At 58.2% G+C, this 57,099-nt stretch carries 54 protein-coding genes (1 of these 54 cut by a window edge); 29 read left to right on the top strand and 25 right to left on the bottom strand.

All coding sequences use genetic code 11. The annotated features are described in order from the left end of the window. The first annotated feature begins 277 nt into the window (after positions 1-277). Together ACR2R1_RS20565 and ACR2R1_RS20560 are read left to right on the top strand one after the other, a co-directional pair. On the top strand, positions 278-1,072 hold the full coding sequence (locus ACR2R1_RS20565; RefSeq protein ID WP_077727916.1) for an FRG domain-containing protein: 795 nt from the start codon (positions 278-280) through the stop codon (positions 1,070-1,072). A 90-nt stretch (positions 1,073-1,162) separates the two neighbouring features. Continuing rightward, the gene (locus ACR2R1_RS20560) at positions 1,163-2,398 is read left to right on the top strand and encodes an ATP-binding cassette domain-containing protein (protein ID WP_086133071.1); all 1,236 of its coding nucleotides are present in this window, start codon (positions 1,163-1,165) and stop codon (positions 2,396-2,398) included. Between the two features lie 180 nt (positions 2,399-2,578). Here ACR2R1_RS20560 and ACR2R1_RS20555 read toward each other — a convergent pair whose 3' ends face one another. The 3 genes from ACR2R1_RS20555 to ACR2R1_RS20545 all read right to left on the bottom strand — a co-directional run bounded on the left by ACR2R1_RS20555 (position 2,579) and on the right by ACR2R1_RS20545 (position 5,005). Continuing rightward, positions 2,579-3,406, bottom strand: a complete 828-nt coding sequence (locus ACR2R1_RS20555) for an endonuclease/exonuclease/phosphatase family protein (RefSeq protein WP_240502353.1) — start codon at positions 3,404-3,406, stop codon at positions 2,579-2,581. A gap of 65 nt (positions 3,407-3,471) precedes the next feature. After that, a complete protein-coding gene (locus tag ACR2R1_RS20550) occupies positions 3,472-4,119 on the bottom strand; it encodes a DsbA family protein (RefSeq protein WP_156879481.1) in 648 nt (215 codons plus the stop codon). A gap of 157 nt (positions 4,120-4,276) precedes the next feature. Continuing rightward, entirely contained in the window at positions 4,277-5,005 is a 729-nt protein-coding gene (locus ACR2R1_RS20545) for a c-type cytochrome (RefSeq protein ID WP_434101741.1), read from the bottom strand. On the opposite strand from ACR2R1_RS20545, the gene yihA reads away from it, so the two are divergent. Continuing rightward, entirely contained in the window at positions 5,004-5,630 is a 627-nt protein-coding gene (gene yihA / locus ACR2R1_RS20540) for a ribosome biogenesis GTP-binding protein YihA/YsxC (RefSeq protein ID WP_086133070.1), read from the top strand. The genes ACR2R1_RS20545 and yihA overlap by 2 nt on opposite strands. Positions 5,631-5,845: 215 nt before the next feature. Here the strand turns inward: yihA and polX are convergent, their stop codons facing one another. Beyond that, entirely contained in the window at positions 5,846-7,570 is a 1,725-nt protein-coding gene (polX, locus tag ACR2R1_RS20535) for a DNA polymerase/3'-5' exonuclease PolX (protein WP_086133069.1), read from the bottom strand. A 9-nt stretch (positions 7,571-7,579) separates the two neighbouring features. Continuing rightward, a complete protein-coding gene (gene rtcA / locus ACR2R1_RS20530; RefSeq protein ID WP_156879605.1) occupies positions 7,580-8,653 on the bottom strand; it encodes an RNA 3'-terminal phosphate cyclase in 1,074 nt (357 codons plus the stop codon). 385 nt (positions 8,654-9,038) lie between these two features. On the opposite strand from rtcA, the gene ACR2R1_RS20525 reads away from it, so the two are divergent. The 3 genes from ACR2R1_RS20525 to ACR2R1_RS20515 all read left to right on the top strand — a co-directional run bounded on the left by ACR2R1_RS20525 (position 9,039) and on the right by ACR2R1_RS20515 (position 10,844). Beyond that, the gene (locus tag ACR2R1_RS20525; RefSeq protein WP_240502352.1) at positions 9,039-9,386 is read left to right on the top strand and encodes a hypothetical protein; all 348 of its coding nucleotides are present in this window, start codon (positions 9,039-9,041) and stop codon (positions 9,384-9,386) included. Positions 9,387-9,601: 215 nt separating this feature from the next. Next, complete coding sequence (locus tag ACR2R1_RS20520; protein ID WP_077727909.1) at positions 9,602-10,303, top strand: TVP38/TMEM64 family protein; 702 nt, start codon at positions 9,602-9,604, stop codon at positions 10,301-10,303. A gap of 118 nt (positions 10,304-10,421) precedes the next feature. Then, on the top strand, positions 10,422-10,844 hold the full coding sequence (locus ACR2R1_RS20515) for a hypothetical protein (RefSeq protein ID WP_156879480.1): 423 nt from the start codon (positions 10,422-10,424) through the stop codon (positions 10,842-10,844). A 5-nt stretch (positions 10,845-10,849) separates the two neighbouring features. Here the strand turns inward: ACR2R1_RS20515 and ACR2R1_RS20510 are convergent, their stop codons facing one another. From ACR2R1_RS20510 to ACR2R1_RS20495, 4 genes are all read right to left on the bottom strand, one after another. Continuing rightward, entirely contained in the window at positions 10,850-11,863 is a 1,014-nt protein-coding gene (locus ACR2R1_RS20510) for an FAD:protein FMN transferase (RefSeq protein WP_156879479.1), read from the bottom strand. A gap of 32 nt (positions 11,864-11,895) precedes the next feature. Next, positions 11,896-13,617: an SLC13 family permease gene (locus ACR2R1_RS20505; protein WP_434111725.1), complete on the bottom strand. Its 1,722-nt coding sequence runs from the start codon at positions 13,615-13,617 to the stop codon at positions 11,896-11,898. A 162-nt stretch (positions 13,618-13,779) separates the two neighbouring features. Then, complete coding sequence (locus tag ACR2R1_RS20500; RefSeq protein WP_434111723.1) at positions 13,780-16,587, bottom strand: class I adenylate cyclase; 2,808 nt, start codon at positions 16,585-16,587, stop codon at positions 13,780-13,782. Continuing rightward, the gene (locus tag ACR2R1_RS20495; protein WP_156879476.1) at positions 16,584-17,354 is read right to left on the bottom strand and encodes a GGDEF domain-containing protein; all 771 of its coding nucleotides are present in this window, start codon (positions 17,352-17,354) and stop codon (positions 16,584-16,586) included. Before ACR2R1_RS20495 ends, ACR2R1_RS20500 begins: the two co-directional genes overlap by 4 nt. Positions 17,355-17,485: 131 nt before the next feature. On the opposite strand from ACR2R1_RS20495, the gene ACR2R1_RS20490 reads away from it, so the two are divergent. Both ACR2R1_RS20490 and ACR2R1_RS20485 read left to right on the top strand, forming a co-directional pair. After that, positions 17,486-17,872, top strand: a complete 387-nt coding sequence (locus ACR2R1_RS20490) for a DUF504 domain-containing protein (protein WP_240502351.1) — start codon at positions 17,486-17,488, stop codon at positions 17,870-17,872. A 15-nt stretch (positions 17,873-17,887) separates the two neighbouring features. After that, on the top strand, positions 17,888-18,280 hold the full coding sequence (locus ACR2R1_RS20485) for a DoxX family protein (RefSeq protein WP_346425827.1): 393 nt from the start codon (positions 17,888-17,890) through the stop codon (positions 18,278-18,280). Positions 18,281-18,301: 21 nt separating this feature from the next. On the opposite strand, the gene ACR2R1_RS20480 is transcribed toward ACR2R1_RS20485, so the two are convergent. The 4 genes from ACR2R1_RS20480 to ACR2R1_RS20465 form a co-directional block, all read right to left on the bottom strand. Then, positions 18,302-18,775, bottom strand: a complete 474-nt coding sequence (locus tag ACR2R1_RS20480; protein ID WP_077727902.1) for a DUF2231 domain-containing protein — start codon at positions 18,773-18,775, stop codon at positions 18,302-18,304. A 114-nt stretch (positions 18,776-18,889) separates the two neighbouring features. After that, on the bottom strand, positions 18,890-19,156 hold the full coding sequence (locus ACR2R1_RS20475; RefSeq protein ID WP_205780628.1) for a hypothetical protein: 267 nt from the start codon (positions 19,154-19,156) through the stop codon (positions 18,890-18,892). A gap of 22 nt (positions 19,157-19,178) precedes the next feature. Continuing rightward, positions 19,179-19,790 (bottom strand): NAD(P)H:quinone oxidoreductase, encoded by a 612-nt coding sequence (wrbA, locus tag ACR2R1_RS20470; RefSeq protein WP_077727900.1) that lies wholly within the window; start codon positions 19,788-19,790, stop codon positions 19,179-19,181. Between the two features lie 87 nt (positions 19,791-19,877). Then, a complete protein-coding gene (locus ACR2R1_RS20465; RefSeq protein ID WP_077727899.1) occupies positions 19,878-20,876 on the bottom strand; it encodes a ribonuclease Z in 999 nt (332 codons plus the stop codon). A gap of 90 nt (positions 20,877-20,966) precedes the next feature. Between ACR2R1_RS20465 and ACR2R1_RS20460 the strand changes: the two genes are divergently transcribed. The 11 genes from ACR2R1_RS20460 to ACR2R1_RS20410 all read left to right on the top strand — a co-directional run bounded on the left by ACR2R1_RS20460 (position 20,967) and on the right by ACR2R1_RS20410 (position 30,778). Next, the gene (locus ACR2R1_RS20460; RefSeq protein ID WP_156879475.1) at positions 20,967-21,533 is read left to right on the top strand and encodes an IMPACT family protein; all 567 of its coding nucleotides are present in this window, start codon (positions 20,967-20,969) and stop codon (positions 21,531-21,533) included. A gap of 20 nt (positions 21,534-21,553) precedes the next feature. Next, on the top strand, positions 21,554-21,955 hold the full coding sequence (locus tag ACR2R1_RS20455) for a CoA-binding protein (RefSeq protein WP_434111718.1): 402 nt from the start codon (positions 21,554-21,556) through the stop codon (positions 21,953-21,955). A 166-nt stretch (positions 21,956-22,121) separates the two neighbouring features. Beyond that, entirely contained in the window at positions 22,122-22,553 is a 432-nt protein-coding gene (locus ACR2R1_RS20450) for a hypothetical protein (protein WP_434111715.1), read from the top strand. A 156-nt stretch (positions 22,554-22,709) separates the two neighbouring features. Further along, positions 22,710-23,219: a small metal-binding protein SmbP gene (smbP, locus tag ACR2R1_RS20445; RefSeq protein ID WP_077727895.1), complete on the top strand. Its 510-nt coding sequence runs from the start codon at positions 22,710-22,712 to the stop codon at positions 23,217-23,219. Between the two features lie 159 nt (positions 23,220-23,378). After that, on the top strand, positions 23,379-23,717 hold the full coding sequence (smbP, locus tag ACR2R1_RS20440) for a small metal-binding protein SmbP (protein ID WP_240506766.1): 339 nt from the start codon (positions 23,379-23,381) through the stop codon (positions 23,715-23,717). Between the two features lie 742 nt (positions 23,718-24,459). Next, entirely contained in the window at positions 24,460-24,801 is a 342-nt protein-coding gene (locus tag ACR2R1_RS20435; protein ID WP_240502350.1) for a hypothetical protein, read from the top strand. After that, positions 24,801-26,456, top strand: coding sequence for a GAF domain-containing protein (locus ACR2R1_RS20430; RefSeq protein WP_086133063.1), 1,656 nt, complete (start codon positions 24,801-24,803; stop codon positions 26,454-26,456). The genes ACR2R1_RS20435 and ACR2R1_RS20430 overlap by 1 nt, the downstream gene beginning before the upstream one ends. Further along, positions 26,453-27,073 (top strand): response regulator, encoded by a 621-nt coding sequence (locus ACR2R1_RS20425; RefSeq protein ID WP_434111712.1) that lies wholly within the window; start codon positions 26,453-26,455, stop codon positions 27,071-27,073. Before ACR2R1_RS20430 ends, ACR2R1_RS20425 begins: the two co-directional genes overlap by 4 nt. Positions 27,074-27,160: 87 nt before the next feature. After that, positions 27,161-28,645, top strand: a complete 1,485-nt coding sequence (locus tag ACR2R1_RS20420; RefSeq protein WP_434111710.1) for a PAS domain S-box protein — start codon at positions 27,161-27,163, stop codon at positions 28,643-28,645. Continuing rightward, the gene (locus ACR2R1_RS20415; protein WP_086133062.1) at positions 28,642-29,106 is read left to right on the top strand and encodes a response regulator; all 465 of its coding nucleotides are present in this window, start codon (positions 28,642-28,644) and stop codon (positions 29,104-29,106) included. Before ACR2R1_RS20420 ends, ACR2R1_RS20415 begins: the two co-directional genes overlap by 4 nt. Beyond that, on the top strand, positions 29,096-30,778 hold the full coding sequence (locus ACR2R1_RS20410) for a sensor histidine kinase (RefSeq protein WP_086133061.1): 1,683 nt from the start codon (positions 29,096-29,098) through the stop codon (positions 30,776-30,778). Before ACR2R1_RS20415 ends, ACR2R1_RS20410 begins: the two co-directional genes overlap by 11 nt. Before the next feature lie 264 nt (positions 30,779-31,042). On the opposite strand, the gene ACR2R1_RS20405 is transcribed toward ACR2R1_RS20410, so the two are convergent. Further along, entirely contained in the window at positions 31,043-31,702 is a 660-nt protein-coding gene (locus ACR2R1_RS20405; RefSeq protein WP_205780626.1) for a hypothetical protein, read from the bottom strand. A 188-nt stretch (positions 31,703-31,890) separates the two neighbouring features. On the opposite strand from ACR2R1_RS20405, the gene ACR2R1_RS20400 reads away from it, so the two are divergent. Beyond that, positions 31,891-34,566, top strand: a complete 2,676-nt coding sequence (locus ACR2R1_RS20400) for a cation-translocating P-type ATPase (protein ID WP_347258642.1) — start codon at positions 31,891-31,893, stop codon at positions 34,564-34,566. A 245-nt stretch (positions 34,567-34,811) separates the two neighbouring features. On the opposite strand, the gene ACR2R1_RS20395 is transcribed toward ACR2R1_RS20400, so the two are convergent. The 5 genes from ACR2R1_RS20395 to ACR2R1_RS20375 form a co-directional block, all read right to left on the bottom strand. Beyond that, the gene (locus ACR2R1_RS20395; RefSeq protein WP_077727889.1) at positions 34,812-35,006 is read right to left on the bottom strand and encodes a hypothetical protein; all 195 of its coding nucleotides are present in this window, start codon (positions 35,004-35,006) and stop codon (positions 34,812-34,814) included. A 271-nt stretch (positions 35,007-35,277) separates the two neighbouring features. Beyond that, positions 35,278-36,786 carry a helicase HerA-like C-terminal domain-containing protein gene (locus ACR2R1_RS20390; RefSeq protein WP_086133060.1) on the bottom strand — a complete coding sequence of 503 codons (1,509 nt, stop codon included), beginning with the start codon at positions 36,784-36,786 and terminating at the stop codon, positions 35,278-35,280. A gap of 244 nt (positions 36,787-37,030) precedes the next feature. Further along, positions 37,031-37,540 carry a TPM domain-containing protein gene (locus ACR2R1_RS20385; protein WP_077727887.1) on the bottom strand — a complete coding sequence of 170 codons (510 nt, stop codon included), beginning with the start codon at positions 37,538-37,540 and terminating at the stop codon, positions 37,031-37,033. After that, positions 37,540-38,379, bottom strand: coding sequence for a TPM domain-containing protein (locus ACR2R1_RS20380; protein ID WP_205780625.1), 840 nt, complete (start codon positions 38,377-38,379; stop codon positions 37,540-37,542). The genes ACR2R1_RS20385 and ACR2R1_RS20380 overlap by 1 nt, the downstream gene beginning before the upstream one ends. A 25-nt stretch (positions 38,380-38,404) precedes the next feature. Next, entirely contained in the window at positions 38,405-39,022 is a 618-nt protein-coding gene (locus ACR2R1_RS20375) for a LemA family protein (protein ID WP_434111706.1), read from the bottom strand. A gap of 443 nt (positions 39,023-39,465) precedes the next feature. On the opposite strand from ACR2R1_RS20375, the gene leuS reads away from it, so the two are divergent. The 5 genes from leuS to nadD all read left to right on the top strand — a co-directional run bounded on the left by leuS (position 39,466) and on the right by nadD (position 45,673). Next, positions 39,466-42,063 (top strand): leucine--tRNA ligase, encoded by a 2,598-nt coding sequence (gene leuS, locus ACR2R1_RS20370; RefSeq protein WP_434111704.1) that lies wholly within the window; start codon positions 39,466-39,468, stop codon positions 42,061-42,063. 3 nt (positions 42,064-42,066) lie between these two features. Then, positions 42,067-42,591, top strand: a complete 525-nt coding sequence (gene lptE, locus ACR2R1_RS20365; RefSeq protein WP_086133056.1) for an LPS assembly lipoprotein LptE — start codon at positions 42,067-42,069, stop codon at positions 42,589-42,591. Then, positions 42,588-43,619, top strand: coding sequence for a DNA polymerase III subunit delta (holA, locus tag ACR2R1_RS20360; protein WP_434111702.1), 1,032 nt, complete (start codon positions 42,588-42,590; stop codon positions 43,617-43,619). The genes lptE and holA overlap by 4 nt, the downstream gene beginning before the upstream one ends. Positions 43,620-43,668: 49 nt before the next feature. Then, the gene (locus tag ACR2R1_RS20355; RefSeq protein ID WP_434111700.1) at positions 43,669-44,931 is read left to right on the top strand and encodes a glutamate-5-semialdehyde dehydrogenase; all 1,263 of its coding nucleotides are present in this window, start codon (positions 43,669-43,671) and stop codon (positions 44,929-44,931) included. Positions 44,932-45,043: 112 nt separating this feature from the next. Then, positions 45,044-45,673, top strand: coding sequence for a nicotinate-nucleotide adenylyltransferase (nadD, locus tag ACR2R1_RS20350; RefSeq protein WP_133716763.1), 630 nt, complete (start codon positions 45,044-45,046; stop codon positions 45,671-45,673). Positions 45,674-45,900: 227 nt separating this feature from the next. Here nadD and ACR2R1_RS20345 read toward each other — a convergent pair whose 3' ends face one another. Beyond that, positions 45,901-46,593 carry a VPLPA-CTERM sorting domain-containing protein gene (locus ACR2R1_RS20345; RefSeq protein WP_434111698.1) on the bottom strand — a complete coding sequence of 231 codons (693 nt, stop codon included), beginning with the start codon at positions 46,591-46,593 and terminating at the stop codon, positions 45,901-45,903. 253 nt (positions 46,594-46,846) lie between these two features. Between ACR2R1_RS20345 and ACR2R1_RS20340 the strand changes: the two genes are divergently transcribed. After that, positions 46,847-48,733 carry a PhoX family protein gene (locus tag ACR2R1_RS20340; RefSeq protein WP_434111696.1) on the top strand — a complete coding sequence of 629 codons (1,887 nt, stop codon included), beginning with the start codon at positions 46,847-46,849 and terminating at the stop codon, positions 48,731-48,733. A gap of 177 nt (positions 48,734-48,910) precedes the next feature. Here the strand turns inward: ACR2R1_RS20340 and ACR2R1_RS20335 are convergent, their stop codons facing one another. The 5 genes from ACR2R1_RS20335 to ACR2R1_RS20315 all read right to left on the bottom strand — a co-directional run bounded on the left by ACR2R1_RS20335 (position 48,911) and on the right by ACR2R1_RS20315 (position 55,716). Further along, on the bottom strand, positions 48,911-49,294 hold the full coding sequence (locus tag ACR2R1_RS20335; protein WP_077727876.1) for a hypothetical protein: 384 nt from the start codon (positions 49,292-49,294) through the stop codon (positions 48,911-48,913). Between the two features lie 12 nt (positions 49,295-49,306). Beyond that, complete coding sequence (locus tag ACR2R1_RS20330; protein ID WP_434111694.1) at positions 49,307-50,977, bottom strand: SulP family inorganic anion transporter; 1,671 nt, start codon at positions 50,975-50,977, stop codon at positions 49,307-49,309. A 488-nt stretch (positions 50,978-51,465) separates the two neighbouring features. Next, positions 51,466-52,860 carry a sigma-54-dependent transcriptional regulator gene (locus ACR2R1_RS20325; protein ID WP_077727874.1) on the bottom strand — a complete coding sequence of 465 codons (1,395 nt, stop codon included), beginning with the start codon at positions 52,858-52,860 and terminating at the stop codon, positions 51,466-51,468. A gap of 7 nt (positions 52,861-52,867) precedes the next feature. Further along, positions 52,868-54,313, bottom strand: a complete 1,446-nt coding sequence (locus ACR2R1_RS20320) for a sensor histidine kinase (protein WP_434111692.1) — start codon at positions 54,311-54,313, stop codon at positions 52,868-52,870. 116 nt (positions 54,314-54,429) lie between these two features. Then, entirely contained in the window at positions 54,430-55,716 is a 1,287-nt protein-coding gene (locus tag ACR2R1_RS20315; RefSeq protein ID WP_077727872.1) for an oligosaccharide flippase family protein, read from the bottom strand. Between the two features lie 345 nt (positions 55,717-56,061). On the opposite strand from ACR2R1_RS20315, the gene ACR2R1_RS20310 reads away from it, so the two are divergent. The 3 genes from ACR2R1_RS20310 to ACR2R1_RS20300 all read left to right on the top strand — a co-directional run. Continuing rightward, a complete protein-coding gene (locus ACR2R1_RS20310) occupies positions 56,062-56,412 on the top strand; it encodes a hypothetical protein (RefSeq protein WP_347258620.1) in 351 nt (116 codons plus the stop codon). Between the two features lie 296 nt (positions 56,413-56,708). After that, positions 56,709-56,900: a YezD family protein gene (locus ACR2R1_RS20305; RefSeq protein ID WP_077727870.1), complete on the top strand. Its 192-nt coding sequence runs from the start codon at positions 56,709-56,711 to the stop codon at positions 56,898-56,900. A gap of 140 nt (positions 56,901-57,040) precedes the next feature. Continuing rightward, on the top strand, positions 57,041-57,099 hold the start of the coding sequence (locus ACR2R1_RS20300; protein ID WP_434111688.1) for a porin. Its footprint extends 1,489 nt past the window's final position; only the first 59 of its 1,548 coding nucleotides appear in the window; its start codon is at positions 57,041-57,043; its stop codon lies off the right edge, out of view.

Raw genomic sequence — 57,099 nt, 5'->3', positions numbered from 1 at the left:
GATGGGCTGGGCCTGCGAAGAACGATGCGTGTCCTGAGCCCTGTCGAAGCTGGTATAGGGCGGAATAGCGTACTCGCGTATTCCGCCGCATGGGGAGCCGTCCCATTCGGCGCATTACGCTAAAGCTAATGCGCCCTACACCAAGGTGCCCTAAGCGATCTGCAAGATGGGCGTAAGGAAGTGTACCCCATAGTCGGTACATCGAACTAGAATGTGCTCTACGATACGAATCGATATCTCTTGACCATCGCCTGCTCCCCCCGACATGGAAAACGTCATGAACGACATTCGAGTCGCGAATTGGTCCGAGCTGATGCGGGCTCTGTACGACATCCCGAAAAATGCTCTTCAACGTTATCGATCGGATCTCGTCTACCGAGGCTTGGCCGACGCCTCTTGGGGACTCGAAAACAGCCTGTTGCGGCTCGGGGGTGATTACATCAACGTCGAGAAGCCGATGTTGCGGGGCTTCCGGAAATATGCGGAGCCCGGATCCATACCGGCGGAAACGCTCTGGGTGCAGTTGGCCGTTGCTCAGCACTACGGCTTACCGACCCGCCTTCTGGATTGGACCATTTCGCCTAAGGTCGCAGTGCATTTTGCCACTGCCGAGGAGCAATATTACGACCGGGATGCTGCGATCTGGTGCATCAATGTCGTCGAGGCCCGATCCCTGTTGCCGGAAAAGCTTCGCGAAGTGCTCAACCGCGAATCCGCATTTTTGTTCTCGGTCGAAATGCTGGAATTCATCCAGTCTCTAGACGAATTCGACCGCTTGGCCGAGAATGGCCGCTTCGTGCTGTTCTTCGAGCCGCCATCGCTGGACGCCCGCATCGTCAACCAAGGCGCGATCATGTCGGCAATGCCCGGCGCAACCTTGGTCCTCAGCGAATTTCTTTTGAATCATCCAGCCCTTTATTACCGCATCATCATCCCGAAAGAAATTAAATGGGAAGTACGGGACAAACTCGATCAGGACAACGTCACCGAACGGATGCTCTTCCCCGGCCTCGACGGGTTGAGTCGATGGTTGAAACGCTATTACGGACCGGGTCCCTGCCGTACGCACTAAACGGACAGCCGGCTTAAGCATCGCGTTTACAGCCTTACATCAAGCCTTTAATCGCTGACGCCTTACTTGTTTTCACAATCCAGACCAACCGTGTCTCAGCCAGCAATTCTGTTCGATGGCGTCGGAAAAAAATTTCGCCGGTCACTGAAAGCCGATCTGCTCTATGGCTTCCAAGACGCATCCCGGAGCATGCTCCGCCTGAAACCGTTGGAGCGTTTGCGAAGCGAAGAGTTTTGGGCGTTACGCGATGTCTCCTTTGCCGGACGGGTCGGCGAATGCATCGGAATCATCGGCCCCAATGGAGCCGGAAAGAGCACGCTGCTGAAACTGGTGAATCGGGATTACCGGCCCGATCGAGGCCGCATAGCCATGCGCGGTAAGATCAAGTCCTTGATCCGCCTCGGCACGGGGCTTCAGCCCATGCTGACCGGCCGGGAAAACATTTATATCCAGTGTGCGCAACTGGGACTCGACAAACGGGAAACCGACGCCAAACTGGACGACATCGTAGCCTTTGCCGGACTGGAAAAGTCGATCGACGCGCCGGTCAAGCATTATTCCGACGGCATGTACGCACGACTCGAATTCTCGATCGCCACCTGCGTCCCGACCGATGTCCTGCTCGTCGATGAAGTCCTGGCCGTTGGCGACGTCGCCTTCCAGTTGCGTTGCCTGGAGCGGCTCAACAGCCTTAAACACAACGGGACGACGATTCTATTCGTATCCCACTCGGAAATGAATATTCGGCATGTGGCCGACCGCTGCCTGCTCCTCTTCGATGGCGAGGCGCTGGCGTTCGGGGAAACCGACCAGCTGTTTCTCAAGTATTACGAATCGATAGGCTATCTCAATCGGCAACTCAAGCCGTTGGAAAACGCTCCCGAGATGCCGGCGGATTTTACCGGAGCGGCTTCGATACGAACGTTAGCAGTCAAAGGACAGGAAAACACGGACAGCGTGAAGGTTTTCACCGGGCAATCCGTGGATTTTGAACTGAGCTATGCTGCCGCGGTACCGGTGGAATCCGCCGGCTTGGTGCTCCAATTTTGGACCCAGACCGGCATATTGCTCGCTTCCATCTATTCCGAAATGGAGGGCAACCGGGGTTCACTTAAACCGGCTGGCGGACAGTTACGGCTAACGTTGCCGTTCCTGTCGCTGACGCCCGGAATTTACCGCGTCGCGGGCGGCTTCGCCTCGGCCGGAGGCTGGCTCGGCTATTGCGGGAGTCTGCTGACGCTGACCGTCACCCAGAAAGACGAGCGAGCTTACGAAGGACTATTTGTGATGAATGCGACAGTCTCGGGTGCGGATGGGATGGGCTAGTACAATTTTCGCCGCAGCGGTGCGAATTGAGAACTCGGCGCGCCCCCCAGAAGTCAGGCCAAAATAAGTCGTAGGTCGGCAATCCTGTGCCGACAAACCTGCTGTCGACCTGCGGCTTACATCCAAAATGCACACATAGCCCGCAACAAGGGATTGCCGACCTACCTCCGGTGCGGCCTCTCAGGCAGCGACCGCCAACTGATCGGGCAATTCGACTTCCATCGCGATGGGCAGGTGATCCGAGCAGGCAAAATTGATCACCTGGACATTCGTCACTTGAAGACTCGGCGTTACCAAAATGTGATCGAGCATTTTATGCGGGCGCCAGCTCGGAAATGTCTTCAACTCACACATCGGGTCGCAGAGCTCGGTTGCGGAAGTTAAAAGATTGAGCTCCGGCGAATTCGGCTCGCAGTTCAGATCTCCCATCAAAACGACATACGACAGATCGCGGATCAATTCGCTGATAAACGCGATCTGCTTGAGCCGGGCACGCCTGCTCAACGCCAGATGCAGAATACACAGATATAACGCATCGTCGCCCACCGCCCCGAAGCGGGCCAGCAAGGCGCCCCGACCGGGCAGGCCAGGGAGCTTATAGTCATGAATGAAGTCGGGCTTGATGCGGCTCAACAGCCCATTGCTGTGCAGGGCCAGATTGCCGATGCGTCGGTTGACCTGGTTGTGCCAATAGGCAAAACCGGCGGTTTCCGCGAGATATTGGGTTTGAACGATGTGATGGCTGCGTGCGCCGCCGCCGTCGACTTCCTGAAGACCAACGATATCGAAAGGCTTGAGAAGATGAGCGATTCGAATCAGATTCGGAAGTCTCTTCTGAGAGGGCCAGATGTGCCGCCAGCTTCCGGTGATATAGTCCCTATAACTGGACGTTGTGATGCCCGTTTGAATATTGAAACTTGCGAATCTGACACGCCGCTTGTTAATCGGCGCGGTAGCCTCCAAAGAACTCGCAACAGCCCGAGATGTCATGACAGTACTAAGTGACACGATACCCCCAACCTGCTCGCCGGTAACCCCGGCTGCATAATGTTGATTCTTTCATGTAAACACAATTATTGGGCACCCTTTGCCCCACTGGATTCCTTTTCGATTAAATCGTTCATAATAGCGATCATCCGAGGAAACGATTTGGCCTGCTGAGGAGCGATTCGGTATTTCCCGTTGACAATGACGTTGGGCGTTCCCGTCACACCGTAGCGCGCCGCCATGGTTTCGGCCTGCCTCATCTTCGTATCCACGGCAAACGATTTATAGGCCTTGCGAAAATCGCCGTCGGCGACGCCATGATCGGCGAAGAACTTGGCCAACTCCGCCTCGCTCTCCAGAGCTTGCTTCTTGTTTTGGATGGCGTCGTACAAATCGGCATGGACCTTATCGAGTACCCCGAGCGCTTCGGCCGTATAGTATGCCTTGGCGTGAGCCGCCCAGCGTGCATTGAAAACGGCAGGTTGTCGAATAAAAACCACGTTATCCGGCTTCTTCTTCAGCCAGGCATTTAAATCCGGTTCGAAGTGATAGCAGTGGGGGCAGCCATACCAGAAGAACTCCATGACCTCGACCTTGGAGGGATCGACAGTTGTTTGCGGCGGATTCACCAACTCGTAATCGACGCCTTGTTTGAACTCCTCCGCCTTAGCCGCTCCAAAAGCCGTAGCCGAAAACAACACCAAGCAAGCCAGCAAACTCAACGCCGATTTCATTAAACAAGCTCCGCTCTGAAATGATCCGAACCGCAAAAATGATCGAGAATCGAGCCGAACTTTCGCCCGGACTCGCCCAATGGTAGGGATTTTAAACCGAAAACCATAAAAAATGTGCCGACAATACCGAAAAATGAGCGATTTCGACTGGCGGATCTCATCGTAATCCCGACGTATAACTGGACACAGCGGTAATTTCTTCGTCGCTCAACTTAGCCGCGATCGCGCGCATGATAGAATTTGCATCGTTGGCTCGAGCACCTGCCTTGAAATCACTCAAAGTCTTTTCGAGATAAGCGGCGTACTGGGCGCGCAGAGCAGGAAATTTCGCGGACGGATTGCCGGCGCCGTCCGGGCCATGGCAACCGGCGCAAGCCGGAACGCCGGACGAGGCATTGCCGGTGCGGTAAATCGTCTCTCCTAGCGGATTAGGCGCCTCTGCCTTTTCCAGCGTGGTCTTTTGCTGGGCATAGTAAGCGCTGATGTCGTCTATATCCGCGTCGGACAGAGGCTCGGCCATCGCGGTCATGGTCGGATTGGCTCTTTTCTCGCTTTTGAATTCGTGCAACTGCTTCGCAAGATATGAAGCATGCTGACCGGCCAACTTGGGAAATATAGGCGCATTGCTGTTTCCGTCGTCACCATGGCAACCGGCACAGGGCTCCGATTTTTCCTTTCCTGCCGCCGCATTTCCTTGAGCATAAGCGAGGGAATGACCACTCAACAAAATGAAACAAACCCATAATGCACACTTCCCCATCATTGACTCCTCGCTCTGGCAAACCAAATAAAGTTCTCTCACGCCGACCTGCGGCTCGTTTTTTAGAGCGCCAATCAAATACAGGTAGACTACAAAAGTCAACAGCTTTCCCGATTCGATTCTCATGAAAACCGCTTATCAAAATACCCGGTACCTGACGAGTGCGCCGAGCGTAAAAAATGCGCCACCGGACGAAGGCTTCGAAATCGCCTTCGCGGGCCGCTCCAACGCCGGAAAATCGAGCGCGATCAATGTCATCACGCAGCAGAAATCGCTGGCGCGGGTCAGCAAAACGCCGGGGCGGACCCAGATGCTCAATTTTTTCCAAGTGGACGATCAGAGACGATTGGTCGATCTCCCCGGCTACGGCTATGCCCAGGTACCCGAGGCGATCCAGAAGAACTGGCGCCAGGCTCTGGAGTCTTATTTCAGCGAGCGCCGATCATTACGCGGGGTATTTCTGGTGATGGACATCCGCCATCCTCTGACGCCTTTCGATCACCGCATGATCGAGTGGTGCCATCACTGGAAGCTTCCGCTGCACATCGCCTTGACCAAGGCGGACAAACTCAGCCGGGGGGCTGCGCTCCAAACCTTGCGCAAGGTTGAAGCCGAATTGAACGCGCAAGAGGGATTAACGGTCAGCCTTCAGCTCTTTTCGGCACTCAAGCGGTTTGGATTGGAGGAAGCTTGGTCCGTGTTGGACCGCTGGCTGGAGATACCTCAATCGCAAGAGGCCAAAGCCCCATAAAAAGAAAAAGCTCCGAGGCAAATGGGGGGACATACCTCGGAGCGAAGTCCCGGCTTGGGGGGGATGCCGGGCGAATGACACTACTCAAAGGGAGGAGATGAGTAGTTCGCGTCGTTCCTGACACTTAATCGTTGTGACCGCCCCTATGGATAAAAGTTCAACCGCTTTGTCATGAGCTCTCACTTTTCGGGAGACGATGCGCCTCGTTTCGGACGCTAAAAGGTCTGGCGAAGCAGCAGACGCAGTTCCTTCAAGCTGCGGGAATTCAGCACGTCACGGGACTCCAGCCAGCCGCGTCGGGCCTGTCCGACGGCGTAGCGCAGATTCCTGAAGTCCAGGGTGCTGTGCGCGTCGGAGTTGAGACTGATCAGCACACCCTCGTCCTTGGCTAATTTGCAATGAGTATCGGCAAGATCGAGGCGCTCCGGATTAGCGTTGAGCTCGAGAAAACACCTTCGCTCTCTGGCCTTGCGGATGATGCGAAGCATGTCGACATCATAGGGCTCTCGGCGACCGATCAATCGCCCGGAGGGATGCGCCAGAATGGTGAAATAGGGATGATCCATCGCGCGAAGAATCCGCTCGGTCTGTTTGTTCCGGGGCAGATCGAATCGGCTGTGTACCGCACCGACGACGATATCGAGCCGGCTGAGCACATCGTCCGGCAAATCCAGATCGCCATCCTCCAATATGTCTACTTCGATGCCCTTGAGGAGAACGATGCCGTCCAGGGTTTCGTTCAGCCGATCGACCTCGTCCATATGCTTGAGCAAGCGGATCGGATCCAGCCCATGGGCTACCGTCAGCCGGCGGGAATGCTCGGTGATGGCGAGATATTCCAGGCCATGGCTTCTCGCGGCTTCAGCCATCTCCGGGATAGTATTGTGACCGTCCGATGCTTTGGTATGAGCGTGAAGATCGCCCTTGAGATCGGACAGTTCGACCAGCTTCGGCAAACTACCCGCTCGGGCCGCTTCGATTTCGCCCCGATCTTCCCGCAATTCCGCCGGGATAAAGGGCAATCCCACAGCGGCAAAGACCGATTCTTCGGTATCGCCCGCAACCCGCTCGTCGCCTCGAAACACCCCGTATTCGTTGATTTTTAGGCCCCTCTCCTGCCCCAAATGCCGAATGGCGATGTTATGCGCTTTGCCGCCGGTGAAATAATGCAGAGCCGCGCCGTAGCTTTCCGCCGGAACCACTCTGAAATCCACTTGCAGTCCGCCGCGCAGCAACACACTGCCGCGCGTGGGACCTTGTGACAAAACCTCCGCAACGTCCTCGTACTCGACGAAACGCTGCATTACGGGGCTTCCCGATTCCGCCGCCGCCAAGATGTCGAGATCGCCCACCGTCTCCTTGGCACGGCGATAGCTGCCGGCAATCACAACCCGCTCGACGCCGGGAACCCCGTTCAAATAATCGAGCAAAGGCGCCGCGTATTGCTCGGCGGCGACGCGCGTGTAACGCCCGGCTCCGCCACCATGAGCCTCCAGCGCGTCGGCGATGTGCATCTCGGTTTTTTCACCAAAGCCGGGAAGTGCCTGTATTCGATGATCGCGTACCGCACGCCGAAGCTGAGCCAGAGTTTGAATACCGAGTTCGCGGTAGAGCGCTCTGACTCGCTTTGGACCCAATCCGGGGATTTTCAAAAGTTCCGCGATGGCCGGCGGCAGCCGTTTGTGAAGCTCGTCCAGCGTCTTGCAGTGGCCAGTGTCGACGATTTCTTTGATCTTGCCGGCCAAGTCGGCGCCGATGCCCGGCAATTCGGTCAGGTCCTCGCCCTTTTGCACCATCGCGCGAACGTCCTTGCCCAATTCCTGGAGTATGCGGGCCGCGTTGTGATAGGCGCGGACCCGAAACACGTTCGCACCGTCGATTTCCAGAAGATCGGCGATTTCCTCGAAGATCGCGGCAATGTCGGCGTTACGGATGGGCATAGCGGGTACTCACGGATTCGGAAAGACGCGCACCAAACCGGCGGTGGCCGAGGTCGATATCAATTCGACTTCGGCGATACCGAAACGCTCCACCACCCACGCATTGGTCGAAAGATGCCGGGTCATCGGATCGACCGAAAAAACGGACTCGCCGTCGGCCAGAGCGCAAGGCAACACCAATTGATCCGCCAGATGCTCGTCCACCGAGGCATTCGTATGATGGTGCTCCAACAGTTTTGCGCAGGCATCTTCGGCGACTTGCTCCGCCGGCTTCCCCCGCTCGCCCAAGGCGCTGAAACCGGCCAGAGAACGCTCGTAGCGCGCGACGAGGAAAATCCCCGCCCCCGGACAGGCCGCCTGAACGGAAACCGCGTCGATCTCGCAAGACATGTTTTTTCGTCGCAGTATGGTCTCTGCTCGGTCCGCCATGCGTTTGACCACGTGCTCGGGAAGATTGGCGGCAAGCGCCCGGCCGGAAATCTCCACGAGTTCGCCTCGATCCGGCACATTAAGAGAGTGCAGCCTCTTTCTCGTTCCTATTCCGGTTCCTCTCGTCTCCAGCAGCACTTCACCCTTTCCGACCGGGTACCAGCCGGATCGTTCCAGACTGAGTTCGGCGCGTACGCCCATGAGCTTCAAATAAGGGAGCCACACGTCATGAAGATAATCGAACGGCGGGCTCAGGGGCACGTGCGTTCCGCCCCGCAACTCGACCCGTGAGCCGCCTTCGGTCAACGCCAAAGGCAGCAGCACCGTTTGTAGTACCAGCGACACTGCTCCCGCGCTGCCGCCTTGCCTCGCTTTCGCGACATCGAAGAGATAGTCGCCGGCCTTTGGCTTTGTCCGCGGCGTGAACGTCAGAGTCCTGGAACCCAATTCGGTCCCGCTCAGCTCGGCATCGCAAAGCTTAGCCGCCGCAAACACCGCCGTCAGATGCTGGGCAGCCAATCCCGGCTTTTTCCGCCTCGCACGGATGTTTTCGATACGTACCGGACGGCCGGTAATGGTGGACAGGCAGAGCGTGGTCCTAAGAATTTGCCCGCCGCCTTCGCCGTAGGAACCGTCAATAACGATGCGATCCATGGTCTCAGTCATCTATTCCTCAAGAATTTTGATCAATAGAACGAGCGTTCATCATTGCAATGAAATACTCCTCGGTGGCTTAATTAAGATGCTAGGCAAGGCGCCGCATACTTCCCGAGACTGCCGAGCGAATGCTGCCCAGGATAGAAACCACCGGGGCGGTGGTAGTTTATTAATCAGGCCCGTAAATACCCTCCTGGTATTTCGGGCCGCCGCCCAGGCCGGTACACGCCCGGCCTGGGCTCACGCGGCTTGTCGCCGCGCCGGGGCATCCCTGCCCCGGATTAACCCGGCCTATATTTATAGGCCGGGTTAATAAGTCTCTAGGAATGAGGGTCACCGACCGATTCGGCCCTCACCGGACAGAACCAAGGAGGATTTTCCCATGTCCACAAGAAACTTCGTTATTCCCTTCTTCGCCTGCTTGTTGATGAGCAGCCTGCCCTTCAACGCCTCCGCAGCAGCACCCAGCATGTGGTGGGATCACCTGGACGGAGGAACCATGAGTCAAGCCGATTGCGTCAACAAGGGCGAATCGATATTAAACGCCGAGAAAGCAGGCAGAATCAGCAAGGACGAGGACTCGGTCCGCTCATGGAGCGAACATATCACCGGAGTGGTTGAATGTTTGAAGACGGACGGCGGTTTGATGATCATGGTTTTGGTAGGCAGCGATAACACGGTTGCAGGCAATGCCCTGTTCAACGCGCTGAAAAACGGAATGAAGCGGTAATTTCACTTGCCGGCCTGCCCGACCGCCGGGCGGGCCGGCGGAAACACGGATACCATTCTTTTCGGCCATCGCGCCTGAAAAAAATGGTTCGCGAATGCCCGTCGAGTTCAGTAGCGCTTCCTTGAAAACGGACTCGGCGAAGCAGTCTGTCGCCCAATTTTCGCGTTACTCCGACCGCCTGTATACTGACCTCGGCTTCCCCCGGAGAACGCGTCATGCCCGACCAACTAAAGCGCTTCTACGGCAGAATCGGACTGGTCCTGCTGTTCGTCGCCGTGCTGTCCGCCTTCTTCGCTCTCGGAGGAAATCAATGGTTTAGCCTCGAATTCATCAAGGAAAATCGTGATCGGCTCATAGAATTTACCGAGCGGCATTACCTACTCATGCTGCTCGCCTCGGCATCCCTCTACGTCGCTTCGACGGCATTCAGCATTCCGGTTGGAGCGATACTGTCGCTGACGATGGGTTTGCTGTTCGGACGTTGGCTGGGCACCTTGGTGACGGTGATCGCGTCGACCCTGGGCGCTTTGCTGGTGTTTTTGGCGGCACGCTTCGTTTTTGCCGACCTTGCCCGCGCCAAATTGTCGAAGTCTCCGATGGCTACGAAAATCGTGAAAGGATTCGAGGGCGACGCTTTCCGCTATCTGCTTTTCCTGAGACTGGTTCCGCTTTTTCCGTTCTGGCTGGTCAATCTGGCGCCGGCCGTAACCAACATTACTGCCCGCACCTATTTCCTCGCCACGCTGATCGGCGTCATTCCCGGCAGTTTCGTTTACGTCAACTTGGGACAGGCTTTGGGCGAAATCAGCGACATCAAAGATATCTGGTCGCCGGAAGTGATTCTCAGCTTTACGCTCCTCGGCCTCCTGATCGTGCTTCCCGCTCTATTACGAAAAAACCACACTGAACCCGAGTAAACGACGCGGCCGCAACGATACGGCAAACGTGGTTCCACCGTCTTGACAGGGTCGGGAACTCATCGCCTTCCCGCTCTCTCGAAGGAACGAGCCATTCAACAAGCGATCGGAAAAATCCATGAACCGCGCGATCACCCTCAATTTCCATTTTGCCGTCTGGTTGTCGATCCTGGGCGGTATCGCTGTCCTCGGCAATCTCAACCTCGTCATTCCGGAAGCGGAGGGATTCTACGGCCCTATGCGGAACAACCTATTCATCGTCGTCGGCTATCTATTGATCAGCCAGATAGTGCTGTGGTACTTCCGTTATCGCCGGGGGAGCCGCGTCGAAGCGCTGCTTATGGGACTCATCTTTCTTTTGACCGCAGGCGGCGTCGAGCTGTACGCCATGCTCAACGACCTGCCCATCAGCCAGATCTTCGTCTTCGCCTTGGTTTACCTGGGCGCCTCGCACATCCTGTATTATTTCGGCGAGCACATGATGGCCGAACCGCGCACGGAACGTACTTCCGAACCGAAGCGGCGGGGCTCAGGGATCTAAAAAAACTAAGGCGCGGGAGCACTCATGAATTGGCTGCTCATATGCTCCTTGAGTTCCTGACCGTCCCGGTAAATGAACAAGGCCTTGAGTCCCTCCGTTTCGGCAATCCGGGCTCCCTCGATTTCACCCACGCATAACAGAGCCGTCGACCAGGCATCCGCCAAAGTCGGATCGTCATGCAGAACGGTGACGGACAGCAGATTGTGGGTCACGGGACGACCGGTCTTCGGATCGATGATATGGGAGTAAGCTTGCCCGCCCGATTCGAAAAAGTTTCGGTACGTACCGGACGTCATCACGGCCGCGCCGTTTTCCTGATGGATGTCCAGAATGCGCTGGACCTCCCGCACCAGCGGCGTGGGCTTTTCGATAGCCACCCGCCAAGCCGCCCCGTTGGCTTTGCGCCCCTTGACCTTCATCTCGCCGCCGATTTCCGCGAGATAATTGTGAATCCCCCGGCTTTCGAGCCGATCGGCCACGGCGGCCACGGTATAGCCCTGCGCGATGGACGACAAATCGATGGTGAGTTCGGGATCCGATTTGCGGATACGCCCGTTTTCCGCATCGATTTCCAATTTGCTCATGCCCACATGAGCCAAGGTCCGGTCGATTTCGCCCTGTTCCGGCACCCGGTTTTCGTGCTTGGAAAAACCCCACAGATCGAATAAGGGCTTTACCGTAAGATCGTAGCAGCCTGCCGAGCGCTGGTTGACCTCCTTCGCGATCGCCACCAGCCGGATGATTTCCGGAGAGACCGAAATCCAGTCGGTCGTTTTCTGCTGGTTCACTCGGGAAATTTCCGAGTCCTCGCGCCAATTCGACAGTTTTTCGTCGACCAGCTTGAACACGGCTTCGACGTCGGTCTTGACCTGTTCCGGCGTCGCCTCGACCTTATCCATCACCATCTTGATGTGGTAGGTCGTACCCTGAATCGCCCCGGAAAGCTCGGTTTCGGCCGCTCGTTCGCAGCCGGTAAAGCTTAAGATGATCAGCAGACAAGAGATGTATCGAAACGTCATGAGAAAAAACCGAATGAAACGTGCGGCCGGTGCTATGGATAAAACGGCCACACCCAGGGAATGATACTCAGCGCCACGATCCCCATCAGAATGTTCAAAGGAACGCCGAAGCGAACGAAATCGCTGAAATGATAACCGCCGGGACCGTAAACCATTAAGTTGGTCTGATAGCCGATCGGGGTAGAAAAGCCCATGGACGCCGCGACCATTACGGCAACGATGAACGGCCAAAAACTGACATCCAGTTTGTCGGCAATGGCCAAAGCCAGGGGAAACATCAATACCGCTACCGAATTATTGCTGAGCAGTTCGGTCAGCACGACGGTCAAGAAATAAAACAGCACCAGCACCAAAAGCGGATTGTCTCCGGCGAGATTCAGAAAACCCTGCGCGATTCCCGATGCCGCACCGGATACCTCCAGGGCTTTGCCGAGACCGAACGAAGCCGCTATGGCAAGCAACACCTGACCGTCCAGGCTTTTCCTGGCGGTCGGCACGGAGCAGCACCCCGTCAGCAGCATGGCGGCCGCACCGAGCAGGGCCGCTTTCAGCATGCTCAACCATTCGAAAGAAGCGCTCAGCACCACGGCGGCCAAAATCAACCAGGCCATGCCTGCACGCTCGTGACGAACCGGCAAATACTCGGATACCTGACTTATCAGAAGAAAATCGTTGGAATTCCGATGCCGCTCCAGGAAAGGCGGGCGGACATCGAGCAACAGCGTGTCCGCCGGCTCCAAGCGAATTTCGCCGATTTTACCGGAGATACGCTGACCGTTGCGCGCCACGGCGATCACCGAGCCGCCGTAGACCATGCGGAAACGGCCTTCCTTGATGGTTTTGCCTACCAGCGCGCATTGCGGCGAAACGACTACCTCCACCAATACGCGCTCGCGGTGCTTTCTGTCCTCCAGGGTAAACGACTTGTCGGCCGACGGGAGCAGACCCTTGATCCGCTGCAATTCCACCACCGAATCGCTCACGCCCGCGAAAACCAGTTGATCGCCGGGCTGGAGGCGCTCGTAAGGTCCGACCGCCGCCAACACTTCATCGCCACGTTCGATTTCGACCAGATAGAGCCCTTGTAAATGGCGAAGACCGGCCTCTTCGATGGTTTTACCCACCAAGGCTCCATTGTCCTCGACCGACATTTCGACCGTATATTCCTTGGGATTTTCGAACACGGCGCTGGCGGGTTTGCGCTCGGGCAACTGCTTGGGCGCCAACAACAAAATGTAGATCATCGTGAGAATCGAACACGGAATACCAACCCAGGCGATGTCGAACAATCCTAGCCCCGGCCTATTGCTGTGCAGTAGAAGCCCGTTGACGATCAGGTTGGTGCTGGTGCCGATCAAAGTGATCGTTCCGCCGACGACCGCCGCGTAACTCAGCGGAATCAGCAGTTTCGAAGGCGAGATTTGCAGGCGCTTGGCCCAGGTGAGAACGGCAGGCAGAAAAACAGCCACCAAGGGCGTATTGTTCATGAAGGCGCTAACCGACGTGACCGGCACGATCAGCCTCAGCAACGCCCCCCGCAGGGACTTCGGGCGCCCGAGCACATGCTGGACCAGCATATCGACGCCACCGGTCTCCCGGATACCCGCCACCACCACGTACATCAGCGCGACGGTAATCATGCCTTCGTTGGAAAAACCGCTCAAGGCTTGATCCGGCGTCAGTACACCGGATACGAGTAGCATCACGACTCCGCCCAGCAGTATCAGCTCAGGCGCGGCGGACGTGAAAAGCATTAAGCTTAAGCACCCCAAAACCACGCCGACCGCGAGCCAAGCTTGTCCACCCATAACCGTTTTTTTGCCTCGGGAAAGATCGTTGCCGTTGAAAAACGGCCCATTTTAGACGGGATTCAAATTACAAAAAAGAATAGAAACACTTTTTTTTATAACAGATAATCAGGCATTCAAGCGTTCCTCGACCTTCTCTTTGAATTTGAGAAAGTGAACGGTTTGCAGCTCTTCCGGCGTGTCCACGCCCAGAATGGAAAGCGGCAAGTCGATGTCGGTGATATAGATGGGATAGCGTTCCCCGCTCTGACGAAGCCGCATGATATGGGCCGCCGCCATGGAAAATACGTCCTGTCCCGCATCCATGGAAGAAAACTCCGAGTCGTTGCAGAAAATGGTGTAGGCCACGCGGCCAGGCGCGGTCTCTTGAGCGAATACTCGAATTTCCAGCATGCGACTGTCCGGGTTGGGCTGGAAACCGGCGGATTTCACGCTGTATCCGCCGAACGCCTGATGTTCCACCACGTAATATTCGATCCCGCCGGCGGCCAGTACATAGCGCTGCAAGATGTCGCCGAGAAACGAGGCATAAGGCCCCAGCAAGAGCTGGGGTCCGACCGCCTCGTGGCTACGGTAGAACAACGAACCCCGCTCGTCCAGAATGTAAACCTTTACCTGCGAGGATTCCGGTTGGCAAAAGATTTGAATAACTCCCGGCCGATTATGAGCGTATATCAAAGGCAAAGGGTCATTTTCGAGGGCGGCGCGATCGAAAATGACCGGCGAAAACATAGATCGGGGAGCGGACAGCTCGCTATACAAGCGATCCACGTCGGGTACGCCCCAAAAACGGACGCTCGTCCCCTGATTATCGAATAGGTAGAATTCCGAACCGCCCCGCAGGATATAGCGTAGCGATCGGTCCGGACTCGAAAACGCCGCCCTCAAATCCCGATAAAGCTCCTGAACTCTCAGGGCGATGGTTCGGGCCCGCCCGGCAACGAAACAGAAGCACTCGACGTGCGATTCATTGGAAAGCGATTCGTTGATGAGATCCGCCAGACAATCGAGGAATCCGACCAAACCTTGGTAACGCTTGACCAGGGTTTCCCGCCACGACGTCAAAATGACGGCATCGACTTGATGAATCAGGTTCGTCCGCTCGTAGCCATAACTCAGCGCATCATGACGATCGCTGGCCAGTCTGATTCCGTCGCGGCGCTCGGCATCGACGTCGATCCCCAGGTTGACGAACAACGCTGCGGCAATCACGCGCGGGGCTCGGCCGTAGTCGTCCAGATGTTCCGGCTCGCTCTGGTGCGACGCGAGAAAACGGTTCAACGCACGCAAATTGTTCTTGAGTTCCAAAAGCGTCAATGCGCTTTCGACGGTTTCCAGAAAGAGGTTGGCGCTCCGATCGTAAAGTCCGTTGAACGACAGCCAGGCCAAAAGTTCGACCAGGCTGCGCGCCTTTTTCAGATATGGCGCCTTGCCCGCATCCGCAGATGCCACCCGTCCGGAGTATAAGATCCATCCCATTTCGCCGTCCGCCAGGCGGACTTCGTGCACTGAGAAATCTTTAGGTTCGATGCAGTCGCCGCTATCGAGGCTCAGCCTTTCCACTTTACCGGGTTTAAGCTCCAAAGCGGCGGAAAGTCTGCGCCCCAAAAGCTTGATTTCCTCTCCGGCCGGACCTGCGATCTCGGAATGCTCCGCCGCGAACTGCCTCACGGTTCGATAACTCCGGGTCAATTCGTGGCCGATGACTTTTTGCTCCTGCAAAGCCTTGACCACGGTCCAGTGACGCCGCTCGTCCAGATCCCGGATGCGTTGACACGGCCATCCCCAGGCGTGGACCATGGCGGTCAGAATCTCTTGCCGACGGCGTTTCTCCGCTTCGGTGCCCCCGCCAAACCTCACCAATTCGTTGAGCTTGAGATAAAAGCATTGCCGCGCCAACTCCAGCCGCTCGCGCTCCCCCCCCGCCAACAAATAACGCTCGACGTCCCGATACATGAGGATATATGAGTCGAGCTCGCGGTCATCCAGACTCCCCTCGTACACCGCCGCCTTCAACCGGGCGCAGAGCCATCGGGTGTGGGGATACTGGCTGGCGTAACTCTCCATCAGAAATAGCTTGAGCAATGACTTGTGCGGTGCATCGATCGCCTTGTGCAAATGCCACAGCGTGCCGCCGAGAAATTCGTCGGGCGGGATATATTCAAGCCCTCCGAAATCGATGAAATCGTTTTCATTGACAAAGCGTTTTTCTCTCAAGTGGTTCAGATATTCTCCGTACCGCGCCTCCTGGTCGGGCGGCACCAGCCACCAGGCGGTGGCGCGACCGGCCAGCCAGACGCTGGCGCGGTAGAACTCTTCGAGCAACAGATGATGCTGCACGCTGCCGCAGCTTTCGGAAGAAATCGGGGTGCCGATGCCGAGACGGAACCGTTCGCTATCGATGAAGAAGATATGGGCCTCCAATCCAAGGGATTGGGCCCATTTTTCCACGCCGGCCGCTTTGCGACGCAATTCGTCCAGTTGACTTTCGTCCAACGAGCCCGAATGACACAGCCAGATATCGAGGTCGCTTTTCCTGGAATAGGCAACACTGCTGACACTGCCCATCAGGTATATGCCATGGATCGGATATTCGGTCAGCGCGCGCCGCTTGTATTCGAAACTCTTGGTCAGCCGCCTGACGGCGAGCAGCGTCCGGCGGGCGGGAACATAGTCCTGGATGCCGGCCGGCGTCTCGGACGAGACGTAACCGGGCAGCATCGGGTGATTGCAGTGAAACAAGAGCGGCAACAAATCGAGAAAATCCCGCTGACGCGGCGTCTGATATTCCTGAATGCGCTGCAACTGAAGCCGATGCAGGTTTTGGAAGCGCCGAACGATGGCGGCCAAACTCTTCCGATCGATTTCCTCGCCGGGTCCGCCGAGCCTTATCGCTCGCAAAGTGGTCGCTGTCACGATAATTTCGGTCCGTATGGCTCGGAATGAAGACGCTGCATGAGTTTTCGCGCGTCGTCTCCTTTTTGCCAGGAGGCGACCGCGCAATCGATCCGCCACATTTCCGCGCCGGCCAAGGCCACGCGTTCTGCGCCGAACTTGGTGGCAAGCGCTTCCGCATCGGTGCGGACGGTTTCGGGAAGAATCAAAAGGAAAGCCGTCTCATCGAGGCGGCCGATTTGGTCGGCCCATCGCAGCTGCGCATTGAATTCCTGAGCGATTTCGCGCAGCGTGGTTTCCGGCAGCGATGCGCCACGGGGCGGCTGCAGGGTGACGCGAATCACCGACAAGGCGTTGCCATAGCGCCGGCTGCGGCTCACGTGACCTTCCAAAGCCTGAAGAATCGCGTTCCGGTTCAGAAGCCCCGTTTCCGAGTCCTTGGTGTGCAGGGTGTTGACCAATTCTTGAAGACGGCCGCGAGCCGTTTCGATCCGCACGTTTTCGGTCACATCATGGAAAAAATAAGCCTCGCTGCCGTCAGCGAGAGCGGCGCACTCGCGCTGCAGCCAAAACTGCTCGCCACCGCGCGTGACGCAAAGCCTATCGTCGCCAGCGAACAGAACGGCCAGCCCGATATCCTCCGCAGTCTTCGGGGCCCATCCGTCCAAATGATGCGCCAATTCGAACCACTGGGCCAAACGTTCGTTCACCCATAAAATTCGCCGATCCCGCATAATCGCAACGCCCATCGGCGCCCGATCCAGCGCCTCGACCAAGGCTTTCTGCATGGGGTTACTCACTAAATTCGATTCAACAGGTTTAATTTTAATCGGCCGCGAAAGTTCTGCCCGCCACACGACCCGAGTAACGGTCTATTAACCCGGCCTATAAATATAGGCCGGGTTAATCCGGGGCAGGGATGCCCCGGCGCGGCGACAAGCCGCGTGAGCCCAGGCCGGGCGTGTACCGGGCCTGGGCGGCGGCCCGAAATACCAGGAGGGTATTTACGGGCCTGATTAATAAAGAGCGATCGAAACGACAGATTACGGCGATGCTTCCCATCCGAGATCTACTCAACCGCATCCGCTGGGATGAAGACTTCGCGCGGGCCGAATTCGCTATCGGCTACTACGACCGCATCGAAAAGACGATTGTGGTGACACCGTTAAAACGGATCGACTTTCCTGGGGATCGCCCCGGCGTATTCGAACTCACCGATTCCGAAGGTGAAACGCACACTATTCCACTCCACCGCATTAAAGTGGTATATCGAAACGGAGAGCTTATCTGGCAACGTACGCACTAATTCAAAGGGGGCCGCATGTCCGCGAATATGTCTCGTTACGCAGAACTTATCGGACGAATTTTCATGTCCATCATCTTTCTGTTGTCGGGCTTCAACAAGATCGGCGGTTTTGCCGGAACCCAAACCTACATGGAATCGATGGGGGTACCGGGCATGCTGCTGCCGCTGGTTATCGCATTGGAAATCGGAGGCGCGATAGCCATCATGATCGGCTGGTACACGCGGTGGTTTGCCCTAGCCCTCGCCGGTTTCTCCATCGCGGCGGCCTTGCTCTTCCACCTTAATTTCGGCGACAAGGTGCAAACCATCATGTTCTTGAAGAACATAGCGATCGCCGGAGGCTTCATGGTCATTTTTGCCCATGGCCCCGGCGATCTGAGTTTGGACAAGCGACAGGGCCGGTATTGAGATTTGCCCGGTCCCATCTGATCAGTGCGTTTTGTGCAGAGAGCTCGGCGCGTTCAGATCGGCGTCGTCGTCGACACCGACGCCCAGCCGGTCTACCAATTCGCCGCCCAGCCATCCGGTGATCAAGACCAATGCGAAACCGGCAAACGACAGAACGAAGGCCCAAGCTCCGGGGAAATCGATATTCCGCCGGAGCCACCAACTGGCGATGAAAAGCAGCAGTACCACCACATTGCCGACACCGTGCATCAGTCCGATATACTTGGCGCGGGTATTGGGCGGTATGGCCAGCCAGTCGATCAAGCCGAACGGCGCAGCAATCAGCCCGCCTATGATTCCTGCCGCGATCATCCAGAAGGCGACCGTCACAAAACTCGGCGAACCCGTCATCAGATAAATGATGTCGAAGACAACACCTGTGGACAGCAACCCGAGCGGAAATACGATCAGTATCGGATGGGCCGGGTGGCCGAGAATCTTAGCTTTGCTTTGCATACTGCCTCCTTGGAACTGGAACACCAGTCGCACGATTTGATGAGTTGAAAAGTCACCGCGGCAATCGCAGCCGTATCGAAGGCGGCTTGCGATACGCCCAAGCGACCCCTCGATTCATGATTTCCCCCAAACGATCTCCATGCCTTCCCTGTTACCCAAAGCCGTCCGCAGCAGACCGATCAACGCTCTATCGAGTCCCTGTTCCTCCAAAAACTCCAGCTGGGCTCGATTGACGAAATAGTCCCTGTCGATCGAGCTTTCTTCCTCCAATACATCCATCAACTGTTGAAGCTGTTGGTCGCTGATTTCTCCGACGAACGCGCCGGTTTCCTTGTCGTGAAGCTTCACCATGGCTGTTTCCCCAACCGCTCGCTGAGCCATTTAACCGGCTCCGGTCGGCTTACTACTGTTTTTGACCAGCAAGGAACTGCGCCGTTACCGCGACCACGCGCCTGCCCTGAAATTTTGCCGCGGCCATGGCCACATCGTCCGGCTTGAGCTGCCCGTTGTTGCTCGTGAACGATACACCGTAAGGATTCCCGGCTTGGAACTGTATGGGATCGATGTAGCCCGGCGCGACGATGATGGCGCCCCAGTGATAGAAGGTATTGTTGAGGGCGACGATCGTCGTTTCCTGCCCGCCGTGAGGCGTCGCGGTACTGGTAAACGAGGAGACGATCTTGTTCACCAATTGTCCTTGAGTCCACAAAGGTCCCGTCCTGTCGATGAACTGCTTGAGTTGAGCGGTAGGCAGTCCGTAGCGGGTCGGTGTCCCGAAAACAATGGCATCGGCCCACACCAGATCGTCCAGGCTCGCCTCCTCCACATCCCGAGCTTCCTGCCGGTGCTCGGCCCAAAGAGGGTTGGACGCAATGGCATCCTCGGGAGCGAGCTCCTGCACCCTCCTAAAACGCACTTCGGCGCCCGATTGCTCAGCCCCTTCCTCGATACCGCGCGCCAATCGGTAAGTGGTTCCGGTGGCGCTGTAGTAAATGACCGCGAGCTTGACAGCCATGTTTCCTCCTTGACTGTGGGGTATATCCCTTAGAAACGAGGCGGGCCGGAGAGTTTAAGGAACTTGTTTCAAAAAGGGTGAATAGGTCTAGCCACGAAACGCCCGCTCGAACTCCTCCCTGAGTTCGTACTCGCGGTCGTGGTAGATCGGCGAGAAATGGAACGGCACGGGAAACTTGACCCCGGCGCGCTGAGCCAGGCTGCCTGCTTGGCGGGCGGTCAGGTGGTATTTCTGCGCGGCGCGCTCGACGAGTTCTTCGCCGAAAACCGCTTCGATGAAGAACTGGTCGGCGCCCTTGGCCAGTTGAACGATGCGCTCGGCATTGGCGTCGTGATAGACGGCATCGGTCACGTAAGCAATTTTCTGTCCGGTCGAGATGTGGGCGATGGTTCCGGCCAGATAGTCCAGGCGGAACGTAATTTCGCCCCGTCCGCGCCGCCGGGCGGTGATCGGCGTATCGCCGGGCAATCCGTCGAGCACCGAGCGCTTGAAACTTTGAAGCCAGGGCCCTGGCTCGAGATCCAGATCGTCGAGGCGGTTCTTCCAGATATTGACGTGCAGCTTTTCCTGGAGCGCAAAAGCGAGACACGGGATCTTATGATCCAACAGGCCAAACCGGACGGTGTGGTTCTCCTCGTCGAGCAAAACGCCGTCCCTGATAGTCCATTCGTGCTCATTTTCGCGGCGAAATTCGGCCCGACAGCGGAAACGGGCGCTTCGCGCCTCGGTTTCGCTCAAGACCTCGGTCGCATCCAAGGTAAAATCGGTGTCGTAGTTTTCCACCAGATTCCAGGTATAACCCGCGAGCTTGGCTTCCACCTGGCCGAGAAAACCGGCCGGCCCGAACAACCGGATGCGGATTTCCCGCCCTAGGCACAGGCGCAGCAACCAATCGAAACCGAAGAAGTGATCCATGTGAGCATGGGAAACGAACACATCCCGAACCCTGAGGATTTTCCGCGTCGCCAGATTTCGCAAATCGCCCAGATCGAACAGCAGAGCACGCTTCTCGAACAGAAAATCGACATAAACCGCCGGATCGCCGAACACGTCGTTCACCAGCGCGGGATGAAACACCGGTTTCATGGAAGTCTCTCTGTTAAAGCTTTAAAGCCGGCTACGGTATGATGGGTTTGGGGCACGATATTAGACTCACCGGTTCGATCTTTCTCATCCATGTATCTCATCGAAAAAAGTTCGGAAGCCAGCTTCACCGTCAATCACTCGCGCTTCATCGGCTACGCCCTGCCTTGCACCGACGAGTCGCAGCTGCGGTCGCGGCTGTACGAAATCGCATCCGCTCATCCGACGGCGCACCATCTCGCCTTCGCCTATCGGATCAAGACCGAGAACGGCATCATCGCCCATTTCAACGACGCCGGAGAGCCGAGCGGAACGGCCGGAAAGCCGATACTCGCGCATATGTCCGGCTTCGATCTCGTCAATGCGCTGGTCGCGGTCGTTCGTTATTTCGGCGGCATCAAGCTGGGAGCCGGCGGGTTGGTCCGCGCCTATGGCGGCACGGCCAAACTTGCCCTGGAGAAAGCCTCCCTCGTGCCCTATGTTGAATATGCCGAACTCAAATTGAGGATCGATTATCCAAAACTTCAGCCGCTCGCTTATCATGTCGAGAAAGCCGGAGGAAAGATCGTCTCGCGCACATTCGGCGAAAAGATCGACGTGGTCGTGCGTTTGCCGGCTTCCGAAGCGCCTGCCATTGATCGGCAGTTTAATGATTCGTAATTTTCAGTGAGACAACGGCATTGTCACCCGACGCTCTGCTCGACCTTTTGGATGCACCGGACACCGTCATCGCCGTAGTAGGCGCGACGGACGACGAACGAAAATTCGGCCATGCCATCTATCGCGATCTGAAAGGCAAAGGATACAAAGTTTATGCGGTCAACCCGAATCGCGCGTCGGTGGATGGCGATCCCGCATATCCGGATCTTGCGCAACTTCCCGGCACACCGACCCTGGTCAATTTCGTCATACCGCCCGAGGCTACCTTGTCCGTCCTGAAGCAATGTCTCGATCTCGGTCTAAGGAACGTGTGGCTGCAACCCGGAGCGGAGAATGCCGAGGTCCTGAATTTCCTGGCCTCCAACGACTTCAGCTATCTGGCCAACACTTGCATCATGATCAAGAGCCACATCAAGCGTTAACGCCGGAAGGCTCTTACTTCATCTCGACGAGTTTTCCGGAGTTACAGGATTAGCCCACGGTTCTTAGTAAATTTCCCTAGAGACTGGGAAACTACCGTGTGTTAACAATGACTTTCCCGGTCGCGCCGGGAACATGGAACGAACTTTGGTGCAAAGGAGGCACGCCATGCGCTCGAAATTTCTAATCGGCTTACTTTTAGGCGCATTTATCTCATTGCTCGGCCTGAATCCGGCCCTTGCCGCGGATCGACCCATAGGGATCGCCGCTTACGTTAAGGCAGAATTCCAAAACGGCACCATGAAAGGCGATGTCATAGAGATCGTCAGAGAGGCGGCCGGACGGGAAGGGAACGATAACGGCCAGTCGGGCGCCGGCAAGCGCCGGAATAACGAAAAAGGAATGTCCGGCACGGGCAAACGCAAGAATGGCGAACGCGGCACGCCGGAATCGGGCCAACGCCGAGGCACCGAGAGCGGAACCTCTGAACCGAGCCAACGCAAAACTCCCCAACGTCCGACGCCGGGTTCCGAGGAACCGTCGATGCCCGAAGAAATGCCCGAACCCGAACCCGAAACCGGGAGCGGCGATTTCGAGTAAGCGCATCAGCCCTTGATTCCTGCCGCATTCCTTTCTCGTCCGAGAAAAGCGGCAACCGAGGGCTCCCCAATGACCGTGGAGTATAGGTATGGCCTGTGCCACGCCCGCTGATACGGCGATTTAGCCGTCCGAACATTTTTCACGGAGGAAAAAGCAATGTATTCCAAAATTTTGCTTTGTCTGCTTGCCGGCATAACTACGCAAACACTGAGTCCGGCTGCGGCCGCAGAACGATCCGGAGACAGCGCCGCATATTATGCGCAGTCGCAAACCGAAACCGGCCAAAGCGGAACAGGCGTTCGCGGGACGACCGGCGAAAGTAGCGGAGGCGGTCAACCCTATCCCGGCGGTACCGGGATGACCGGAACCGAAGGAAAAGGCAAGGCCGAAACGGAGGGTATGGAAAGCCATGTCAAGGAAGCGATGAAGCACGCAAAAGCCGCTGCCGACAGCGGCAAGAAGGGCGATGCCGCAGGCGTAGGCAAACACGCCGAAGCCGCAAAACCCCATGTCGAGGCCGCCATGCAGCAAAATCCCAATGAGCATCTGACCGCTGCGATGAAAAGTCTGGACAGCGCGATTCAGCACAGCCAAATGGGCCACGCCGATATGGCAGGGCAGGCCGCTGAGGAAGCGGTTACCCATCTCAAACAGGCCAAAAAATAGTTTTCATGCTGTCGCGACAAAACGGCAGACCGGATGGCATTCCATTCGTGGCTGCCGTTTTTCGTATTAACGATGGACTTGAAATTGACGTCGTGATATTTGTAACCCGCCCCATATTGGGGCATTCAAGAAGAACAACCCTTTAACGGAGAAATGGTTATGCGTGGAAAAATCTTGTCCGGATTACTCGCCGGCCTGTTCACATTGTCGCTAGGTTTCACCGCCGTTGCCGCCGAAGATCACAAAGGGGAAGCGATGAAGCATGCCCAAGCCGCCGTCGATAGCGGCAAACAGGGCGATGCCAAAGGTGTGGCCGAGCACGCGGAAGCCGCGAAAACTCACGCCACGGCGGCAAATCAAGCAAACCCCAATCCACACTTGGATGCGGCAATCAAAAGCCTGGACGGCGCGATCGAACACGGCAAGATGGGGCATGCCGATATAGCCGGAAAAGCGGCCGAAGAAGCGATGACCCATCTCAATGCCGTAAAACAGTAACAGCCACGCTTTCGTACTTTAAAGGAGCGGCAGCTATTTTCACTGCCGCTCCTTTTTTGCCCGATTGCTCCCGCCAACAACGCGGATTTTCTTCGATGATTCGACCTCTGATTCCAAGGTCGCTTTCGATAAAAAATTGGTTTTTGTAGGTTATTCGGCGGGTTACGCGGAGCCTGTCCTGAGCTTGTCGAAGGGCCTGTCCCGAGCGGAGCCGAGGGGCTAACCCGCCATCGATGGGTTTCGCTTCGCTCTACCCATCCTACGATGAATGTTCACTCGAATGTCGAATGGAATAAGCTCGACGTCTATTCATTCAGGCCGCTCAAAACCTCGTCGGATGTCAGTCGCCATTGGTCGCACTAAACTAAATTGCGAGAGCTCGATCCAAGCAAGATAGAAGACTCCGAGGCGGACACCGAACGATTATGAGTATTAACATCTGCCGTCACGGAACTGTTGATTGCCTCTCGTTAGCGATATTGTGGGTATTTAATATCGAAAAATCCTTCTTAGGCTCAAGGGATTCCTGAACGCTTCATCGGATGTTCATCCCGAAAATAGAAACCGAACCCCTTGCTTATTTTCACCCTATTCCTATTCGGCCCTGGAATGATGAAAGTTATCGATCCCGAAGATTTACGTTCTGGAGTCGCTGACTTAATCTAAGTCTCTTTAGACGGAAGGGGTGACTTTTCCGCGCTAGGAGTCTTATAACGGTTGACTAGCAAACAGAAGACCAGCAGTGCAAGACAATAAATTGACGACCAAATATACCCTGCGTGCTCGCATCAGAGAATTCAAGATTCCGCCCGTTCACGAAGGCTTGGTGTTGGGGCGCCGCGCTACCATAGGCTGCAAAGCCATCCGAAAATCCCTGGAGCTTTTAATGACTTATCCGTTCGCTCACCTCGAATTGGAGGACGAGGTCATCAGCGACATTCTGGTACGCGAAGCGGTTCTGCGGCGTGTCCCCAAGGAACAACTCATCGAATTCGTGCTCCAGCGAATCAAGCCCTTCATGGACGACACCGAAATTCTTCACCTCGATGTCGAAACGGAATTGCACCTGGAGGAAACGTTTTAGTGCAACCGACCATCCTGGACGCTTTGGCGGACGGGCTGATCAAAGTCACTGACGAAGAACGCCCCAGACTCGGCCCAACTTCCACGCCGGCCCTCTTCGCCGTCTTTTCCTCCGGAAACGACCGTTTTCTGGGCTTTGTAACCAGTGAAGAAATCGCCCAATCGCCTCACCGAATCTTTGCCGATCTACTCCCGAGAACGATACCGCCGGCCATCGGACGGGATACATCCATCGTCGCGGCGCTCGCTCTCATGGAACGGGAGAACCACTGGATCTTGCCGGTTACGGACGATAGCGGCGCCTTCGTCGGAGCGGTTACCCGTCCGCGTTTGCTCGAGTTGCTGCTCGATCACTATCAAAAGCTGTCGGCCGAACTCGAAGAGGAGCAGCGGCAGCTTCGCCTGTGGTCGACGCGACTCGGCGAACTGAATCAGGCGTCCCGCACGCTGATGGCTTTGATGGCCCATGTCGAAGGAGAGGAAAACATGGCGCAAAGCGGCATCAACGTGCTGGCGACTCTGCTGCGCGCACGGTACGGCGCCGTCGGGATTATTGACGAAAACGGAAAGCTGGACGGCTTTTTCGTCACCGGCGTCAGCCAGGAACAGATCGAACGAATCGGCCGCTGGCCGGAAGGGAAAGGACTGCTCGGCGTAGTGGTTCAAACAAACCAGTCGTTGCGGCTCGACGACCTGACCCGTGATCCGCGATCGGCGGGATTTCCGCCCGGCCATCCGCCGATGAAGAGCCTTCTCGCGGTGCCGATCGCCGACGATGGCAAGGTGTACGGCCGCGTTTATCTCTGTGACAAACTCAACGGGGAGCCCTTTTCCGAGGAGGACGAGGTTTTGGCCACCACTTTCGCGCATAGCCTGGCACTCGCTCTGATCCAGTCGCGCGAGCAAACGCAAAGGCGTAAAGCCGAGCAGGAAACCCGGCGGTTGCTGAATGAAAACCGCCAGCTGACCCGAAAATTGCTCAAGGCCCAGGAAGAGGAGCGCAAGAGAGTAGCGCGCGAACTGCACGACGAGCTTGGGCAATATTTGACTGCCATGCAGGCGGACCTCGCGATGATGTCCTCGCTCAGCGAACGAAGCCACCCGGAGATCCATCACAGCGCTCAAACCGTCGAAGCCTTGCTGATCCGCTTTCATGACACCGTCCGCAGCCTGATCGAGAATCTGCGTCCGCCCTTGCTCGATCAACTGGGACTGGCCGAAGCCCTCGAAGAATTAGTCAACGAATACCGATCGCATTATCGCGACATCAGTTGGAAACTGACCATCATCGGCGATCTCGGCGTCCTGGATGAAACGCTTAAGATTACGGTGTATCGAATCGTCCAGGAGTGCATGAATAACATCGGCAGGCATGCCCGGGCGACGCAAGCCGAAGTCATGGTCTGCGAGAGTATCGCGTGCCAGGGAGAATCGTGTCAGCGGCATTTTGGACCTGTGCCCGGCGAGTCGGTTTCCGTCCGCCTGTTGATCAAGGACAATGGCGTCGGTTTATCGTCCCGGGAAACGAAGCGGGGACTGGGATTGATGGGCGTCCGCGAACGGGTCGAGGCGCTTGGAGGACTCTTCAGCCTGGAGAGCCAGAGCGGACAGGGAACCTGCGTAGCGATCGAAATTCCTAGCCAAGCCAGACCATGATCTCCGTACTGCTAGTCGACGATCATCCGGTAGTGCGCAGCGGCTACCGGCGCCTATTGGAGCAAGCGCCCGATATCACCGTCCTGGCCGAAGCGGCAGACGGGGAAGAGGCCTATCAGGCCTATCTGAAACACCAGCCGGACATCGTCGTCATGGACGTGGCCCTTCCCGGCATCAGCGGACTCGAAGCAGCCCGCAAGATCCTGAAACGCGATTCCCGTGCGAGAATTCTGATGTTTTCCGCTTATGAAAGCGAAGTGCTCATCGAGCGCGCGCGGGAAACCGGCGTCCGGGGGTATCTCGGCAAGCGGAGCGCGGCCAAATTGATCGTGGAAGCGACACGGATCGTCTTCAGCGGCGACTTTTTCTTCGACAAACATCTGAAACGAGCCGCGTCGACTCAATCGCAAAAGCCCGTAGAGCTCTTGACGCCGCGCGAATTCGAGGTTTTCCGCCATCTGGCCCAGGGTCGTTCCGTGGCGGAAATCGCCGAACTCTTGCACACCAGCCCCAAGACCATCAGCGTGCATCAAACGCATCTCATGCGAAAACTCCGGCTTGCGAATGTCGTGCAACTCACCCATCTAGCCTTGCGCCACGGACTGATTACCCTTTAAAAAATAAGAATTTTCTTACTGCAACCGGCTTAAAATCACTTGATCGATTCACCGATCAAGGGTTTCTTACCATTTTCCGGGCATTTCATGATGGAATTCCTGCTGAAAAAAAAGAACTTCGGTGTATGGCTGGAGTCCTCTTTGGATGGCATGGCGATTACGGACATCAAGGGAAAAATCCTTTTTTCCAATCCCGCGCTGGAAAAACTTTTCGGCTATGCCCGCGAAGAACTGGCGGAACTCACGGTCGAAGACCTCATGCCGGAACGGTTTCGCGGGCGGCATCGAGAACAGCGTGCGGGTTACGCCGAACATCCCCGCTCCCGCCCCATGGGGGAAGGACTGGATCTTTTCGGCTTGCGCAAGGATGGAACCGAATTTCCAGCGGATATAAGCCTAATTCTCCTAGAGGCCGAGCAAGGTCGTTTCGTATTGGCTACGGTTCACGACATCAGTCGCCGCAAACTCGCCGAGAAAGCCTTGGCGAACCAGACGGTGCGCTTGCGCGCGATTCTCGAGACCGCCGTCGACGCCATCATCGTGATCGACGAGCGGGGGCTCATCGAGACCTTTAATCCCGCGGCCGAGCGCATGTTCGGGTACACCGAAGCGGAGGTAAAAGGCCAGAGCATCACTCTCCTGATGCCCTCCCCTTACCGCGACGAACACAACGCCTACATTGCCCGCTATCTCAGAACGGGGGAACGCCGGGTCATCGGCATCGGCCGCGAAGTCCTCGGGCTGCGTCGGGATGGATCCACTTTTCCCATCGAACTGACCGTCGCCGAAACCCCTCTGGGCAACCATCGCCTGTTCACCGGAATCATTCGCGATGTGACCGAACGCCGAAAAGCCCAGGAACAACAGGCTGCTCTCCTCGAACAGCTGACAGAAAAAAATGCGGAATTGGAGCGGTTCATTTACACCGCCTCGCACGATCTCAAGAGTCCCTTGATTACCATCCAGGGATTTTCAGGCATGCTGGAACAAAGCGCGACGCGGGGAGATTTCGAGCGTATGCGCGGAGACATCCGGCGGATCCGTGCGGCGGCGAGCCGAATGCAGACCTTGCTGGAAGATCTGCTGGAGCTGTCTCGCATCGGCCGCGTCGCGAATCCGCGCGAAAAGGTCTCGATGCGCGCTCTCGTCCATGAGGCGGTCGAGCTTGTCAGGGACCGGCTTCCCGGGCGTAAACTGCGGACCGAGATCAGCCGCGGTCTGCCCGACGCGGTCGGCGATCCGAAGCGGATCTTCGAGGTGTGGCTCAACCTGATAGAAAACGCCGTCAAATTCATGGGTGACCAGGATGAACCCTTGATCGAGATCGGCGCGGAAGCAAGAGAAGGAGAAATCGTCTATTTTGTACGTGACAACGGTATCGGAATCGAGCCAAGCTACCATACGAAGATCTTCGGCCTGTTCGAGCGGCTCGATCCCAATACGGAGGGTACCGGAATCGGACTGGCGATCGTCAAGCGAATCGTCGAGGTGCACGGCGGAAGTCTCTGGGTAGACTCGGAAGGTCAAGGGCTGGGTTGCACGTTTTATTTTTCCCTGAGGGATCCAGCATGAAGGGAGAAGTCCTGAATATCCTGTTGGTCGAAGACAATCCGGATCATGCCGAACTGGTCATCCGCTGTTTTCAGGAACACCGCGTGGCGAACCGGATCTATCATGTCAGCCAGGGCGCGGAAGCCTTGGATTATCTGCTGCGACAGGGCGCGTATGCCGATCCGCAAACCAGCCCGAGGCCGCACGTCGTCCTGCTGGACCTCAACCTTCCCCGCATCAATGGCATTGAAGTCCTGGGTAGAATCAGGGCATCGCCGTCCATTGCGAATCTGCCGGTCGTCATTCTCACCACCTCACGAGCCGAGCAAGACATCGCCAGAGCTTACGGCCAGCATGCCAACAGCTATCTCGTCAAGCCCGTCGATTTCGAGAATTTCACCCGGATGATGGAAGATCTGGGCTTTTATTGGCTGGCCTGGAATCACTACCCCTGGTCCGACCGAACTGTTCATGAAACCTGAGCCATCCGCAGCTGCGCCGATAGCCGACACCATCCTTCACATCCTTTTGGCCGAGGATGATACTAGCCACGCCGAGCTCATACAGAGAGCATTCGAGGCTCAAGGCGAACCCGTTCGTCTGACGGTGGTACGCCATCTCCGCGAGGCGCGGGAGGCGCTTGCCGTCGCCCTACCGGATCTCGTGATCACCGATTTGCGGCTGCCCGACGGGAAAGGTACGGAGCTTTTGCCGCAGGAAGGCTCGAATACGTCTTATCCGGTCATCGTTATGACCTGCTACGGGAACGAGGCGATCGCAGTCGAGGCGATGAAGGCCGGGGCTCTGGATTATCTCGTCAAGTCCGAGGCCACCCTGTCCGCCATGCCGCATATCGTCAAGTGCACCTTGAGCAAATGGCATGAGATTATCGAGCGGAAGCGGGCTCAGGAAGCATTGCGCCAAGCTTACGCCGAACTGGAAACGCGGGTGCAGGAGCGCACCTCCGAACTGGTGCAAGCCAATGAAACCTTAAGGCGGGAGATCGTCCAGCGCGCGCGGGTGGAGCGGGCGCTGCGCGAAAGCAAGCAGCGATTCCGCGCCCTAGCCGAGACAGTGCCGGATATCGTCTTCACGGTTTGTCCGGATGGGCGGGTCGACTACACCAACCCGCGCTTTCATGAATTCACCGGACAGCCGTGCGACTCAGAAAAGGGCTTCAGCTGGATGCGGGCTTTGCATCCCGAAGAAGTGGAACTGGTCAATGAACGCCGAAAGCATTGCCTCCAGACCGGCGAACCTTACGAGATGAAGCATCGGCTCCGCCATCGAGACGGCGAGTACCGGTGGGTGATGTGTCGCGCCCAACCGATCCGCGACGAGGCCGGCCACATCATCAAGTGGTTTGGCTCATGCTCGGATATCGACGATCTGATACAGGCCCAAACATCACTCCAAGAAGCCGACCACCGCAAGAACGAATTCTTGGCCATGCTGGCCCACGAACTGCGCAACCCCTTGGGCCCGATTCGAAATGCGGTGGAACTCCTGCGGCGGATCGGTCCGCAACATCCGCAACATCAATGGGCGGAGGATGTAATCGATCGGCAGACGGCCCATCTGGTCAGGTTGGTGGATGACCTTCTCGACGTTTCCCGCATCACGCGCGGCAAAGTGGAACTCAAAAAAGACACGATCGAGCTGAGCGATATCGTGGCCCGCGCCATCGAGGTCACGCGACCTCTCCTTGATGAACGGAAACACGCCTTCACCGTCACTCTCCCCTCCGCTCCCGTATACCTGGAGGGCGACAGCATCCGGCTGATCCAAGTCTTGGGCAATTTGCTGAACAATGCCGCCAAATACACGCCGAAAGGGGGCGCCCTCTGGCTCACCGCAAATCGGGACGGCTCCGACATCGAGCTTCGCGTGCGGGACACCGGTCTCGGCATACCGGCCGAGATACTGCCCCAGGTCTTCGATCTCTTCACCCAGGCCGAGCGCACGCTTGATCGATCCCAAGGCGGTCTCGGCATTGGTCTCACGATCGTCCGCCGCTTAGTGGAATTGCACGGAGGAACCGTGTGCGTCTCCAGTCCCGGTCCTGGCCAAGGCAGCGAATTTGTGGTCCGCTTGCCCGTGCTGCCGGAACTCTCACCTACCGACACGCTGCCCAAAAAGCCCATACGCTTGTAGGGACTCCCGCTTCCCGTATCCCTCTCTGGTCGGTGTCAGAGAGCCCGATAGGTAGGTCGGCAATCCCTTCCCAATCGCAAACGGTCGCTTTAGTCGCGACCCTTCCAATCGCGGCCTGCCCGTTTCAACAAGGTCCGAGCCGCGACCAAAAAGAAAACCGGCAGACGGCTCGTCGAGCTCATCTGCCGGCTTCGGGAAAATCGCCGGGAGTCTTTAAAAAAGCTAAAGCATCCCGGCCGAAAGGCTAAAGTCGATTACACCGTATTACTGCTGCGCCGGCTGCTGTTGGTCGGAGCTGCTGTCGGACGGAGATGCGCCGGAACCGGAAGGCACATGCTCGCCATGCCCGCCGTGCCCACCACGGCTGACGCCGCCGCCGCTCTGGCCGGGACCCGCACCGCCGCCGCCCGCTGCCGCGCTCGCGCCTTGGCGCTGGCGCAAGCCGATCGCGCCGCCGGACGCCTTGGCGATGTTCGCTTCGGTCAAGCCGCCCAAGGTCATGGCCGAATCGACCACGATGGTGGTGACGTCGGTGATGTCCATACGGTCGGCTAGTGAACTGGTTACCACGGCCTTGACCGGACCGCGACCCGGCGCCGGATTGTTCGGAGTGGCGGTCAGCACGATGGGATACGCAGTGCCCGCGGGGACGGTAATCGAGTACTGGTTCGAGGTGCTCGTAACCTCCGTCGTCGTCACTAACTGACCGTTCTTGTCCCGCACTTCGATCTTGGCATCCGTAACGGGACCGTGTTGATCCTGAACGTTCCCGCTGATTTTCGCTTCCGACATGGCCGGCGCAGAAGAACTGCCGCCGGGACCGGCATCGCAGCCGGCCAATAGCCCAGCCACGGCGATAGAGAAGGCGCAAAAACCATTTCTCAGAACAGAAAAGCGAGTCTTATCGAATTGTTGATTGGTCATACTCTGTAAACCGACTGTTTAGTTGAGTGGGTTCTAACTGTCCGCGTATTGAAACATCGGCGTGATAGCGCGGGGTTTATAGCATATAAGTTCTTTTTCTGTACATATTTCGGCCGCTTGACGAAAATCCGCGAAATTGCCTACGGCGGCCAAGGCGTTTGCTGGATCGGTTCACCCCAAAAGGCGGCATGAAAATCCATCATCTCCAACCCGATCAGGCCTTGACAAGCCTTCATACTCAACCCGAAGGGCTAAGTGAAACCGAAGCGGCCCGCCGGCTCCGTGAATATGGTGCCAACCGGCTTACGGAGTTCGAGCGGGAATCCGTCGCACTACGCTTCGCCAGGCAGTTCACTCACTTTTTCGCCCTGCTCCTCTGGCTTGCCGCGGCATTGGCGTTTTTCGGGGATTGGAAAGCGCCGGGGGAAGGCATGGAAACTCTGGGTTTCGCCATTATCGGCGTGATCCTCGTCAACGGGCTGTTTTCGTTCTGGCAGGAATACCGGGCCGAAAGAGCCATCGCCGCGCTGCAAAAGCTCCTGCCGCTGCAAATCAAGGTGATGCGCGAAGGCAGCGTGCGCCTTGCGGATGCTTCGGACATCGTGCCGGGCGATGTGATCCTGCTGCAGGAAGGCGACAACGTACCCGTCGACTGCCGGGTTCTGGAGGCTTTTGCCCTGAGGGTGAACAACGCCACGGTAACCGGCGAAGCCTTACCCCAAGCCAGAGACGCGCAGCCCTCGGCGACGGACGAGCTCATTCACGCTCGCAATGTCCTGCTGGCGGGCACCGCCGTCGTCTCCGGCGAAGGCCGGGCGGTGGTCTTCCACACCGGCATGCACACCGAATTCGGCAAGATCGCCCACCTCACTCAAACGGCAGGCGAACCCGTTTCCCCTCTCCAAAACGAAATCCTCCGCCTGAGCCGGATCGTCGGCATGCTTGCCGTCTCATTGGGCATCGTCTTCTTTTTCATCGGGCGGGCGGCCGGCCTGTCGTTTTGGCAGGATTTCATCTTCGCCATCGGCATCATCGTCGCCAACGTACCGGAAGGCCTGCTGCCCACGGTTACCCTCTCCCTCGCCATGGCCACCCAGCGCATGGCCAAACGCAATGCCTTGGTACGCCACCTGCCATCGGTCGAAACATTGGGCTCGGCCACCGTCATCTGCACGGACAAGACCGGCACCCTGACGCAAAACCGCATGGCGGCGAGACAAATCTTCTTCGGCAATGAAGTCTGTCATCCGGAAGATATCGACGAACAACTCGCTGCAACCTACCCGAGACTTTGGGAGTGCGCGCGCAACTGCCAGAACCTCAAGGAAACGAGCCGCGACGGAAAGCGGGAGCTACTCGGCGATCCCATGGAGATCGCGCTGGTGCGGATGGCGGAACGGTTCCTGAACGATACCGCCGCCTATCCGAAAATCGACGAGATCCCTTTCGACACGGACCGGAAGCGCCTTTCGATTTTGAGCCGCACGCCGGAGGGGAACCGGCTGTACGCCAAAGGCGCCCTGGAAACCGTGCTGCCGCTGTGCTCCGACGTGCAGATCGGCGAAGAAATCGTGCCGCTGACCGAGGAAATGCGCCGCCGGTTTGTCTATGCCCAAGAAACGATGGCGGAACGCGGACTTCGCATCCTCGCCTTTGCCCATCGCGAAATCTCGGATACCTATAATCACGATCGATTGGAAGAGAACCTGATACTGACCGCCCTGGTCGGCCTCGAAGACCCGCCCCGTCCCGAGGTACCGTCCGCCATCGAAAAATGCCTTCAGGCAGGCATCAAGGTCATCATGGTCACCGGCGATCACCCTCACACCGCCAAGGCGATCGCCCGGGAAATCGGTCTGCTCCGCGGCAATCACCCCCACGTGATCACCGGCGACGAATTGCGGCGGCTCTCCAACACGCAGCTACAGCTCGCGCTCGACAAAGAAGAAGTCATCTTCGCCCGGCTCGGCGCCGACCAGAAGATGCGCATCGTCGACGCCCTGAAACGCAAACGGCACGTAGTGGCGGTGACCGGCGACGGAGTCAACGACGCCCCGGCGCTCAAGACCGCCGACATCGGCATCGCCATGGGCATTGCCGGAACCGACGTGGCCAAGGAATCCGCCGACATGATTCTCCTGGACGACAATTTCGCGAGCATCGTCAGCGCGATAGAGGAAGGGCGGGCGGTATTCGGCAATATCCGCAAGTTCATGTCCTACATACTCACGTCCAACATTCCCGAACTCGTGCCTTACCTCGCTTTCGCCCTGTTCAGCATTCCGCTGCCCCTGACCATCATCCAGATTCTGGCGGTCGACCTCGGCACCGATATGGTGCCGGCCCTGGGACTCGGAGCGGATCGCCCGGACCCCGTCTGCATGAAAAAGCCGCCCCGATCGGCCAGGGAAAAACTGCTCACCTGGCCGTTGCTCACGCGTGCCTACCTGTTCCTCGGAGTTCTCGAAGCCCTCGCCGCCATGGCGGCCTTTTTCTACGTGCTCCATGGAGCCGGCTGGCAGTACGGCCAAACCTTGGCCCGAGACAACCCGATTTATCTCCGAGCCACCACGGCCTGTCTGTCGGCCATCATCGTCATGCAGGTGATGAACGTCTTTCTGTGCAAACATCCGGACCGCCCCCTGTTCCGCTCTCCCCTTTTCAACAACCGATTAATCCTGGTCGGCATTCTGCTGGAAATCGCCTTGATCCTGTTCATCGATTACACGCCTTGGGGCAACAACATCTTCGGCACCGCGCCCATAGAGCTCGACGTCTGGCTGTTTACTCTGCCGTTTGCATTGGGAATGTTGTTGATGGAGGAAATGCGGAAGGGACTGGCGAGATTAATGGCGGCGCCCTAAACCGGTGGCAGAATCGTACACCGTTTCGAAAGCGCGCGGGTTAGGCATGGATCTTATTCCATTCGGCATTCGAGTGACCATTAATTGTAGGTGGGTTAGCGGAGCGTAACCCACCATCGATGGGTTTCGCTTCGCTCTACCCATCCTACAAAATGAATGCCTTATTGAAAGCGATTTGGAATTAACCCACCAAACAGCCGCGGTCTCTGCGGCTCTGCGGAACGAAATGCCGATTGCCCGGTAAATCAGAAATTCTTTCGTTGCCGTGAAGCGGTTTTTGCTCTACTGACTCTTTCGGAGCGATAGATGAAACGCATGCCCATAATGAATGCGCCGAGAACGATCAACAGTACGGCAAACGGTATCGCCAAGGCGGTCTGACTCATGACCACGGCGGCCCCGATCAGAATCAGCACCAAAGGCTTCACTTCGTAAAACATCTTAACTCCTCGTCAACTCTTCTATGGCCGCACGGATCACGCGGGTTCGTTCGGCGCCTCGCGAGAAGTCCCGGTCGGCCGAAACTGGCCGACCGGGACCCACATGTAAACTGAGCCGTCGTTAAGAATAGCCGCAAGCCGATATTTTTATTGCCGCCTGCCCGATAACGAGTTCGTAAGATGCACTGAGTGCCCGAAACGCATTGATCGCGAACGATGCGGTTCGTCCCTCACCGCATCCTACCTTTTGGTATACCTGATAACGTCCACCCTACCTTTTTCTTCCCGTCAAAGACCCCAGCACGCCCCTAAGAAGCTGCCGGCCGAGTTCGCTGCCTATGCTTCGGGCGGCGCTTTTGGCGAAGGCCTCCATCGCGGTTTGCCGTTGTTTGCCCTTACCGCGCGACGGAGTGCCCAGAATGCTCCCGAGCGTATCGAAAATGCCTCCGGCTGCCGAACCGGAAGCAGGACGGCCGGCTTCTTCGGTCCTTTGCTGGAGATCCTCGGCGGCACGCGCTTTGAGCATTTCGTAGGCCGACTCCCGGTCCACGGCTTTTTCGTAATGGCCCGCGATGGGCGACTCGCCGATGAGTTGCTTTCGTTGAGCGGCATCGATGGGGCCGATCTTGCTTTGAGGCGGCAGGATGAAGGCCCGCTCGACGATATGCGGACGGCCTTTTTCGTCGAGTAATGAAACCAAGGCTTCGCCGACGCCCAACTCGGTAATGACGGTCTTCTCGTCCAGGTCCGGATTGTCGCGCATGGTTTCGGCCGCCGAACGAACCGCTTTCTGATCCCGCGGCGTAAAGGCCCGAAGCGCGTGCTGGATGCGATTGCCGAGCTGTCCCAAAACCTTGTCCGGAACGTCCAGAGGATTTTGCGTCACGAAATAAACGCCCACGCCCTTGGAGCGGATCAGGCGCACGACTTGCTCGATCTTGTCCAGCAAAATCTCCGGAGCGTCGTCGAATAGCAGATGCGCCTCGTCGAAGAAAAACACCAGCTTGGGTTTGTCGCGATCCCCCACTTCCGGCAGATGCTCGAACAGTTCGGACAACAGCCAGAGCAGAAAGGCTGCATAGACTTTCGGTGCCTGCATGAGCTTGTCGGCGGCCATGATATTGATTACGCCCTGCCCGTCCGGCGCGGTTTGCATCAGATCGTCGATGTTCAGGGAGGGCTCGCCGAACAGCCGGTCTCCGCCCTGGCTTTCCAAGGCCATCAAACCGCGCTGGATGGCGCCGATGCTGGCGGCGGAGATGTTGCCGTACGAGGTGGTGAATTGGCCCGCATTTTCGCCCACGAACTGAAGCATCGCGCGCAAGTCCTTCAGATCGAGCAGCAGCATTCCGCTGTCGTCCGCGATCTTGAAAACCAGGTGGAGCACGCCCTCCTGGGTTTCGTTCAGATTAAGCATGCGCGAGAGCAGCAAGGGCCCCATCTCGGAAATGGTCGCCCGCGCCGGATGGCCTTGTTCGCCGAAAACATCCCAAAAGGTCACCGGAAATCCGGCGAATTCATGGCCCTGGATGCCGAGCAACGATAGCCGCTCGGCCATCTTCGGGCTGGCCACGCCCGGCTGGCTCAAACCGGACAAATCGCCTTTGATGTCCGATAAAAACACCGGCACGCCGATGCGGCTGAAACGCTCCGCCAGAACTTGCAGCGTAACGGTCTTGCCGGTGCCGGTCGCGCCGCTGATCAGGCCGTGGCGGTTGGCCATGGACGGCAGCAGTGAAAGCGAATCCCGGCCTTTGGCGATTAACAATGCGTCGGTCATGAGTGGTCTCCGGCAAATGAAGTGATCCGTTAATAGTAATCGGCAACTAGCCGGTTGACCGGAAAAAGTCCGTACCCGGCGCGGGACAATGCTGTTGAACTAAGCCGTCATACCGGCAGGGAGTGCCGGTATCCAGTCGACAAGGACGTTACTCCGCAAGTCGTCCCGAACGTCTGGGTTCCGGCATTCCCTGCCGGAACGACGAGCCTGAGCCTTAACTCAAAACAGGAGCGGCCGAGCAAACTCAACCATCAATAATGACCGGATGATTGGCGAGCTCGTCGCCGTGCAGATCCGGTCCCGCGAAGTGCTTTTCCAAATGAGAGCCCACGGCTTGAACCCCGGCCACGATACCCGCTTCGAAGTCGCCTTTCCGAAAAGCCGCTTCCATCTCATGGCAGATACGCTCCCAAGCTTCCGCTCCGACCAGCCGGTCGATACCGCGATCGGCGACGATCTCCACGTCCCTATCCGCGAGCAGCAGATAAATCAAAACGCCGTTGTTCCGTTCCGTATCCCAGATGCGGAGATCGGAAAACACTTCCAAGGCCCTTTCCCTCGGCGTCTCCCGCCGCAGCAATCTCCGCCAATCGAGCGAAATTTCCACGGCGACGCGGATTTCTCCGCCGTGCTTCGTCTCGCTTTCACGGATCTCCTCGGCGATGGCTTTAAGCGCGTGGCGCGGCAGGACCCGCCGAAGCCGCCAGGGTCCGTAACACAGATGCTTTAGGATACGACCGAAATGCTTGAACATCACCAGCGCCCCGAAGCTCCGCCGCCGCTGAAACCGCCGCCGCCCCCTCGGAAACCGCCACCTCCGGAGGAGCCGCCGAATCCACCGGGCCCGCCGTACCAGCCGCCCGGCCCTACCCGACCCATGCCTCCGAACACCGTCATGAACACGAAGAAGCCGACGAAAAGCGAAAACAGGATCGGCAGACCGAAAAAGGCGACCAGCAGTCCGGCGCCCGCGCCGGCAATGAGCCCGCCGAGAAAGGGGCCGAACAGAAACCGGAGTATCCGCCCACCGAAGATGCCGCCCAGAATCGAAAGCCCGAAAACGCCGCCCAGATCCTCATCCGGAACTCTTTCGCCATCGGCTGGCGCGGGCAGAGGCTCCCCGCGAATCAGGGCGAAAAGGCTATCGATGCCTTCGGACAGGCCGCCGTAGAAATCGCCTTGTTTGAAAAACGGGAGCATCACGTCTTCCACGATCCGGTTGGCGACGGCATCGGGGATCACGCCCTCGAGCCCGCGCCCCACTTCAATCCTAACGGTACGGTCCTGCTTGGCCAGGAGGATCAGGACGCCGTCGTCGATCCCCTTGCGGCCTAGCTTCCAGGCATCCGCCACCCGTATGGAATATTGCTCGATGGTCTCGGGCTCGGTGGTGGGCACCAGCAAGATCGCGATTTGGCTGCCCTTTTCAGCCTCGAAGGCTGACAGCCGGCTTTCGAGTCCCGCCTTTTCGTCCGGCTTCAAGGTCCCGGTCAGATCGGTCACTCGCGCCTGAAGCGGCGGCACCGCAACCTCGGCCCTAGCCTCGGACCCGACAAACGCCAGAAGGACGGCAAGAATCCAAACCGGAAGCATGTTCGGCATCGATATCGACGTTCGCCTACCGGGCCGGAGCGGGGGCCGGGGCCGGCGTGCCGAAATCGACCGTGGGCGGCCGAGAGATTTCGCGTTCGTTTTCCACCGTGAAATTCGGCTTGACCTCCATGCCGAAAATCCGCGCGGTAATGTTGGTGGGGAAGGAGCGGACCGTGACGTTATAGTCCTGAACCGCCGCGATGTAGCGATTGCGCGCCACGGTGATGCGGTTCTCCGTACCTTCCAGCTGCGCCTGCAGATCGCGGAACAAACTGTCCGCCTTGAGCTGCGGATAGTTCTCCGCCACCGCCATCAATCGCGACAAGGCGCCGGACAATTCGCCCTGAGCCGCCTGGAACTGGGAGAAGGCCTGCGGATCGTTCAACAGTTCCGGCGTGGCCTGAACGGACCCGACCCTGGAACGCGCCTCGGTCACCTGGGTCAACACCTCCCGTTCGTGTCCGGCGTAACCCTTCACCACGTTGACCAAATTGGGCACCAGGTCCGCCCGGCGCTGATATTGGTTTACGACCTCCGACCAGCTCGCCTTGATCTGCTCGTCTTGCTGCTGCAGGGTGTTGTATCCGCATCCGCTCAGCAAGAGCACGTGTAATAAGACCAAGCCCGCGATCAATGTGCGCATGTTTTTCTCCCGAAAAGGCTGTCGGACGATGTCCGGAAAACGAATCCATAAAGTGTGCTACGTACAACAGGCATAAGACAATCTGTCAAAAGGCTTATTCGGAGTATCCCGTTCAGGAGTCCCGGCAACTCGTGTTTGTTCCGAAGTACGGATTTCGTAGGATGGGTTAGGCGCGCATCGCACCGAGTCCGCAAAGTTCCTTCGGTGTTTCCGCGCGCCGTAACCCACCGGGGGGGGCGTGGACCACACCTTTTGGTGGGTTACGGCGCGCTCGCGGCACAGTGACTAATACCAAATCTGTCGCTATGCGCGCCTAACCCACCCTACGAAATCCGGTTTTCAGGACAAAACGAGGATCGCCGACGAAGCCCGCGCCCATTTGCGGTACCGGCGAGTGCTTTAGTATCCTACAAGGTTTAATTCGGCGACCGAAATCCCCGCGTATGGAAGACATTTACAAGCCGCAGACCATCGAACAAGAAGCCCAGGACGCCTGGGAAGCCCAGGGCGTTTTCCGCGCCGTCGAAGACCCGGCCAGGGAAAAGTATTACTGCCTGTCCATGTTCCCCTACCCCAGCGGGCGGCTGCACATGGGCCATGTCCGCAACTATACCATCGGCGACGTGATCGCCCGCTATCAGCGCATGCAGGGCAAGAACGTGCTTCAGCCGATGGGCTGGGACGCCTTCGGACTGCCGGCGGAAAACGCCGCGATGCAGAACAAGGTCGCTCCGGCGGCGTGGACTTACGCCAATGCCGATTACATGCGCAAGCAACTCAAGTCGCTGGGGCTCGCCATCGACTGGAGCCGCGAGATCGCCACCTGCAAGCCCGATTATTATCGCTGGGAACAATGGCTGTTCACCAAGCTGTTCGAAAAAGGCCTGATCTACAAGAAGGTCGCCCCGGTGAACTGGGACCCCGTGGACCAGACCGTGCTGGCCAACGAACAAGTGATCGACGGCCGCGGCTGGCGGTCGGGCGCGCCGGTGGAAAAGCGCGACATCCCCATGTACTTCATGCGCATCACCGCCTACGCCGAGGAACTGCTCGCCGGGCTGGACCAGTTGCCGGGCTGGCCCGAACAGGTGAAGACCATGCAGCGCAACTGGATCGGCAAGAGCCACGGCTGCGAAGTGCATTTTCCCTACGAGGACGGCAGCGACGTCCTCAAGGTTTACACCACCCGCCCCGACACCCTGATGGGCGCGACTTATGTCGCCGTGGCGGCGGAACATCCGCTGGCCCTGGCAGCCGCGGAAGGCCATCCGGAATTGGAAGCCTTCATCGAGGAATGCAAACACGGCGGCACGGCGGAAGCCGAGCTCGCCACCATGGAAAAGAAAGGCATGGCGACCGGCCGCTTCGTCATTCATCCATTAACCGGCGAAAAACTGCCGGTGTGGGTCGCCAATTACGTATTGTGGGGCTACGGCGAAGGCGCGGTGATGGCGGTGCCGGCGCATGACGAGCGGGATTTCGAGTTTGCGCATAAATATGGACTGCCGATCAAAACCGTCATCGCGTCCAAATCGGACGCTTATGAGACGGTCGATCCGGAGGGCGAGTGGATAGACGACTATGCCGAGTACGGCGTGTGCGTGAATTCGGGAAAATACGATGGCCTCGATTTCCAGCAAGCCTTCGACGCCATCGCCGCCGATCTCGAAGCCAAAGGCCTAGGCCAGAAGCGCACCCAGTTCCGCCTGCGCGACTGGGGCATCTCCCGCCAGCGTTACTGGGGCTGCCCGATCCCGATCATCCATTGCCCGAGCTGCGGCGACGTGCCGGTACCCGAAGATCAGCTCCCCGTGGTACTGCCGGAGGACGTCAAGATCGATGTGGGCTCTCCGCTCAAGAAAATGCCCGAGTGGTATCAAACAACCTGCCCGAAATGCGGAGGCCCGGCTGAGCGCGAGACGGATACCATGGACACCTTCGTCGAATCGTCCTGGTACTACGCCCGCTATGCCTGCCCGGACAGCCACGACGCCATGCTGGATCAACGCGCCAAATACTGGCTGCCGGTGGATCAGTACATCGGCGGCATCGAGCACGCCATCCTGCATCTTCTGTACGCGCGCTTCTTCCATAAGCTGATGCGCGACGTGGGCCTGGTGGACAGCGACGAACCCTTCACCAATCTGCTCACCCAGGGCATGGTGGTGGCGCCGACCTTCTACCGGGAGCAGGCCGACGGCAAGAAGCACTACTACAACCCGGCCGAAGTGGACGTGCAATTGGACGAGCGGGGAAGGCCGCTGGGCGCGAGCTTGAAGGCCGATGGACAGCCGGTCACGATCGGCGGCACCGAAAAAATGTCCAAGTCCAAGAACAACGGCGTCGATCCGCAAGCGCTGATCGATCGTTACGGCGCGGACACGGCGCGCTTGTTCATGATGTTCGCGTCCCCGCCCGAGCAGTCGCTGGAATGGTCGGACAGCGGCGTGGAAGGTGGATTCCGGTTCCTGAGGCGCCTCTGGAAACAGGTCGCCGTCCATGTCGACCAAGGCCCCGCCCCTAGGCTCGACAAGACGGCGCTCGACGAGGCGCAAAAGGCCATGCGGCGCCAGACGCACGAGACCCTTCGCAAGGTCAGCGACGATATCGGCCGGCGTTACACCTTCAACACGGCGATCGCCGCCAACATGGAACTGCTCAACGCCTTGGCGAAGTTCGACGATGCGAGCGATCGGGGACGCGCGGTGCGCCAGGAAACGCTGGAGCTCGTGGTGCTGATGCTGTCTCCCATCGTGCCCCATATTTGCCACCGCTTGTGGCACGAGCTCGGACATCCCGAAACGGTCGCGACCATGGCATGGCCAAGAGCGGACGAATCGGCGCTGGTGCAAAACACCGTGGAGCTGGTGGTTCAGGTGAACGGCAAGCTGCGCGGCAAAATCACCGTGCCGGTGGATGCCGCCAACGACGCCGTCGAGGCCGCCGCGCTCGGCGATCCCAACGTGCAGCGCTTCGTCGAGGACAAACCGGTCAAAAAGGTTATCGTGGTTCCGCGCAAGCTGGTCAACATCGTGGTGTAGCCAATGACAAGACGGTCTCTCGCAAAAGCGGCGGTTTCGGCAATTTTCGCCCTATTGCTCTCGGCTTGCGGATTCCATCTCCGCGGCAGCTTGCCGGCCACGATGGTCGCTAAAACCTTCTACATCGACGGTTTGGGGCGCGGAGACCTGTTCGTTCAGGAGTTTTCGCAGATTTTGTCTTATTCCGGGGGCAACCTCGCGGCGGCTCCCAGCCAGGCCGGCGCGGTGATCCACATCGTCCAGGCGAGGCAGGACCGCCGCCCGATCGGTCTGAGCAAGCAAGGCCGGGCCAACCTGTTCGATTTGAGCTATCGGGTCGTCTACGAGGTCTCGACGCCACAGGGCGAGATACTGCTGCCGCGCCAGGAGCTCGAGCTGAAACGGGATTATTTCAACGATCAGACCTCCCCGCTCAGTCAAACCCAGGAGGAATACCAAATCCAACAGGAGATGCAGCGCGAGGCCGCCCAACTCCTATTTCGCCGCGTCGCTTACGCACTGAGCCGCCCGCCTGCGGACAAGTCGTGAAACTATCCGCCGAGCAGCTGGGAGAGCAACTGAAAAAGCGTCTGGCTCCGGTTTATTTCCTGAGCGGAGACGAGCCCCTGCAACTCGCGGAAACGTCCGACGCGGTACGGCAGGCGGCGCGTGCCGCCGGGTACGGCAGCCGTGAATTGTTCTACGCCGATACCGGCTTCGACTGGGGCAGCTTGCAGGAGGCCGCCGATTCGTTTTCTCTCTTCGGCGAAAAGCGCATTTTGGACCTGCGCCTTCCCGCGAAGCCGGACAAAGCGGCGGCGGCAGCCCTGGCGCGTTATGCCGAGCGGCCCGCGGAAGACGCAGTCCTCATCGTCAGCAGCGCGAAAATCGGGGGCGCCGAACAAAAAAGCCGCTGGTACCAGGCCATCGACCGCATCGGCGTGGTGGTCCAGGTCTGGCCCCTGGAGGGCGAGCAATTGCTGCGCTGGCTCGACCGGCGCTTGAACGCGAAAGGTCTGTTGGCCGACCGCTCGGGCATCCGCATATTGGCCGCCCGCGTCGAAGGCAATTTGCTGGCGGCCGCCCAGGAAATCGAAAAATTGCACATCTTGTACGGCAAGGGCAAGATCGACGACGACCAGATCGTCAAGGCCGTCGCCGACAGCGCCCGTTACGATGTTTTCGATCTGGCCGAAGAAGTCTTGCGCGGTCACACTCAGAAAGCCTACCGCGTACTCACGGGACTCAAGGCGGAAGGCGTGGCGCCTGCGGTCGCGCTATGGGCGCTCACCCGCGACGTTCGCCTGATCGGCAACATCATGGCTCTGGTCGCCCAAGGCACCCCGACCGAATCGGCATTGGCGAAATGCCAAGTGTGGGACAAACGAAAATCGACCGTGCTCCAGGCACTGCAGCGCCTGAACCGCGACAGCATTCACCGGACCCTCTTGCTCAGCGCCAAGGCTGACAGAGTGATCAAAGGCATGGAAACGGGCGACCCCTGGGAAGAACTGTTGTCCGTCTGCGTAAGCCTCACGGCACCTTCGGGAACACGCATTACGGCGAAGCCTCATTGACGTTTCATAGCTCACCGCTTTCGATTATTCACCTTTCCTTGAACGACCCATGTTAAACGACCTTCAAACTTACATGCTTAGGGTGGGCGAGCAGGCTCGCGAGGCCGCCCGCTCGATGAGCCGTGCGGAGACCGCCGCAAAGAACAGCGCTCTCCTGGCCATCGCCGACACCCTGCAAAGCAATACCCAATTGCTGATGGCGGAGAATCACAAGGATCTCGAGGCCGGACGCCACAGAGGACTCGACGGCGCGATGCTCGACCGGCTGGACCTCACCGAAAAGCGCATAGACGCCATGGCTCAAGGTCTACGCGAAGTGGCCGCGCTTTCCGATCCGGTGGGCGAAATCACCGGCCTCACCTATAGACCCTCCGGCATTCAGGTCGGCCGGATGCGGGTGCCTTTGGGCGTCATCGGGATCATCTACGAGTCCCGCCCCAACGTGACCGCGGACGCCGCGGCGCTTTGCCTCAAATCCGGCAACGCCTGCATCCTGCGGGGCGGGTCCGAAGCCATACATTCCAACAAGGCCATCGCCGACTGCATACGGGACGGTCTTGAGCAAGCGGGACTGCCCCGCGACGCCGTGCAACTGATCGAAACCACCGACCGGGCGGCGGTCGGCGAGCTGATCCGCATGGAACGCCACGTGGACGTGATCGTGCCGCGCGGCGGCAAGAGCCTCATCGAGCGCATCACGGAAGAATCCCGCATCCCGGTCATCAAACACCTGAACGGCATCTGCCACGTCTACATCGACGACCGCTGCGATTTCGACAAGGCCATCAAGATTGCTCTGAATGCCAAGACCCAGCGCTTCGGTGTCTGCAATGCGATGGAAACCTTGCTGATCGCTGCCCCGATTGCGCCCGTTCTCCTTCCGGACCTGGCGCACCTCTTTCGGGAAAAGGGCGTGGAGCTCCGCGGCTGCCCTAGAACCGTGCAAATCTTGCCGGACTGTACGCCGGCAACCGCGGAAGACTGGGACACCGAATATCTCGCGCCCATCCTGTCCATCCGCGTGGTCGAGGGCCTCGACGAGGCGCTGGATCATATCAATCGGCACGGATCGCAACACACGGACGCCATCGTGACCGAGGACTACACCCGCGCGCGCCGTTTTCTCCGGGAAGTGGATTCCAGCTCGGTAATGGTCAACGCCTCCACCCGGTTCGCCGACGGTTACGAATACGGCTTGGGCGCCGAAATCGGCATCAGCACCGACAAGCTGCACGCCCGCGGCCCGGTAGGACTGGAAGGATTGACCACCCAGAAATTCATCGTTCTGGGCGATGGGCATATCCGCGCCTGACTTGCAACACCTAGGGCGGATTAGTATCGTAGGTCGGCAATCCTTTGCCGACGAATATGTCGGGAAAGGGTTCCCGGCCTACTGCTGCGGCCTCTCCCCCCCAAGAGCGCTCATGATCGGCATATACGGCGGAACCTTCGATCCCATCCACTACGGCCACCTGCGGACGGCCCTGGAAGTCAAAGAAGCGGTCGAACTGGACGAGGTCCGCTTCGTCCCCTGCCGTTTGCCGCCCCACCGCGCTGCGCCGGAGGCCGAACCCGATCATCGCCTTAAGATGCTGGAGCTGGCCCTGCACGACGCCGAGCCCGGCTTCCGTATCGATACACGGGAACTAGACCGGCCCGGGCCGTCCTACATGGTGGATACGCTTGCGTCCATTCGAGCGGAGATCGGCGCTCGGCCGTTGTGCCTGATCGTCGGGCTGGATGCCTTCCTCGGCTTTCCCCGCTGGCACCGCTGGCGGGAGCTGTTCGATCTCGCCCATATCGTCGTCATGCAACGGCCGGGCGCGGCGCCCGATTTTGCGGGCGATTTGGCATCGCGCATCGCAGAACGCCGTACCGAACAGCCAGGTGCCATGCGCCCTCAGCCGGCGGGAGCAATCCATTTCGTCGATGTCACCCAGCTCGATATTTCGGCGACCCGCATCCGGGAAGCCGTAAAAACCGGCAAGAGCGCCCGTTATTTGATTCCCGAGCCGGTCCGGCGATTCATCCAAAGCGAAGCACTTTACCGGTAGCCCAGAAACGGCAGTCCCGCGCGTCCGCAGGCGCGAGCAAGGATGATTTCAAGCATATCGAACGAAAGCGACCGCAGGTACAATCCCTTTGCCTCGGTCGGCGTGTGGATCTTGCGATGCGTTCCCGCATCGCGGCCAAGAGCGGAATGGGCCCGGCCCGCGCTACTTTTGGCCGAATTCCTCCGGTACCCGAGATACACGCGGCGCTTATCGGCCGATGATGTTTGTTATGCGTGTAAAAGCACGCTGCGGCGCTTCTTGGCGGCCGCCACGCCGCTCAAACCGGCGAGTCCGGAGGCCAAGAGCCACACGGCCGCGGGCAAAGGCACCGGGGCCGGTTCGCCGCCGGACAGAACCGCGCCGATGGTCACGCGGATCGCGTTCAGATCGATCCAGGCCTCACCCTGACTGCCCACCGGAACGGCCCCCAGCATCGTCGTCAAGAGGATGTCCAGTTCTTCGCTCCGGGCAATCGACTGCTCGAACAGCGTGGTCCAGCTGCCCGCCTTTTCGCCGCCGCTGCCGCCGAGGCGGAAGGATTTTTCACCCGAGTCGCGGAACAGTTCGTCGTTGGTAAAGTCGTCGAGCCGGAGCCGACTGTTGGCCGAAGCGCTGCTGTTCTTTCCGGCGAGTGCGTAGTCGCCGCCCTCGGCCAAGTGAAACTGATTGATCAGAAATCCGTCCTTGGCGATGACCTGAAATTCCATGGTTTCCCTTAGGCGCTGGGAAGCCGAGGCGGCAGAACGATCGGAAAAGGCGAAGCTCAGGGTATCGCCGTCGATGGACGGTGTCCCGAAGTAATCCAGGTCCTCGTCCGCAAACTGGAAATAAACCGATTGGCCTTCCAGCAGGGCGGCCTGCGCGGCAGTCCCGCCGAAAAAGAAAAGAATCCCTGTGATCACACCGATAAATGTCTTCATGAGCAATCTACTCCCTAATCAGTCGGTTAAAAAGGCGAATCAGACGGCTTGCCGAAGCAAGCCGCGGATTGTTACAAGCACGTTTCATTCCACATACCGGATCAGCCAGAAATCGCATGCGCAAACGGATTATGGCGCGCCTTTTGCGGGAAATGCCTGGACCATAGGGCAAATGCCTCACCTGTTCGGCGTATTGTCACAAGAATTTAACATTCGTCGACTAGGGTTAAACATTTTTCGAATAACGCCAAGAATGAACGCTTTCACCGTAGCCGTTTCGTCAGCGCTCTCGCTGCTGACTTTCGCCGGTTCGGCCGACGCCGCCCCAACCGTCAAATCGGTCGAATTCATCGGGATGCCTGCTCCCGTCACCGCCGACGAGAAAACGGACATTTACAGCAAAGCCCGGATGAAAGTGATTTACCGGAACGGCAAGAGCCGGACTTACGATCTGAGTTATCACGAACTGATGGGCACCGCCGATTCGATCGCCGGGCATACCGTGGGCGGCTTGTACGACTACCATGATCACCCGCTGGCCGATACCTACGGACAAATCGCCTCGGATTCGCCGGACGGCAACTCCCTGATGGCGATACCGGGCATGAAGGCCCACGATCCTCTTCGAAACGAAGCCCTGGCCCTGGTCACCCAGTACGAATACAAGGAACTGCCGCCCGCCGGGCAATCGGGACGCTTCTGGAGCAAGCTGCCGGCGACCGCGAGCTTTGCCAAGCTCGATCAAAACAAATCCACCGGCGCCCTGACGGTTGCGGATTACCACAACATCAGCTTCGGCAGCGTGAACGGTCTTTGGATAGCCTGCGCCGCCTCGCTTTCGCCCTGGAACACGCATCTCGGCAGCGAAGAATACGAACCGGACGCCAAGGTTCGCGGCGGCGGCGCCAAGACCGAGGACAGCGACGACACCACGGACATCGACTCGTTCAGCCGGTATTACTTCGGCGATGCCGCACACGCCAATGCCTATCACTATGGTTTGGTGCCGGAGGTAAAGATCGACGCCAACGGAACCGCATCGGCCGTCAAGCACTACGTCCTGGGCCGGTTTTCGCGGGAATTGGCCGAAATAATGCCCGACCGGCGCACGGCTTACATGGGCGACGACGGCGTCAATACCGGGCTGTTCATGTTCATCGCCGACCACCCCGAGGATCTGTCGTCAGGCACGCTTTACGCCGCCAAATGGAAACAAACCACGGCGTCGAGAGGAGGAGCGGCGAAGCTGACCTGGATCAAGCTGGGCTCGGCCGCGGATGCCGAAATCAGGGCCCTGGTCGATAACGGCATCAAGTTCGCCGACATATTCGACGCCAGCAATACCGACCCCCATGAGCATGGCTACAAGAAAGTCACCACCTACACCGGCACCGAATGGCTGCGGCTCAAGCCCCATATGGAAAAAGCCGCGGCTTTTCTGGAAACCCGCCGTTACGCGGCCTATCTCGGAGCCACGACCGAATTCTCCAAAATGGAAGGCGTCGCCCACGATCCGAGCGGACGCAAGGCGTATGTCGCCATCTCGCGTATCGAAAAAGGCATGGCCGACGGCACCGGCGATATTCGCCTGCCTCAAAACGACGGCGGGGCGGTTTACGAGCTCAAGCTGACCGACGGCCATGAAGCCGGGATCGATAGCCGCTTCGTGGCGTCCGCCATGAGATCCGTACCGGAGCTCCTGGGCGGGTGGCTGGGCAAGAATGACAACGGCGAAGACAGAAAGGATGCCGAAGGCAACCGCTGCGAGCAGGACAAGGTTTGCGGACCGGACAATCTCAAGTTTTCGCCCGCGAGCCGCACGCTTTTTATCGGCGAAGACACCAGCCGCCGCAACAATAACTACGTCTGGGCCTACAACGTCGACAATCGCCGCTTGGCGCGCATCCTTTCCACGCCGATGGGCGCGGAAGCGGCCGGTTTACAGATCGTGGAAAATGCCCACGGCTTCTCCTACATCATGAGCAATTTCCAGCACGCCGGCGAGGAAGTAAATAAAAACTACATGGGGCACGACAAGGATCTCGTGATCGCGAAGCTGAACGAGAAGTGGCACGCCCTGCATCGCGCGGTGATCGGTTACATCGGCACTCGCAAAGGCGCATTGCCCGCGTTGAAATAAGAGACGCAATCGGAGCGTTTTTCCGGTCGGTGCGGCAGTAGGTCGGCAATCCTTTGCCGACACACTGGGTCGACGAGGGCTTTGTCGGCAAAGGATTGCCGACCCACGCATTTCCCAATCCGCACCGCTAAACCGCGGGGAAAAACTCTAGGGCGGGCGCTTACGAGCATCGGAGCCTCAAACAGCGGAAGTTCGATGACCTCGCTGACCGGGATCCGCTCCGGTCATGAACGATTCGCACCCTTTGATCCAGGTCTTTTCACGCAATCGCTCCAAACGGCTCACCAGTTCGTGAACCAGACACGGATACGGGTGAACGTAATGCCGGGGCACCAGCCAGGTTTCCGGAAGTTCGCGCTCCGCAAGCCGGAAAAATTCGTCGCAGAACGCCAAACTGGCATCGGTAAGCCCGGTGAAATCCAATTCGATCCTGCGTTGAGGACAGCGGCGCAGCGCCGCGATGATGCGTTCGGCCTGGTATTCGGTTTCCAGCGCCTTGGTAAGAGGCTCGGCGAACCGGACCAACGGAATCGATAGCGGAGCGAGGGGTATGGCGGTCATTTCGTTCCCGGATCAGCTGCTCTTGACGATCTTGAAGACGATCCGGCGCCCCATGGGCCGCCGCCTTCGCCGTGCGGCCAAGGGATGGTCGGCGTAGGGTTCGTGGTTTTCGAGACCGGCAAGATGGCATTCGCCGCCGTGGTCGCGATAGTCGTGGCGGAAGTGATCGAGGAACTCCATCACCGTATGGTCGATGAGGTAAGCGTCCGCCAGATCGAAGATCACCGTTTGACCGGCGGGCAATTCCGCCGCCACGCGCTTGAGCGCCAGAAAATTGGAGAAGATCGCCGAGCCGCCGATCCTGATGTGATAAGTGTCGGGCGATGTTTGCTTCAACGCATAATCGAGCCTGGCCAGGTGCTTGAGTTCCACGCCGCGAAAGATGTGGATCATCAGCTTGGCGGCAATGCCGATTGCAACCCCCACCAATAGATCGGTCGTCAGAATGCCCACAATCGTGACGCAGAAGAGCGCCAACTGTTCCTTGCCGATGTCCATGGTCTTGGCGAACTGGCGGGGCGAAGCCAGGCGAAAGCCGGTGTACACCAGAAGCGCCGCCAAAGACGCCAGCGGAATCTCATGGATGACATGGGGAAAAAACACCACGAAGAGGCCCAGCAGGAGGCCGTGAAAAAAGTTGGCCCAGCCGGTCTTCGCCCCGTTGTTGATATTCGCCGACGAACGGACGATCTCGGCGATCATCGGGAGCCCGCCGATCAGTCCGGATAGCAGGTTCCCCACGCCTACCGCGGTCAAATCCCGGTTCAGGTCCGAACGGCGCTTGTAAGGATCGAGCTTGTCAACGGCCGTGGCGCTCAGGAGCGATTCGAGGCTTCCGATCAGGCCGATCGACATCACGGCTCCCCAGAACTCGACCGTCGCGATCTTCGAAAAGTCCGGAAAGTAAAAGCTCGCCAGAACGTCTTCCGGAATCGAGACCAGGAACCTCGGCCCTATCGTGTACTCGTGGTGCGGCAGGAACAGGAAGACATGTTCGTGCTCCAGGTCGAAATACCGGCCCAGGGCCATGCCGACGACGATGACGATCAGGGGGGCCGGGATCATCCTGAGATACGGATTTCTGACCCACGACCAGATCATCAAAATAACCAGCCCCAGCAATCCGATCAGGGCGATTTCAGGGTTGGCGGCCATCACGCTGCGCGGAATCCCGGCGATCGCGGAGAGTATTTCGCCGTCTTCCGGTTTCACTCCGAGCATCACGTGGATTTGCTTGGCCATAATGATGATCCCGATGGCGGCCAGCATGCCGTGCACTACCGCGGCCGGGAAATAGGCGTTGAGCTTCCCGGCTTTCAAGAGGCCCATGAGAATTTGCAGAACGCTGGCCATCACAATGGCGGCGAGAGTGTAGCGGTAACCCGCCATGGCATCGCCTTGGCCCAAGGATTGGACCGCCGAGAGGATCACTACGATGAGTCCGGCGGCGGGACCGTTGACGGTGACGTGAGAGCCGTTGATCCTGGACACCACAACCCCGCCGATCACGGCACTGATGACCCCCGCCATGGGCGGAAATCCGGAGGCCATGGCGATGCCGAGGCACAGAGGCAAAGCGATGAGAAACACCAAAAAGCCGGATACGAGATCCGATCGCCAATGGTCTCTAAACCCCGGCAGACCGGTTCGGGGCACCCGGCGCAAAGCTTGGCTCGAAACCATAGTCGCACTCACAAAACTGCATTAACCGAGTCCGGTGAAGCGACTTCCATGCCAGATGCAGAAAAATTATATCTTATTGATTTTTAATATAAATGACTTATTTTGGCGAGGTATTTAAGTGTGGACTGGTTCAAGGCCACCCGCTTAGGCGGTGTATTTGAACCGCATCCGGGTCACCGAATGAACCTCTCCCAGTCGTTCGGGGCGAGAGTTTTCATCATGCTTGTGCGGACACGGCAACGGGCGGGATGAAAACCATTCCGCCCGCCCTCTTTTGCACAGGGGAATCGAGAGGGATTCAAGACGCTTGCCGAAAGCCGGCACTACGTCGGCTCCCTCACCGTACAATCGAACTTAGAGTGCTCCGGCAAACCGGCCAGCAGAAACCGGAAACGGAACGAAAACCAGTCAGCTCGGCAAAATGCGAGGTCCTGTACCGGCACTGGGACGCGTTAGCCTCGTGCCGGTGCTGAAAGCCGATAGCCGGATCAGCTCGATTCTTTCAGCCCGTACTTCCGGATGCGATAGCGCAGCGTTTCGCGGGTCGTGCCGAGGGCGCGGGCGGCGGCGGTGACGTTGCCGTCGTGGCGCTCCAGGGTGGTTCGGATGATGTAGCAATCCATATCGTCCAACGCCATGCTCCCGTCGAGCGGAATGAACAATCCGTCCGCGCTCGCGGCATCGATGCCCGGCATTCCTTTTTCGCCGTGCCGGCGCAGCTGCAACCATTCGACCGGCAACAGCGGCCCCTCGGCGAACAGCACGCAACGCTCGATGACGTTCCGCAATTCCCGTACATTGCCGGGCCAGTCGTGCGCCCGCAATTCCGCCCAGGCCGCTTCCGGAACCACCTTGACGTGCTTGCCGGCCTTGGCGTTGAACTCGGCCACGAAAAGCTCCACCAAATCTTCCAAGTCCTCCTTGATGTCCCTGAGGGGCGGCAGGGTGAGCTTGAACACGCTCAAGCGATGGTAAAGATCGCCGCGGAATTCGCCGCGCTTGACCATGTCCTCCAAATCCCTATGGCTTGCCGCGAGGATTTGCACATCGACCGAGATTTCCTTCTCCGAGCCCAGCCGGCGGATTTTCCGGTCCTCGATCGCCTTGAGGAGTTTGGACTGAAGATCCGGAGCCATCTCGCCAATCTCGTCGAGGAATAAGGTGCCGCCTTCGGCCTGTTCGATCAATCCCCGGTGCCGTGACAGGGCGCCCGTGAATGCGCCGGCCTCATGCCCGAACAATTCGGATTCCAGGAGCTCGCGCGGCAGCGCCGCGCAATTGAGTTCGATCAACGGGTTTTCCGCCCGTTTCCCGCCATAATGCAGGATGCGGGCCGCGAGGCCCTTGCCGGTGCCGGTTTCGCCGCCGATGATCAAGGCGCTGAAAGGCACTTGGGTCAAGCGCGTCAACATCTCGCGCACCCGCTGCGCCGCTCGGCTCTTGCCGACATAGGCCTCCGGCGAATAACGGCGATAGCGCTGGCGGACTTGCTGAGCCAGGCGCTTTTGGGCCTGGGCGCTGCGGGCGGCGGCGGCGATCACCAAGTCGAGCCGCGACATCTCGCACGGTTTTTCGAGGAAGTCGTACGCACCCAGGCGCAAAGCCCGCACCGAATCCGGCACGCTCCCGTACCCGGTGAGCAGCAGCCATTCGGTATTGGCGATCTGCCCTTGAAGCGATTCCATGAAATCCAGAGCGTTGCCGTCCGGCAGATTCATGTCGGACAGGATCAAGATCGGCTCGAATCCCTGTTCTAGCAGCAACTCTTTCGCATCCTTGAGGTCTTTGGCCCATTCCACTTCCCAACCCGCCTTGCGATAGTGGCGCGTCAGTTCGGAGCCGAACAAGGCTTCGTCTTCGATGATCAGCAAGGTATTCAGCACGACAAACTCAGACCCATTGACAAGGAAGCGTTAAACTCACTCGAGCTCCACGGGGCTCGACATTCGAAATATCCAGCTGCCCGCCCAGATCGCGCGCGAACCGCTGAACCATGGCCAGACCGAGGCCGGTACCGCCGGGCCGCCCGGTTGCGAAAGGACGAATGCCGGTTTGCAGGATCTCCTCGGGAAACCCAGGCCCATCGTCGGTCACCGTAAGGAGAACGTGGTCCTCCCCTCGACAGGCACAAATTTCTATCGTTCCGTTTTGATCTCCGATAGCCTGCGCCGAGTTCAGAATCAGATTGAGCAAGGTCTGGCGCAGACGGCATCCCGGCAGCCGGCAGACCAAATCGTTCGATGCGCTCCAATCGAGCCTGATGTTGGGCTGGATCTGGTAACGGGTCAGTGTCACCAATTCGCGGATCAACACGCCGACGTCGCATTCGGCAACGGGCGCCGGGGTATGTCGGCCATTATCGAGCAGTTCGTTGAGGAGCCGTCCCATCCGCTTCAGCTCGGCGATGATCAAATCGACCCTCTCCGCCTGTTCGGTATCGTCGATCTCGTTGCGGAGATTGACGCAGGTCATCTGGATGCCGGCGAGAGGGTTGCGCAATTCGTGGGCGATACCGGCCGCCAGCTCGCCGACCGCCGCCAATCGTTCGGTACGGGACAGACTGGCCTGTTGCTCCAGCAAGGCCCGCGTGGCCGCGCGCACCTCCGCTTCGAGGGATTCCGCGTGGTGGCGCTTGACTTCCTCCAGCTCGGCCAGACGCTTGACCATATCGTTATAGCTATTGAACACCGGCAGCAAGAGCGGGTCGATCCGCGCGGTTTCGATCGGCGTGAAATCTTCGTGGGCGAGGCGCAGCAGCAGTTCCTTGAGATTGTTCAGCGGCGCCAGGATTTGGCGGCGGAAGAACACTCCCCCGAACAGCAGAATGGCCGCCAGTACTCCGAATACCAGCGAGATTTCGGTACGGGTCGCCTGGCCGATCTCCTCCACCAATCTTTCCCGCTCCAGTGTCTCTTGGTCCAGCATGGCGCTGGTTATTTTGAGTGCGCGCAGCAAGAGCGCTTCCTGGCTCTCCGGAGGCAAGCGCTCCCGGCTGATTTCGACGATCAGTCTGCTGACTTCGGTCAGTTTGTTCGGCGTATCGGCCGCGACGTGATAATCATGCCGCGCCAGTTCCGCAAGCCGGGTGGAAAGCTCGGAAAGCTGTTGCGCATGCAAGCGGCGGTTTGACCCGGTCGTAAAGTACCCCGTCAGCGCGTCCTGCAATTTGAATGCGACCTCCTGAATATGATGGGCGTAGCCGACGTAGGCGCGCACGGTTTCAAACCGCTCCAGGTTGCGCCAAATCATGCCGCCGAGGAGGACGAGCACCAACAGCAAAAGGCCGAGCAGCGCCCAGCCCCTTACTTGGGCATAGCGATAGGAAAATGGTTTCACGGTCTGATTCTCAAAGGCGCGAAGATACCCATGCTCTGATTCTGTCCCCCGGCCCATGATTCGGCGGCAGCCGGTCGTTCAGGCTGCGTATTCTAGCCCAGAGAGCGAGGCTCGCTTCAAAAAGCGATCTGTCCGCCAACGGCATTCAAGTGTCGACGCGTCTGATAACGCAAGAGGACAAACAGAAAGCACATCGACAAGGAGTAGCCGTAAGCCGCGCCCACCGCGCCGAATCGCTCGGACAGATAAAAACCGAGTACCAGATTGATGACTACCGCATAACTGGTGGAAACGAATACGCTGCGGCTCTGCTTCATAAACTGTAGGTAATAGGGCGAATCCGAGAAAATGGCGTTGACCGAGGCGCCCACCGCAAGCACGCACAGCGCTTCGTAGCCATGGCTGAAATTGGGGCCGAACCAGTCGAGAATGGTTTGTCCGAGCACCACGACGACGGTCAGAAAAGCGATCGCCAGCCCGCCCACCACCATTAGCCTGTGCCGCATCAAACGCCGCAAGGACAAGCCGTCCGCGCGCTCCATGAACATCGACGTCAGCGGCAGATAAAACCGGTTCGCCGTATTGGCCAGAAGCACGATGAAAGTGCCGGTCTGCGCGGCGACGGCATAGGTGCCCACGATCGCATCGGACGGATAGAGCAGTTCCAAGACGATCACTCCCGATCCGGCCATCACGCTCAACATCCAACTGTTCAGCAACAGCGGCACCGCCCGCCGCACCCATTTGGCCCTCAAAAAGTCGGGCCGAGCCCGCCACGTATCTTCCGGCATCGTGAGCCGGGCCAACTGGTGTATCGCACTCAGGGTCCATAGCCAGGCCAAGCCATAACCGCAGGCGACGCCGACCGCCGTCATCGGCAAATCGAATAGAAAAATCAGGTAGACGAAAAAAAGAAAGCTGGTCGGCAAAAGCAAGCGGTAGATCATGACCGCCTCGATTTGCCTGCCGTTCGCCGTAACCACCTCGACCAGAAACAAGGCGGGGGCGATGGCGGGCAAGAACAGGACGAGAATGACCAGGGCGATGGGAGAATTCGCTCCCGAGGCGATGCCGAGCATCAACCCAATGAAGGCGAGGAGTAGGCTGAAAAGTACGATCGTACGCAGGGAGAAGGTCCAGAACCCCAAGCTGCGCGTCCAATCTCCTCTCTCCCGATAAACCGGAATGCAGCGCAATGCGTACTTGTCGAGTCCGAGCGTGGCCACGGTGGACAAAATGGTGATGGCGGACAGCGCTACGCTGAAATCGTCGAAATCCCGAACCGAAAGGTTGCGCGCCAGCGTGATATTGATCACGTAAAACAGCAGATAATTCACCAACGCAAGAACGCACAAGATCAGAGAGCCGGAATAATCAGCGCGCGATAAGGACTGAGTCAGCATGAATGCGAGTGTGGGTTATCGTGGAGTTCCGGCCAATCCGTTCGAGCCGATTTTGTTTTTGGTCATCGATGTGGATGTTTTGCTTGTTTTATGACCGACTGATGAAATTCGGCAATCGACTGCCCTAAAAGAGCCGCCTTGGCGCATGGTCTCCAGATTTCTATTATGCCAGTATCGGCTCGATAATTATTCGACATTCGACAAAATCATCGGGGCCTTCCCAGGTTTTCCCTAAAAGAACTTTTTCAAACATTCGTCAAAATCGAATCGCGCCGTTTCGGCGCCGTCTAAGTCAGGAAGACGTGATGAAACGACGCCGACATCCCCGAAAAACGGAGCATGATCATGAAACAGACAGGAAAAGCCCTGGCGATTATCCTGGGCTTGTGCGTCTTGAATCCACTCCTTCTGGCGGAAGAAAAACCGGCTCGACCACAGGCGGGTTCGCCTGAAATCCAGGGAGGAGAACAACAGATAAAACGTCTGAAAGAGCGGCAAGAGTATCTATTGAAAATGCACGACCTGATGCACCAGATTCGAGATGCCAAGACTGACGAGGAGCGGGAGCGTCTCAAATTGGAGCACCTCAAACTCCTCCAGATTCGGACGTCCCCGCACGATCCGGATATGATGCAGGAACATATCCAAAAACTTATGGAACAAGGTACCGAGATGAAGGAGCGATCAAACAAATAATCAAAACCTCGCGGCCGATCTATTCGCCGGAAACGTTCGGCTCTTTGTTCCGTCTGCTTGCCTCATTTCCTCACATGCCTGCCTCGACTGCCGCCGCACAGCTTGGATTTTATTATTATCATTAGTTATAAGTTTTATATTTTTTATTCTTTTTCGTTTTAACCTTCGCTGTTAACATGCCTCCAACGACGATTCGGAAGCATGGCCTTGTCCCTCACAAAGCACACGGAATCAAGGCGCCCGAACGCGGAACCGTAGGATAAAGACTAAACAGGAAAATAGCCAAGGCTTGCGCTATGACGCTCAACAACCGTTTGCCTTATCAAGCTTCACAAACATCGCTGACAACCCAAAAGATCCTGGAAGCCTTGCAGGGGCTACGTTTTGGCTCGGTCGAGATCATCGTGCATGACGGACGCATCGTCCAGATCGAACGCAAGGAAAAGCTTCGCCTCAATCTCGCCTGTCCCGCCGCGTCCGCGGACTAAGACAGCGATCAGCAGTACACATTCTTTTTTCCATTATCGAAATCAGCCCACCGGTTCACCGGAGGTTCAACAAGAAAAATACGACTCGGCACGCTGACCGGATCACCGGAACTGCCTGAATGTGATAAGGGGTCACGATCATGCAAAACCGATGGTCTTTACTGTGGGCGGCGGGGGTGGGCAGCGCCTGGCTGGGGTT

The sequence above is a fragment of the Methylocaldum sp. GT1TLB genome (assembly GCF_051027445.1).
In the GTDB taxonomy this organism is placed as follows: domain Bacteria; phylum Pseudomonadota; class Gammaproteobacteria; order Methylococcales; family Methylococcaceae; genus Methylocaldum.
This window is presented reverse-complemented; position numbering and strand designations above follow the sequence as displayed.

Coding starts and splice junctions, on each gene's coding strand:
- ACR2R1_RS20565 (WP_077727916.1), top strand. CDS start 278: ATGAACGACATTCGAGTCGCGAATTGGTCCGAGCTGATGCGGGCTCTG.
- ACR2R1_RS20550 (WP_156879481.1), bottom strand. CDS start 4,119: ATGAAATCGGCGTTGAGTTTGCTGGCTTGCTTGGTGTTGTTTTCGGCT.
- yihA (WP_086133070.1), top strand. CDS start 5,004: ATGAAAACCGCTTATCAAAATACCCGGTACCTGACGAGTGCGCCGAGC.
- ACR2R1_RS20545 (WP_434101741.1), bottom strand. CDS start 5,005: ATGAGAATCGAATCGGGAAAGCTGTTGACTTTTGTAGTCTACCTGTAT.
- polX (WP_086133069.1), bottom strand. CDS start 7,570: ATGCCCATCCGTAACGCCGACATTGCCGCGATCTTCGAGGAAATCGCC.
- rtcA (WP_156879605.1), bottom strand. CDS start 8,653: ATGGATCGCATCGTTATTGACGGTTCCTACGGCGAAGGCGGCGGGCAA.
- ACR2R1_RS20525 (WP_240502352.1), top strand. CDS start 9,039: ATGTCCACAAGAAACTTCGTTATTCCCTTCTTCGCCTGCTTGTTGATG.
- ACR2R1_RS20520 (WP_077727909.1), top strand. CDS start 9,602: ATGCCCGACCAACTAAAGCGCTTCTACGGCAGAATCGGACTGGTCCTG.
- ACR2R1_RS20515 (WP_156879480.1), top strand. CDS start 10,422: ATGAACCGCGCGATCACCCTCAATTTCCATTTTGCCGTCTGGTTGTCG.
- ACR2R1_RS20510 (WP_156879479.1), bottom strand. CDS start 11,863: ATGACGTTTCGATACATCTCTTGTCTGCTGATCATCTTAAGCTTTACC.
- ACR2R1_RS20505 (WP_434111725.1), bottom strand. CDS start 13,617: ATGCTTTTCACGTCCGCCGCGCCTGAGCTGATACTGCTGGGCGGAGTC.
- ACR2R1_RS20495 (WP_156879476.1), bottom strand. CDS start 17,354: ATGCAGAAAGCCTTGGTCGAGGCGCTGGATCGGGCGCCGATGGGCGTT.
- ACR2R1_RS20490 (WP_240502351.1), top strand. CDS start 17,486: ATGCCCCGGCGCGGCGACAAGCCGCGTGAGCCCAGGCCGGGCGTGTAC.
- ACR2R1_RS20485 (WP_346425827.1), top strand. CDS start 17,888: ATGTCCGCGAATATGTCTCGTTACGCAGAACTTATCGGACGAATTTTC.
- ACR2R1_RS20480 (WP_077727902.1), bottom strand. CDS start 18,775: ATGCAAAGCAAAGCTAAGATTCTCGGCCACCCGGCCCATCCGATACTG.
- ACR2R1_RS20475 (WP_205780628.1), bottom strand. CDS start 19,156: ATGGCTCAGCGAGCGGTTGGGGAAACAGCCATGGTGAAGCTTCACGAC.
- wrbA (WP_077727900.1), bottom strand. CDS start 19,790: ATGGCTGTCAAGCTCGCGGTCATTTACTACAGCGCCACCGGAACCACT.
- ACR2R1_RS20465 (WP_077727899.1), bottom strand. CDS start 20,876: ATGAAACCGGTGTTTCATCCCGCGCTGGTGAACGACGTGTTCGGCGAT.
- ACR2R1_RS20460 (WP_156879475.1), top strand. CDS start 20,967: ATGTATCTCATCGAAAAAAGTTCGGAAGCCAGCTTCACCGTCAATCAC.
- ACR2R1_RS20450 (WP_434111715.1), top strand. CDS start 22,122: ATGCGCTCGAAATTTCTAATCGGCTTACTTTTAGGCGCATTTATCTCA.
- smbP (WP_077727895.1), top strand. CDS start 22,710: ATGTATTCCAAAATTTTGCTTTGTCTGCTTGCCGGCATAACTACGCAA.
- smbP (WP_240506766.1), top strand. CDS start 23,379: ATGCGTGGAAAAATCTTGTCCGGATTACTCGCCGGCCTGTTCACATTG.
- ACR2R1_RS20425 (WP_434111712.1), top strand. CDS start 26,453: ATGATCTCCGTACTGCTAGTCGACGATCATCCGGTAGTGCGCAGCGGC.
- ACR2R1_RS20420 (WP_434111710.1), top strand. CDS start 27,161: ATGATGGAATTCCTGCTGAAAAAAAAGAACTTCGGTGTATGGCTGGAG.
- ACR2R1_RS20415 (WP_086133062.1), top strand. CDS start 28,642: ATGAAGGGAGAAGTCCTGAATATCCTGTTGGTCGAAGACAATCCGGAT.
- ACR2R1_RS20410 (WP_086133061.1), top strand. CDS start 29,096: ATGAAACCTGAGCCATCCGCAGCTGCGCCGATAGCCGACACCATCCTT.
- ACR2R1_RS20405 (WP_205780626.1), bottom strand. CDS start 31,702: ATGACCAATCAACAATTCGATAAGACTCGCTTTTCTGTTCTGAGAAAT.
- ACR2R1_RS20400 (WP_347258642.1), top strand. CDS start 31,891: ATGAAAATCCATCATCTCCAACCCGATCAGGCCTTGACAAGCCTTCAT.
- ACR2R1_RS20395 (WP_077727889.1), bottom strand. CDS start 35,006: ATGTTTTACGAAGTGAAGCCTTTGGTGCTGATTCTGATCGGGGCCGCC.
- ACR2R1_RS20390 (WP_086133060.1), bottom strand. CDS start 36,786: ATGACCGACGCATTGTTAATCGCCAAAGGCCGGGATTCGCTTTCACTG.
- ACR2R1_RS20385 (WP_077727887.1), bottom strand. CDS start 37,540: ATGTTCAAGCATTTCGGTCGTATCCTAAAGCATCTGTGTTACGGACCC.
- ACR2R1_RS20380 (WP_205780625.1), bottom strand. CDS start 38,379: ATGCTTCCGGTTTGGATTCTTGCCGTCCTTCTGGCGTTTGTCGGGTCC.
- ACR2R1_RS20375 (WP_434111706.1), bottom strand. CDS start 39,022: ATGCGCACATTGATCGCGGGCTTGGTCTTATTACACGTGCTCTTGCTG.
- leuS (WP_434111704.1), top strand. CDS start 39,466: ATGGAAGACATTTACAAGCCGCAGACCATCGAACAAGAAGCCCAGGAC.
- lptE (WP_086133056.1), top strand. CDS start 42,067: ATGACAAGACGGTCTCTCGCAAAAGCGGCGGTTTCGGCAATTTTCGCC.
- ACR2R1_RS20355 (WP_434111700.1), top strand. CDS start 43,669: ATGTTAAACGACCTTCAAACTTACATGCTTAGGGTGGGCGAGCAGGCT.
- nadD (WP_133716763.1), top strand. CDS start 45,044: ATGATCGGCATATACGGCGGAACCTTCGATCCCATCCACTACGGCCAC.
- ACR2R1_RS20345 (WP_434111698.1), bottom strand. CDS start 46,593: ATGAAGACATTTATCGGTGTGATCACAGGGATTCTTTTCTTTTTCGGC.
- ACR2R1_RS20340 (WP_434111696.1), top strand. CDS start 46,847: ATGAACGCTTTCACCGTAGCCGTTTCGTCAGCGCTCTCGCTGCTGACT.
- ACR2R1_RS20335 (WP_077727876.1), bottom strand. CDS start 49,294: ATGACCGCCATACCCCTCGCTCCGCTATCGATTCCGTTGGTCCGGTTC.
- ACR2R1_RS20330 (WP_434111694.1), bottom strand. CDS start 50,977: ATGGTTTCGAGCCAAGCTTTGCGCCGGGTGCCCCGAACCGGTCTGCCG.
- ACR2R1_RS20315 (WP_077727872.1), bottom strand. CDS start 55,716: ATGCTGACTCAGTCCTTATCGCGCGCTGATTATTCCGGCTCTCTGATC.
- ACR2R1_RS20310 (WP_347258620.1), top strand. CDS start 56,062: ATGAAACAGACAGGAAAAGCCCTGGCGATTATCCTGGGCTTGTGCGTC.
- ACR2R1_RS20305 (WP_077727870.1), top strand. CDS start 56,709: ATGACGCTCAACAACCGTTTGCCTTATCAAGCTTCACAAACATCGCTG.